Genomic DNA, 55505 nt, shown 5'->3' on the forward strand with positions numbered 1-55505 from the left:
CGTTGCGGATCCGTCCGTTCCGACGACGATCGGCCGCATTTCGTCCATGGTGTCCTCCCTTGTCTACGCCACTCCCCCGACGGCGCGCTCCCGCAACGTACGGCGCTGCTGCTCGAGAGCGACCAACTCGCCGAACATCCGGTTGTAGTCACTCACCTCGTCGACCGGGTTCGTGCGCTGCAACCTCGACTTGAGCTCGGCGATGCGACGGAGCGTCGTGAGCTCCTGCACCCGGGCGACGAGGGCCGACATGAGGGGTTCGGTGACGTCGCCGTTCGTGCGCAACGGCTGCGTCGCCAGTGCCGCGAGCACCGACCGCGTCGCGTCGTCGGACGCCGCGTCGCGCAGTTCGGGCACCCAAGCGGCATCGGACGCCGCCGACGGTGGGTGCTTCTCGATCAAGGTCCACACGGCCGCAGCCGTGGGATGGGCGAAGTCGTCCGCGTCGATCCCGTCGAGCCGGCCCGCGGCGACCTGCGGGTACTGCACGATCGCCTGCAGCAGTTCGCGCTCGTCGGCGAACCGCTCCTCGCCGAGCGACGGAGCATCGGGCGCCGGCGGTCGTACGTCGGCCTGCTCGCGTTGCTGCCGATCGCCACTGCCGCGTTGACCTGCGCGGCGGATCTGCGCACGTACGTCATCGACGTCGACCCCGATCGTCGAGGCGATCTCGCGCGCGAACGCGTCGACCTTCGAACGGTCGCGGATCGCCGAGACGAGTCGGGCAGCCTCCGCCGTCGCGTCGACCCGCTGGTCGGCGCGGTCGAGGTCGTACTTGCGGGCGACGTTGGCGAGTACGAAGCGGTACAACGGCACCCGCTTGGCGATCAGCTCTCGTACGGCGGCGTCACCCTGCTGCAGCCTGAGATCGCACGGGTCGAGACCCTCGCTCTCGACCGCGACGTAGGTCTGGGCAACGAACTGCTGGTCGCCCTCGAAGGCGCGCATCGCGGCGTTCTGGCCGGCTTCGTCGCCGTCGAAGGTGAAGATGACCTCGCCACGGAACTCATCGTGATCGAGCATGAGCCGGCGCAGAATGCGCGCGTGGTCGGGGCCGAACGCCGTGCCACAGGTTGCAATCGCGGTCGTCACACCGGCCTGATGGCAGGCCATCACATCGGTGTATCCCTCAACGACGACGGCTTGCGATGCCTTCGAGATCGGCCGTCGGGCGAGGTCGACGCCGTACAGGACCTGGCTCTTCTTGTAGATCGGTGTCTCGGGTGTGTTGAGGTACTTCGCCTCGATCCGGTCGTCGTCGAACAACCGTCGCGCACCGAACCCGACGACATCTCCGGCGACATCGCGGATCGGCCAGATCAGCCGGCCGCGGAACCGGTCGTACGCTCCGCGCGACCCGGATGCGACGAGTCCGGACTTGAGCAGCTCGTCGTCGGAGAACCCGGCCGCGCGCAGGTGGGCGAGCAGCGCCTCTCCGCCGCGCGGGGCGAACCCGACGCCGAAGGTCTCGGCAGCCTCGCGGTCGAACCCGCGGTCGGTCAGGAACTGTCGGCCCGTACGCGCGTCGCTGGCCGAGGTGAGCTGCTCGACGTAGTACGCGGCGGCGCGACGGTTTGCCTCGACCAACCTCGCGCGCTGGTTCGGGTCGCGACGCGGCCCGCCCCCGCCGTCGACGTACCGCAGCTGGACGCCGACGCGACCCGCGAGCCGCTCGACCGCCTCGGTGAAGGTGATGCCTTCGACCTCCTGCAGGAATGTGAACGCATCACCCCCGGCACCGCAGCCGAAGCAGTAGTACATGCCCCGCGAGGGCGTTACGTTGAACGACGGCGACTTCTCGTCGTGGAAAGGACAGAGGCCCTTGCGGCTCCCGCCGCCGGCGTTGCGCAGCGTGACGTGCTGCTCGATCACCTCGTCGATGCGCACGCGCTCGCGTACGAGTGCGATGTCTTCGTCACGAATCCGGCCGGCCACAATCGGAGTGTAGTGCGCCCGATGAGGCGCGGCGTCTCCGCTTCCGTACCGTACGACTACTCGCCTGCCCGACTCGGCTTCGCTGTCGGCTTTCCGGCTTCTGCGGTGCGACTACCCGCTTGCCCGACTCCGCTCGCTGTCGGCGTTGCCGCTTCTAACCGCACGACTACCCGCTTGCCCGATTTCGGCCCGCTGTCGGCTTTCCCGCTACTCGGGCTAGGCAAAAGACGCGGCGACGCGGGAGCCGCAGCTACGATTTCGGGTTCCTTGCCGGCTAACCCGCTCTGGTCGGCTGTTGCGGGGTCGGTGGGTGGTGGTTCACCAAGTAAACATGGTGAAGTACCGCTTTGCATGGCAGGGACATCGTGCAAAGTGACACGTTGCCGTGCCCGTCGGTACGCCAGCGACTACCGGTACGGATGTGACCCCGAAAACCGAACATTAGCCCGCTCCAATATTGAAGTGGCACGTACGCCGCCAAGCAACCCGAGCCGAAGAGCCGCCTCCGCGCGTCGCCGCGTCCTTTGCCTAGCCCAAGTAGCAGCGAGAGCCGACAACGAACGCCGAGCCGGGCAGGCGGGTAGTCACACGGACCATCCCCGCTGGGATGCGCTCAGAGCAGTCGCCGCGCCCAGTCGCGAGCGGAGTCGTCGGTGAGCGAGGCGACCTGGTCGACCACGACCCGCAGGCGCGCGGAGTCGTCTGCCGCGAGCTCGAAGTCGGCCGCGAACGACGCCTCCAGCACGTCGGCGCCGCGTGCTCGGCCGACGTCGACGAGGCCGTGGATCAACGCTCGTTGATCACGCAGCTGGGTGATCCGGTCATCTGCTCGCATCACGAAGTGCGCCACGATCGCCTTCAGGACGGCGATCTCGGCGCGCGTCGGCGCGGGCACGACGAGGTCGGCCGCGTAGCGGCTCAGACCGTGGTTGCCGTACGCCTCACGCGTCGCGGCACGCGCCGACAGCGCGAACCTCCCGATCAGCGCACTCGTCAGGCTCTTCAGCGCCGCGAGGTCGCCTCGCAAGCCGGCGTACGGCGCGGTCGGCCATTCGTCCATCCCGCGCAGCCGGTCGAGCGCGGCATCAAGCTCGTCGGCGGTCGCGTCGCGTACGTACCAGTCGCGCGCCGTCTCCCACACACCATTGCGGTCGTCGTCGATCTGGTCGAGGCGCATGCGGCCGCCGACCACGGCATCCTCGAGGTCGTGTACGCAGTACGCGATGTCATCGGACAGATCCATCACCTGCGCCTCGATGCAACGCGCCCGACCTTCGGCACTCTTACGTGCCCAGCGGAACGCGTCCAGGTCGTCCTCGTACGCCCCGAACTTGCGGATGAGCTTCGGTGAACCGTCGGCGTGCGACCCCGCTGGTGTCGGCGCATCCGAGCGCAGCCACGGGTACTTCACGCAGGCATCCATTGACGCGCGGGTGAGGTTGAGCCCGACGCTGGACCCGTCGGATGCGAACGTCTTCGGCTCGAGCCGCGCAATGATCCGCAGCGTCTGAGCATTGCCTTCGAACCCGCCGCACTCCGCCGCGGCCTGGTTGAGCGCACGCTCACCGTTGTGTCCGAACGGCGGATGCCCGAGGTCATGCGCGAGCGCCGCCGTCTCGACAAGATCCGGGTCGCAGCCGAGCGCCTTGCCGATCTCACGCGCGATCTGCGCGACCTCCAGCGAATGCGTGAGCCGGTTGCGGACGAAGTCGTTCGTCGCCGGACCGACGACCTGGGTCTTCGACGCGAGCCGACGAAGCGCGGCAGAATGCAGCACCCGCGCCCGGTCGCGCTCGAAAGGCGTGCGGTCCGGTCGCTTCGACGGCTCGGGTACGCGGCGCTCGCGCGCCTCGTCGCCGTACATGGGCTCATTCATCGAATGCAGAGTATCCGCACAGCGATCTGTTGGAGGCTCCGCTCACTCCCCGATCCCGGACACGTGCTCGCCGGGACGGCTTGACCTTAAGTCAACATGAGGTTTGAGACTTGGTGCCGATCGTGAGGAGACGCGATGGATCATTCGGGTTCGGCAGGGACGACACGGCCTCTTTCCGTGTCGCAGTGCACGGTGTGCGGAGTCGAGTACGACGCGAAGGCTCTTCCGGAGGTGTGCCCCATCTGCGCAGACGAGCGGCAGTATCTGGCCGACGATCGGCGACAGCGCTGGGTCGATCCCGCGGAGTACGGCGGGATCGACGTGTTTCCCAGCGAGCCCGGGCTGTGGTCGATCGCCGTCGACGGCGGTCCCGGAATCGGCCAGCAGGCCAAGGTCATCGTGACCGAGGCAGGCAACGTGATGGTCGAAGCGCCCGCGTCAATCACCGACGAGGCGGTCGAGGCCGTGCGCGCACTCGGCCCGCTTCGGGCAATCATCGCGTCGCACCCGCACATGTACGGACTCCAGTCGCAGTGGTCCCGCGCGCTCGACGACGCCAGGGTCTACATCTCGTCCCTCGACCGGGAGTGGCTCGGTCTCACGCCATCGTCGGTTGTCATCTGGGAGAAGGAAGTCGAGCTCGTCCCGGGCGTCGTCGCCTCGCAACCGGGCGGGCACTTCCCCGGCAGCGCGGTGGTGCACTGGTCGGGGGAAGACGGCGCAGGGGTGCTGCACACCGGCGACACGGTGGCCGTCAACCCCGATGGCGAATCGCTGGCGTTCATGCGGTCCTATCCGAACCGGATCCCGCTCTCCCCAACGGTCGTCCTTCGCATCGCCGACCACATCGAGCGCTACGACTTCGACCGTATCTACGGCAACTTCGGTCGATCGATCACCCGCGATGCGAAAGCCCGAGTACGAAGGTCCGCACACCGGCACGCAGCCTGGGCGCGCGGGGACCACGACCATCTGACCGGCCCGGGCTGACTCACACTTGCATCCTCTCAAACACATGCCAGGGCCAGGATGTCCTGGGATAGCGCGGGCCTGGTTGCGATCGCCCAACTGCAGGAGGCTTTCCGAGGATGACCCGCAAAACGAAGGAAGAGACGCATGAAATCCATGGCCACGGTGGACGGAGTCGACATCCCCTACGAGCAGACCGGCCACGGTCCCGGGCTGGTGCTGGTCCACGGCACCGGACCGGGGGCAGACATCGCGTTCGGACACTTGCTCGGTGATCTGCAGAAGTCCTTCACCGTGGTGATGCCGGAACTATCCGGCACGCCAGCCGTGGACGACGGCGACGCCGAGCTCACGGTCGAGCTGCTGGCCGCGCAGGTCCTTGGGGTCGCCGATGCCAGCGGATTGTCGGACTTCGTCGTCCTCGGATTCTCCCTGGGCGGCCCCGTCGCCGTCACCATCGCGGCCACAGCGCCGGACCGGGTGAACGGCCTGGTCGTGGCGGCCAGCTGGGCCAACACAGCAGACGACCCCTACCTGTCCCTGCTCTACGACGTGTGGCTGCGGACGGCCTCCGATGCCGATGCCTTCGGCAGGTTCTCCACCCTCACCGGGTTCAGTCCGGCACACCTGGCCAGAATGCCCCATGCCGATGTCGAGGCTCTGGTGCCGAACCTGACCCCGACCTCCGCGCTTATGCGGCAGATCCGGCTGGGTTCACGCATCGACGTCACCGGGTACGCGCAGCGGGTCAGCGTCCCGACGCTACTGATCGCCGGCCGCCATGACGCGACCATCCCTGCGCACGCCGTCGCAGCACTCGCCCGGCTGATCCCCGACAGCCGCACGTCGACGCTGGACAGCGGGCACGTGATGACGTTCGAGAGGCCGGACGAGTTCACCGAGCTCGTCTCCGACTTCGCCCTCGCGCTCCCCGGCCGGCCGTGACGGCCTGATCGCTCCCGCCGATCATCGCGCTGGCGCACGCACTGGGTCACGTCGGCCTACGCTGTCGCCTACGGCGGGTTCCTGCTGCTCGGCGGTCGGCGCGGCAGTGGTGCTGCTCAGCGGTGCTGCGGGTCGCTCCGGACGTAGGCTTGTCCAATGACCGTCAAAGGCCCGAGCCGTGTCCAACAGCTCGGTGAGTTCCTCCGCGCTCGGCGCGAGGCACTGCCCGCGCCGGCGCGCAGCCGCGCCAGGACTCCGGGCCTGCGGCGGGAAGATGTCGCGGCCCTGGGGGCCATTTCGGTGGACTACTACACGCGGCTGGAGCAAGGCCGGGCAGCATCGATGCCCTCCCCCGCCGTCACCGACGCCTTGGCCGATGCACTCGAACTTACCGCTGCGGGGCGGGCGCACTTGCACAGGCTGACCGGGCGCGCTGCGCCTGAAGCCACCCAAGCGGACTCGCCCGTGCCCGGGCTGGTCTTCCTGATGGACAACCTCGGCGACGTCCCCGCCCAGGTAGTCAACGACCTCGGCGACGTACTCGCCCAGAACTCCGCCGCAGATCGCCTGTTCCCCTGGATCGTCGCAGAAGGGCTGGGCCGCGCCAACGTCTACGAGCGCTGGTTCTGCCACGAGCCAGTCCGCGCCGCCTTCCCCGCCGACCAGCGCGATGCGTACTCCGCAGCGCAGGCAGGCGAACTGCGCGCGGCGGCCACTCGCCGCGACCTCGCCGGAGACCCACGCGGCCGGCAATTCGTGAGCGCTCTGATGGAACGCAGCGGCGAGTTTCAGCGCGCCTGGGACGCCCAGCACGTCTACGACGGGCGCGACAAGCAGATCTGGACAGCCAGCAACGGCGGTTCAGCATTGCATGCCCACGTCACCGTCGACGACCACACCAATCAGCGCCTCATCGCCTTCGAGTACTCCGTCGCCAGCGACATCTAGGCGTTGCCGCTGCCTACCCCGCCAAAGAAGCTTCCGCCGCTGACGAATCCCTACCAGCGTGCGCGTCGCGGCCGCGGCTGGCACCGGGGGCAGGTGTACGACGAACGGTTCATGAACGCGTCACGCCGGATCGGCGTACCGCAACGACGGCAAGGCTCGTCATCGCGACCGTAGACGTTCAGCGAGCGCTCGAAGTAGCCGCTCTCGCCGTTGACGTTGACATACAAGGCATCGAACGACGTGCCGCCCGCCGCAAGCGCTTCGTTCATGACTGCGCGCACCGCGTCGAGTACGCGCGCGATCTCGGTACGGCGGAGGGTCTCCGTCGGTCGGGCGTAATGCAGCCGGGCGCGCCACAGCGCCTCGTCGGCGTAGATGTTGCCAATGCCCGAAACGAGCGACTGATCCAGGAGCGCACGCTTGAGCCCCGTGTGTTTACTCCGCAACCGCTCGGTGAACTCCGCGTCGTCGAACTGCGGATCGAGCGGGTCACGCGCGATGTGCGCGATCTCGGCGGGGAGCACGGCGCCCTCCTCGCTGAGGGACAGCCCACCGAACATCCGCTGGTCGACGTAGCGCACGTCGTACGGCGCATCGAGCTCCAAGACGACCCGCAAGTGCTTCTCCGGTGACTCCGATGAATCACGTACGAGCACCTGGCCGCTCATGCCGAGATGGACGAGCACGGCGTCGCCGTCGTCGAGCGGCAGCCAGAGGTATTTGCCGCGACGGCGGGCGGCGGTGAAAGAGCGCCCGACGAGGCGGTCCGCGAAGTCTCGCGGCCCGGCGATGTGTCGGCGCACCGGCCGCGGATGCAGGACGCTCACCCGCTTGATGCTGTGGCCGACCGCATATCGTTCGAGGCCGGCGCGTACGACCTCGACCTCGGGAAGCTCAGGCATTGGCGCCCGGCTCAGCGACCGGGAGCTGCTCCTTGATCGTGCGCCACGCGGTCTCGGCGACCTGCTGCTCGGCCTCCTTCTTCGAACGCCCGACGCCCTCACCGAAGACCTCGGCGCCGACGCGTACCTTCGCCGTGAACGTCTTGGCGTGGTCGGGCCCGCTCTCGGAGATGAGGTACTCCGGAACGCCGAGATTGTTGTCGGCCGCGATCTCCTGCAGGCTCGTCTTCCAGTCGAGGCCGGCGCCGAGGTTCGCGGCGACGTCGAGCAGCGGGTCGAACAACCGATGCACGACCTCAGCCGCCCGGTCGAATCCGAACTGCAGGTAGATCGCGCCGAGCAGCGCCTCGACAGTGTCGGACAGGATGGACGCCTTCTCGCGCCCGCCCGTAGTCTCCTCGCCGCGGCCGAGCCGGATGTACGCGCCGATGCCGACCGTGCGAGCGACGTCGGCGAGCGCGCGTGCGTTGACGACCGCCGCGCGAAGCTTCGCGAGCCGCCCCTCCGACAGGTCGGGGTGCGCGTTGTAGAGGGTGTCGGTGATGATCACGCCGAGCACGGAGTCTCCGAGGAACTCCAACCGCTCGTTGTTGGGCACTCCGCCGTGTTCGTACGCGTACGAACGGTGCGTGAGCGCATGCGACAGCCGCTCGGGCTCGAGCGAGGGCACGCCGAGTGCTTCGGCGAGCTCGCGAGTGTCCTCCAGATGGCCCGGTGCGACGTCGCCTGCGGTCACGATGACTCCTTCTCCTCCGGTGTGTCCCCCTGAGTGGACGCGGAGTCATCCCCGACGTCGAGATCGCGCAGCGCCGCCCATCGGGGGTCGAGCGCCGCTTCGTGACTGTGGCTCGGATCGTCGGCCAGGCGGAACCCGCACACCGGGCACAGCCCCTGACAGTCAGGGGTGCACAGGGGGTTCTGCGGCAGCGACAACACGATGGCATCGCGGACGGCGGGCTCGAGGTCGAGCAGCTCGCCCTCCATCCGGCTGGTCTCCTCGTCCTCGTCGGGATCGGCGTCGTCGTAGAGGTAGAGCTCTTGGATGTCGGCGGTGAACGAGTCGGTCAGCGCCGTCAGACAGCGCACGCATTCACCGACCAGGTCGACGCTCGCCGTGCCGGTGACGAGTACGCCCTCCATGACCGATTCGAGCCGCAGCGTGAGCGCGATCGGGTCGCCCTCGGGCACGCGCAGCATGTCGACGCCGAGATCTGCGGGTGCGGGTGCGTCGAGCACGACCTCGCGCTCGGCTCCGGGCCGGCGGCCGAGTTCATGGGTGTCGAGCACCAGCGGTGCTCGCGAGTCGAGGGTCGCCAAATCTCACTTCCGAGTTAGGGGTCCGTGGTCCGGACCGGTTCTGGGCACCGTCCAGGTTACCGATCGGGGCCGACAGCGTGCACGGTCAGGCGCTCGAAAGCCGCGTTCTGAGGGCACCGAGTACCTGTGGAGGTACGAGAGCCGAGACGTCTCCGCCATGGCGCGCAACCTCCTTCACCAGGCTCGACGCCAGGAACGAATAGTCAGGACTCGTCGGTACGAAGACCGTATCGACCTCGGCCAGGCTGCCGTTCATCTGCGCCATCTGCAGCTCGTAGTCGAAGTCCGTGACCGCGCGAAGACCCTTGACGATCGCGTGTATGTCGTTGTCGGTGCAATAGCCGACCAGCAGCCCCGTGAACGAGTCGACGCGTACGTTGGGGTAGTCCGCGACGACCGACTCGAGCAGCTCGATCCGCTCCGCGACGTCGAACAGTCCACGTTTGCTCTCGTTGGCGCCGACCAGCACGACGACCTCGTCGAACAGCTTCGCGGCCCTCGAGATGATGTCCAGGTGTCCGTTCGTCACCGGGTCGAACGATCCCGGGCACACCGCCTTGCGCATTCTCGACCTTCCTGCTCGACGTCAGGCACGGTGACCGTACCAAAGCACGGTGGATCCGTACTTCTTCGAACGAGTCGCCTCGACGTGGTCGGGCCACTGCGGCTCGTTCGAACGTCGGCCACGCTCGACCACCACGATCGCGTCCTCGGCGAGGACTCCCCGGCTCTCGAGCGCGCCCAACAGCGTGCCGAGCGATTCGTCGGCGTAGTCGTACGGCGGGTCGAGGAGCACAGCGTGGTACGCGGCGCTCAGCCGCTCGACGGCCGTCGAAGCCGATGCCGCGACGACCTCTGCGGCAGCCCCGAGACCCAAGCTCTCGGCGTTGCGGGAGATGAGCGCCGCTGCCTTTCGGTCGGCCTCGACGAAGGTAGCGTGGACGGCTCCGCGCGACAGGGCCTCGAGGCCGTTCGCGCCAGAGCCCGCGAACAGGTCGAGGAACCGTACGTCGTCCCAGCCGCCGAGCTGGGATTCGAGCGAGGAGAACAACGCCTCACGTACGCGGTCGGTCGTCGGGCGGGTTGCGTCGCCGGGCGGTGTGGCGATGCGGCGACCACCCGCGGTACCCGCGATGATGCGCGTCACGAGCGCTCCAGATAGTCGGCCTGGTCGGTGCGTTCGAGGTCGAGCACGGCGTCGAGCAGCGCCGGCTGCCCGTCGAGCTCGGGGTCGGTCTCGATGGTCTGCCAGGAGTCGGCCCGGGCCTGCTCGATGACGTCTTCGTCGCGTACGACCGATAGGAAATGGAACGCCGACCGCCCACCGGACTGTCGGAACCCCAGCACGTCGCCCTCGCGCCGCAGCTCGACGTCGAGGCGAGCCAGCTGGAACCCGTCGGTGGTCGCCGCGACCGCCTCGAGGCGCTCTCGGGACGGGCCGTCGGGTTCGGTGGCGGTGACGAGGAGACACAGGCCGGGCGCGTCGCCGCGACCGACTCGGCCGCGCAGCTGGTGCAGTTGGGAGACGCCGAAGCGGTCGGCGTCCATCACGACCATCACCGACGCGTTGGGTACGTCGACCCCGACCTCGATCACGGTCGTCGACACGACGACGTCGAGCTCGCCGTCGGCGAACCGACGCATCGTGGCGTCCTTCTCGTCTGCGTGCATCCGGCCGTGCAGCACGGCGATGCGCAGACCGGACAGCGGGCCGTCGGACAGCTGCTCGTACAGCGCGAGTACGGAGATCGGCGTCGGGCGGTCTTCGGCCTCGTCGTCCTCGAGGTCTGGCGAATCGGCCGGCTCTTCGGAGGCGGGCCCGTCGTTGTCACCGATGCGCGAGCACACGACGTACGCCTGCCGGCCGCGCTCGACCTCCTCTCGTACGCGCTGCCACGCGCGTACGAGCCAGTCGGGTTTGTCTCGAACCGAGACGACGTTCGTCTGGATCGGCTGTCGCCCGGCGGGAAGCTCGCGCAGCGTGGACGTCTCGAGGTCACCGAAGCTCGTCATGGCCACCGTGCGAGGTATCGGCGTCGCCGTCATCACGAGTACGTGCGGCTTCGCGGCGGCCTTCTCCGCGAGTGCGGCGCGTTGTTCGACACCGAATCGGTGCTGCTCGTCGATCACGACCAGCCCGAGGTCGGCGAACTGGACGGGGTCTTCGAGAAGTGCGTGCGTACCGATGACGATGCCGGCTTCACCGGACGCCGCGTCGAGGAGCGACTCCTTACGTGCCTTCGCCCCCATCGAACCCGTGAGCAACCGCACCCGGGTGGCTCCGGGCTCGCCGCCGAGCATGCCGCCCGCCGCGAGTGAACCGAGCATGCCGGTGATCGAGCGCTGATGCTGCTGCGCGAGCACCTCGGTCGGCGCGAGCAGAACAGCCTGGCCGCCGGAGTCGACAACCTGCAGCATCGCGAGCAGTGCGACGATCGTCTTGCCGGACCCGACTTCGCCCTGTAACAGGCGCTGCATCGGAACCGTGCCCGCGAGCTCGTCGCTCAACTGGGCGACGACCTCACGCTGGCCGTCGGTGAGCTCGAACGGCAACCGCTCCTCGAAACGCGTACGCAACCCGTCGGCGGTGACCGGCCGCGAGACGGCGGACTCGTGTGCGGTCGCGTACCTGCGGCGAGCCAGGACCGTCTGGGTGACGAAGGCTTCTTCGTACTGCAGCCGGCGCTGCGCCTGTTTGAGCTGAGACCGGTCTTCGGGGCGGTGTACGCCCTCGAGCGCTTCCTTGGCGCCCACGAAACCATGGCGCTCGCGGACGTCGGCGGGCAGCACATCGGGAAGGTCGCCGACCTGGTCGAGCACGATCTCGACCGACTTCGCGATCTGCCACGAAGCGAGTTTGGTGGCGGCCGGGTAGATCGGAATCACCGACCGGGTGAGGCGGGATCCCTCCTGGTCGCCGCCGAGGATCTCGAACTCCGGATGGGTCAGCTGCAGGTTGCCGCGATAGGAGTCGACCTTGCCCGCGAAGAGTCCCTGAACGCCCTCGTGCACGGTCTTGGTCAGCCAGCGCTGGTTGAAGAAGGTCAGCAGCAGACGTCCGGTGCCGTCGGTGATGACCACCTCGGTGCGCATGCCGCGGCGGTTCTTGAACCGGTAGTCCTTCGCACTGAGGACCCGGGCGATGACCGTGACGTGCTCACCCTCACGCAGTGCCGACAGATCCGTGAGCGAGCCGCGGTCGAGGTAGCGGCGCGGGTAGTGGTGGAGCAGGTCGCCGACGGTCTCCAGCTCGAGCTTCTTCTTCAGCGGGTTGGCCGTACGCGCGCCGAGCTCGCGCTCGAGGCTGGTCGCCAGGTCGATGCTCACGTACGCGTCACTCCACTGCCAACAGCATCGGGTAGCGGCTCTGACCGCCTTCGTACACGACTGTGTCGACGTCGGGGCGTACGCCGTGCAACCGCTCACGCAGCGCGTCGACGAGACCGTCGTGGCAATCCTCGCCACACACCACCGTGATCATCTCCGTGCTGCCCGTCCAGAGGCGGTCGATGACGTCGTACGCGACACTGACCAGATCGTCTCCGACCATCGCGAACTCACCCTCGATGACGCCGAGCACGTCACCCGGCTCACAAGGCCCGGCCATCGTCATACCGTGCTCTCGCGCCACTGTTACGGCGCCGTGGTGGGTGTGCCCGGCGGCCGTCGTCATCGCCACGACGTCGTCGTCGAAGCCGCGGCCGGGCTCGTGCACCGCCAGCGCCGAGAGACCTTGCACCTGGGTATGAGTCGGAATCACTGCCACCCGCAGCCCTGCCGCCCGGGCCTGGATCGCGGCCGCCTCGCAGACCGGCACGTACGGACCGTGGTTGGGCAGCACGATCACCTCGGCGGCGTCGCTCGCGGTCATCTCGCGGAGCACGTCGGCCGCCACGAGCCGCTGCCCGAGGCTGAACTCGAGTACGTGGCCGCCCGCCTCCGCGCACAAGGCTGCAAGGCCGGGTCCGGCCGCCGCGAACACGACCGCCCGACCGGAGGTCGATCGGCCGTCGTGCGTACGACCTGCCGCCGCGTCGGCGAAATGGGTGACCTCGATCCGGTGCGGTCTACCTGCGGCGATACCGGCTTCGACCGCGGCACCGACATCGTCGACGTGCACATGGACGTTCCACAGCCCGTCACCGCCGACGACGACCAGCGAGTCGCCCAACGGCGCAAGGGCATCCCGCAGGTCGGGTATAGCGGTATCGGGTGCGTCGAGGAGGTACATCACCTCATAGCTGGGGCCATCGGGGTCGCCCGGGGCGTCGAGCGAGGGAGTGGGGATCTCCCGATCGCCGAGCGCGCCAGCCGGCGGGGCGTGCCAACGGCCGGTGAACACCTTCTCGGTCGCGTCGAGGACCACCACCAACGCTCGCCCGCCGGCGTCGACGACGCCTGCGTCGCGAAGTCGGTCGAGTTGCTCGGGGGTGTGCGTCAGCGCCTCTCGGGCAGCGCCCGAGGCCGCCGTCAGCACCTCGACGAGAGTGGCACCCGCAGCTGCACGTGCGCTGGCGGCCGTGGCGGCGGAGCGCGCCACCGTCAGCATCGTGCCTTCGACGGGCGTACCGACCGCGTCGTACGCCGCGCGGCTGGCATGCTCGAGTGCCGCCGCGAGTCCCCCGGGGTCGATCGTCTCGGTCAGATCGCGTGCGACCGCGCGTACGAACTGCGCCATGATCACGCCCGAGTTGCCCCGGGCGCCGAGCAGTGCGCCGTCGACGAACGCCGCCATCATGGGCGCCAGCTCATGCTCCTTGCCGGCCGCAGACGCAGCGGCCTCGAAGGTGAGATAGACGTTGGTGCCGGTGTCGCTGTCGGGCACGGGGAACACGTTCAGTGCATCGATCTCGGCCCGCGCCGCACCCAATGCGTCGACGCACGCACGCGCCCAGCGTGCAAATCCGTCGGGAGTGAGCGTCACGGCCATGAGCATGAAGACTAGTCACCGCAACCGACCGGATGCCGATTGGCGTGCCGAGTGGTGGATCGGATATCCTGTTCCGGTTGCTCGCATGATCCCGCGACGGGATCGGCCGACTCGGCCGCTTCGAGCGACATCCGAACGAGTCTTTTCGATCAACTGGGAGTGTGTGCGGTGGCTGCGGTCTGCGACATCTGTGCCAAGGGACCTGGCTTCGGCAACAACGTGTCCCACTCGCATCGGCGTACGCGCCGTCGGTTCAACCCGAACATCCAGCGGGTGCGGGCAACCGTCAACGGCACGCCGAAGCGCCTCAACGTGTGTACCTCCTGCCTGAAGGCCGGCAAGGTCACCCGCTGAGCTGAACATCCACGACGGCCCCGCCACCGGCGGGGCCGTTCGTATGCCCGCTCGCGGCGTGAAATACCACGGGCCCACAGCAAACCCCGCCACTCACCAGCAAACTTGCTACGTAGCGGCGCGGAATACCACGGGCCCATAGCAAACCCCGCCACTCACCAGCAAACTTGCTACGTAGCGGCGTGAATTACCACGGGCCCGTGGTAATTCACGGGGCAACGTCGGCCCAGGCGCGAGTCGGCGGACTATCTGAAGTGCTCGTGGCCGGCGGCGTCCTCGTACTCCTCGCCGTCGACGGTGACACCGGTGCCTTCGCGTACCTCACCGATACGGGTCCAGCCATCCGGCAGCGGTGTGCCCTCCGGGAACGTCGCCGCCAGCGGGTGGTCGTCGCCGCCGGTGAGCATGAACGACCTCGGATCGACCCCGATCGCAGCTCCCACCGACACGAGCGGTTCGGTGACCTCGAACGCCCCCGACTCGACGTCGATCGCGACGCCGCTGCTGTCGGCGATGTGACCGAGGTCGGCGAGCAGTCCGTCGCTGACGTCGATCATGCTCGTCGCGCCGGCATCGGCCGCCTGCGGCCCCGCGTCGTACGGGGGCTCCGGCCGCCGATGCGCCTCGACCACGATCCGCGGTGACCGGAACCCTCGCCCCAACACGGCGAGTCCGGCGGCGGCCCAGCCGATACGCCCACGTAGTCCGACGACCTCACCGGGCTGCGCACCGCTGCGGCGTACGACCCGCTCACCCGCGCGCCCGATGACCGTGATGCACACCATCACTTCGTCGGCAGCGGTGACGTCGCCGCCGACGATATGCGCGCCGACGAGCGCGGCTTCATCCGCGATGCCCTGCGACAGGTCGACCGCCCAGGAGGATTCGAGATCTCCGGGAGCGGCGAAGCCGATCGTCAGGGCCGTCGCGACTCCGCCCATCGCGGCGATGTCGGCGAGGTTGGCCGCAGCGGCACGTCGTCCGACGTCGTACGCGCTGGACCAGTCGAAGCGGAAGTGCCGGCCAGAGACCATCGTGTCGGTCGAGATCAGAATCGACCCGCCCGGTGTGGCGACCTGGGCCGCGTCGTCGCCCGGACCGATCAGCACCTGCGGCGCGTCCGAGCGTCCGGCGGTCACCGCGTCGATCAAGCCGAACTCGCCGAGATCCGAGATGGTCGTTGCCGCTCCCGATGCAGAACTCATGCGAGTATCTTGTCCCACCATCCGGGCACCTGTCCGGTAGGGTGACGGGGCCAGTCGACGAGCGGAGGATTTCCCATGGTGGTGCAGGCGTACATCCTGATCCAGACCGAGGTCGGTCGCGCGGCGGATGTCGCGGCGGCCATCGCCGGAGTCAAGGGCGTCACCTTGGCCGAAGACGTCACCGGCCCCTACGACGTGATCGTGCGCGCCGAGGCGACCAACGTCGATGAGCTCGGCGCCCTCGTCGTCGAGAACGTCCAGAACGTCGACGGCATCACCCGTACGCTCACCTGCCCGGTCGTCCACATCTGACCACCGGGCGCGGCGGCACGCTCAGCGCAGACCCGTGTCGCGGGCCGATGCGAGCGCGATCAGCCGCTCGACGAGTGCCGGGTAGTCGATGCCCGACGCCGCCCACAGCTGCGGGAACATCGACGTCGGCGTGAAGCCCGGCATCGTGTTCAGCTCGTTGATGACGACCCGGTCGTCGGGGAGTACGAAGAAGTCGACCCGGCTCAGCCCTTCGCATCCGAGCGACTCGAACGCGCGTACGGCGTAGGAGCGGATTCGGTCGGCGACGGCGTCGGGGATGTCAGCGGGAATGTTCAATGTGGTCGACCCGTCGAGGTACTTCGCGTCGAAGTCGTAGAAGTCGTGACCTTCACCCGACGCGACGACCAACTCTCCGGCAACGCTCGCATGCGCCCGCCCGGTCAGGTCTTCCAGTACGCCGCATTCGACCTCGCGCGCACCTTGTGCGGCGGCCTCGACGATCACCTTCGGATCGTGCTCTTGCGCCAGTGCGACCGCGTCGCCGAGCGCATCGGGTGTGCGTACGAGTGACCCGCCGAAGCTCGAGCCTGCCCGTGCCGGTTTGACGAACACCGGATAGTGCAGCGACGCCACCGACTCGCGCACGGCGTCGGGGTCGTCCTTCCACTCCCGTGGACGGATCACGACGTACGGGAGCTGTGGCAGCCCCTCGGCGGCGAACACGAGCTTCATGTACTGCTTGTCCATACCAACGGCGCTCGCGAGCACTCCCGGGCCGACGTAGCGGGTGCCGGCCATCTCCAGCAGACCCTGAAGGGTGCCGTCTTCGCCCCATGGCCCGTGCAGGAGCGGGAACACCACGTCGACCGCGCCGAACGTCGACGGGGCCGACGCAGACTCGCGTACGACGACCTCGTTGCGCCGCGGGTCGTTGCTGATCGCGATGTCCGGACCGTCCTCGGTGAGCTCAGGGAGCCCGCCGGCCTCCAGTACCTGCGGCTCACCGGGCTGCAAAACCCAGCGGCCCTCCCTCGTGATGCCGATCGGCACGACCTCGTACCGATCTGTGTCGATGGCGCGCATCACCTCCCGCGCGGTCAGGCAGGAGACGCCGTGCTCGCTCGACTTGCCGCCGAAGACGACGGCGATACGGGGGCGGTGGGTGGATTCGCTACTCATCCCGCACGAGACTACCCGCCCGCGGCGGCCGCGGGCCGCGCGACACAATGTGGCCATGGATGACCCGTTCTCGCCCGAAACCGTCGCCGTCACCGCGGGCCGCCCGGCCCGGGAGATCGACAACCCGCTCAACACCGCGATCACCCCGGCGAGCACGTACGTCGCCGGTGGCGACCGTGAGTACGGGCGATATGCCAACCCGACGTGGGAGGCCTTCGAGGAGGTGCTCGGGCGGTTGGAGGGCGGTCGCGCGCTCACCTTCGCCAGCGGGCTCGCAGCGGTGAGCGCGATCGTCGACCTGATCACCCCGGGCGAGAAGGTCGTGGTGCCACGCCACGCCTACCTCGGGGTGCTGACCATCCTGAGCGAACGCGAGCAACGCGGCCTGCTCAACGTCGTACGAGTCGACGTCGAGGACACCGCACAGGTGGTTGCCGCCTGCGACGACGCGGCGATCGTGTGGCTCGAGTCGCCGACGAACCCGATGCTCGAGGTCGCCGACATCGAGGCCATCGCGGCGGCGGCCCACGAGGCGGGCGCCAGAGTCGTCGTCGACAACACCTTCGCCACTCCCCTGGTGCAGCGTCCGCTCGACCTCGGCGCCGACATCGTCGTGCACTCGGCGACCAAGTACCTCGCCGGTCACAGCGACGCCGTGATCGGCGCGGTCGTCACCCGCGACGACGAGGTGCACAAGGCCATCGACGAACGGAGGGGCACGCTCGGGTCGACGCCCGGAGTACTCGAGTCCTGGCTGGCCGCCCGCGGCGTACGTACGCTCCATCTGCGCCTCGAGCGCGCCCAGTCGAACGCCGCCGAACTCGCCCGACGACTCGACGCGCACGATGCGATCGAACGCGTACGCTACCCGGGCTTCGGCTCGATGATCGCGATCGAGGTACGCGGTGGCGCACCCACTGCGGAACTCCTGACGCGGTCGGGACTCCTGTGGGTGAACGCCACCAGCCTCGGCGGCGTCGAGTCGACCTGGGAACGCCGGCGCCGATGGTCATCGGAGTCCGACACCGTTCCCGAGAACCTGATCCGGATGTCGGTCGGCATCGAGGACGTCGACGACCTATGGCGAGATCTGGAGACCGCCCTGGATGGGCTGCCCGACTGAGGCTGGTGCCGTACGCCCGCCCACACCGATGCACGTTGATGCTCAGGTCCGGCGATCACCCGCGGCATTGCTCCCCGCTTGCGCCACGCGGCTCAAGAACGCGTCTATCGTCTCGAGCTGTTCGGCGGTGAAGTCGGCGCACAGCGCGTCGACCGAGTCGTTCATCCCTCGATAACCAGCGTAGAGCTCCGGGAGTCGATCCGGCAGCGCGCGTACGACGACGGTCCGACGGTCGGCGGCATCGGGATCACGGGACCGCTCAATCCAGCCGCTCTTCTGGAGTCGGTCGAGGATCCCCGTCAGGGTCGCCGGGTGCAGCCCGGACAACCGGCCTACCGCACTCGGCGTCATCGGCCCACGGCGGGAGATGATATCGAGGCACTCCAGGTCGATGGACTTCAGCCCGACGCCGCTACCCACCCGCAGATCGAGCATGGTCAGCTCGTTGTTCAGCGCGCGTAGCGAGTCCTTCACCCGCTGCTGCAGCCGACGTCGGTTGGCATCTCCCGAACTTCGTCCTGATGTCATATGTTACGGTTTTCATACGTTATTGGTTTCACACTAAATGGTATCAGTTCCCGGGCGTCCGGGACGGAGAGGAAGACAGATGACGATCGTTGTGACGGGGGCGACCGGCAACGTCGGCCGATTGCTGGTCAGGCAGCTGATCGCGGGAGGCCATCGGGTGCGTGCCGTGACCCGGAGCCGCCTCGGTGCGTCGGCGCTACCCGACCAGGCCGAGATTCACCTCGGTGACCCGAGTAACCCGGACATCATCGGCGAGGCCATCGACGGGGCGGCTGCGATCTTCGTGAATCCACGCGCGGTCGGAATGGGAGCCGACCGACTGCTTGCCATGGCCGCAGAACGAGGGGTCGGCCGCGCGGTCGTGCTCTCCGCGACCAATGTGGACGACAATCCGGCACAGCAACCGTCCCGACTCAACGGCGACCGCAACGCGGAGGTCGAGAGAGCCGTCGTCGACTCGGGGATGGAGTGGGTCGCTCTGCGACCGACGTGGTTCCCGACCAACGCCATCGGCATGTACGCCCCCCAGATTCGCTCGGGCGACGTCGTACGAGGTGCGTACGCGGACTTCGCCGAGTCGCCTATCGACCTCGCCGATCTCGCGGAGGTCGCCACGCTCGCGCTCACGCACAGCGACCTGGTCGGCCGGAAGGTAGCGCTGACGGGGCCCGAGTCACTGAATCAGAGAGAGCTCGTCGACCGGCTGGGACAGGCGCTCGGGCGGCCGCTGACCTTCGAGGAGGTGCCGCCGGAGATCGCCCGTCAAGGGATGCTCGCCGCCGGCCTGAACGAGGACTTCGTCGACGCCTACTTCGCCCGCATGCGGCGAGGCATCGGTGTGCCGGCAGCAGTCGGCCCGGAGCTCGAACGACTCCTCGGGCGGCGGCCGGCCACGTTCGCCGAGTGGGCCGTACGCCATACTCACGCCTTCGACACGGCGGCGTGATGTCCGGCGTTGATGCCCCAATCCGAGTTGGCTGATGCGAACGTGCGAGCCGTACCACCACCCCCCTGCCGCGGTGGTACGGCTCGCACCCGATCGACGTCGGCTATGCCGAGTGCGCCTGACCGGGCTGGTAATCGCCGGCGGGCTGCTTGTTGATGACGTTGAAACGGTTGAAGCTGTTGATGATCGAGATCTGCGCGAGCAGAGCACCGACCTCTTCCTCGTCGAAGTTCGCAACGACGTCCGCCCACGCATCGTCGGTAACGCCTCCGGCGCCGTCGGCAATGCGCGTACCCTGCTCGGTCAGCTCGAGGGCGGCGCGCTCCGCCGGGGTGAACACCGTTGCCTCCCGCCAGGTCGCAACCAGGTTGATCCGTGCGGCGGTCTCACCGGCATGCGCTAGGTCCTTTGCATGCATGTCGGTGCAATAGCCACAGCCGTTGATCTGGCTGGCCCGAAGGTTGACGAGCTCTCGCGTCGAAGCCGGCAGTTTCGAGTTGATGACCGCCTGCCCGGCGGCGCCGATGTGCTTGAACACCTTCATGGCCGTCTCGTTCTGGAATGGGTTGATACGCGGTTCCATTACTTCTCCTTTTTTGTGATTGCCAGTTGCGCGGGAGATGCGCAACCGTCTGATCGGGTCGGGCCTGAGCCGCGTCTACGACTCACCCGAGCCGAGCTGCTTCAGCAGGGCAAGGACGTTGACGACGCCTCGCGTCTCGGCGATTCGTCCCTCGACGAATCGGAGGATGAAGATCTCGTCGTACGTGACCGACGCACCGGCCGCAGGTACGCCCATGTAGTCGTCACCGGTGTGCGTGCCGCGTACGGTCTGTCGCGAGACGACTTTGTCGTCCTTGGCGATCAGATCCTCGCTGGTGATGAGCAGGTCAGGAAATGCTCGGTGGAGCATCAGATTGACCTGCTTCACCGCCTCCGCCCCGGTCGCTTCGATCGGCAGCGGCGTGCCCATGTCGACGTCGGGTTCGAAGATCTCATCGATCGTCTCGGCGATCAGATCCTCGTCATGGGTGTTGCTCGCATCGAGCATCCGCTGGTAGATCGCGGTGTTCGCTGCTTCCTCGGGTGTTGACATCCGAGCTCCTTTCGTTGCGGCCCGCATGGGGCTCGTACCTGATCGACGAACGCGGGGCCCGTCAGGGGACCGGATGCGCGGGCTAAGAGGCAGGAACCGGGGTCGGGATCGGTGCCTCGACCCGGCGACAAATCGGTTGCGGGTAGATGCCGTTGCGGACAGGCCGATCAGAGTCGTTCTAGCCGGTTGGCAAGAAACCGGCGCTCGGGGATTGATGTCGCGAGCTCGAGTGCTTGGCGATAGGCAACGCGGGCTTCATCACCGCGCCCGAGGCGCCGCAACAGCTCTCCACGGGTCGAGTGGAAGTACAGATAGCCATCCAGACCGAGGTGGTCGACGGCACGAAGAGCCGAGAGCGGGTCACCGGCCTCGGCGATGGCCACGGCCCGATTGAGCTCCACGACCGCAGAACCGGTGAGCTCGGCGAGCCGCTCGTACAGCGTGGCGATCTGCGGCCAGTCGATTCGCTCCCGGGTCTGCAACGACGCGATCGCCGCCTGCACGACGTACGCACCGTGACCGCCCGATGCCAACGCGCGGTCGAGCATCGCCCGCCCGGCCAGGAGCTCGTCGGTGTCCCACAGCGAACGATCCTGATCCTCGAGCAGCACGAGGTCGTCGCCGGAGAATCGGGCATGTCGGCGGGCATGGTGAATCCGCATCAGGGCCAGCAAACCCTGTGCCTCCGGCTCGCCGGGCAGCAACGCGACCAGTACCTGCGCCAAGCTGATGGCTTCGGCGGCAAGGTCGACGCGGCCGCCGTAGCCCGCGTTGTAGATCAGGTAGATGACGGCGAGCACCGCATCCAGGCGATCCGGCAGCACGTGCTCTCCGGGTACAGCGAACGGGATGCCCGTGGCCTTGATCTTCGCCTTGGCCCGGCTGAGCCGCCGCTTCATCGTCTCCGGCGCAACCAGGAACGCACCGGCGATCTCAGCGGTCTCCAGTCCGCCGAGAGCCCGCAGCGTCAACGCCACCTGCCCATCCAAAGGAAGCGCGGGATGACAGCAGGTGAAGATCAGTTCGAGTCGTTCGTCTTTGATCACGGTGTCAGCTGTCCCGTCAGTCGCGGCCTCCTGCGCCGCCAACAAGTGCAGCTTGGAGGTCAGGGTGCGCTCTCGCCGGATCCGGTCGATCGCCTTGTTCCGGCCGGTTGTCACCAACCACCCACCAGGGTTCGACGGAACACCCGACCTCGGCCACTGGGCCACTGCGATCGCAAACGCTTCCTGGGCGGCCTCCTCGGCCCGGTCGAAGTCGCCCAGGTAGCCGATCAGGGAGGCGAGAACCCGGCCCCATTCGTCGCGGAAGACCTGCTCCAGCACGTTCGGCCTCAGCGCTGCGCCAAGGGCCTGACCTCGACGACACCGTGCCGTGCAGTCGGCACCCGCACGGCGAGTTCAATCGCCTCGTCGAGATTGGCGGCTTCGATCAGCGCCACGCCCCCGAGAACTTCCTTGGTGTCCGCGAACGGACCGTCTGTCATCAGCGTCCGACCGCCGCCGACCCGAACACTGGTGGCCATCTCGGGCGTCGCCAACTGCGCGGCATGGAGCAGGCGGGGGTCGTCGGCCAGTGCGGCATACTCCGCATCGGCCGTTTCTCGCTCCGCGTCCGACCACGCGTGTTCGGAGCCGGGCACTGCGTAGAACATCAACGCGTACTGCATCGCTTCCTCCATTGCTCAGAGCTCGTCGTACAAGCGACGAACGGACTGTTGGTCGTGGGACATCTACGCGATGTCGGTTTCCGGGTCGGGATCGTCAGAAGCCGATCGCCTCGCGCAGCAACAGCACCGTGCCGCGCCCGGGGAAGAACTCCGGGCTGAGTGCGTTCAGGATCAGGATCCGGTTGACGGCGCTGGGCTTCCCGAACGCGTTCATGACGCGGTCGTTCTCCAGCGGGAGACAGTGCTCCTCGATGCGACGCAGTGCCGTATCGAGGTCGGGTACGACCTTCTGGGCACCGACGACCCAGATGGCGTGGGCGGCGCCGCCGGCGTACCCGACCAGTTGGCTTCCGCTTGCCGATGCGATCACGAGACTGCCGGACTCCGTGACGGCGTGGACACTGCCGACGATGACATCCGGGCTGGCGATCATCCGCCGCATCTCGTCGCGTTGGGTGGTGCGATCCATCGTCAGCCCGCGCGGCCGGACGGCGTCGTATCGTCCGCTGCCGTTGATGTCCGCATCGATTCCCGACAGCCGGAGGGTCTCGCTCGCCCCGGTGAGTACGCTCGCGCCCTCTGGGATCAGGTCGTTGATGCGGACTCGTGCGGACGCCACGTCGTCGAGAATGTCAACCGTGAAACCATTCGCAGCGAGTGCGGCGGATGTCCGGTTGAGGCGCTCGGCCGACGCCGGGTCATCAAACGCGGGCGCGGAAGCTGTCGTTGTCATGCAGTCGTCTCCTCATGATCGGGTTCCTCTGATCGGGACGACAATGCAGCTCGACGAAATGTCAGGTTGGTGCAGACCTGACGTTCGTTGGCCCTGTCGTGTCGAATGGATAGGGCGTAGCGGCGACTGAGGAGAGGAATATCGATGGCGACCAGATCCGAGACTGAACCCGACGGATCCGATCCGCACCTGAGCGCGATCATGAGGGAACGACGTCGGCTCATCAATCTCGCGTACAGGCTTCTCGGCTCCCTGTCCGAGGCCGAGGATGCCGTCCAGGAGGCGTACGTACGGTGGTATGCCATGTCTGCGCAGGAGCAGGCGGCCATCGAGTCGCCTGGCGCCTGGCTGAGCACCGTCACCAGTCGCATCTGCCTCAACGTGCTGCGTTCAGCTCGGGCGCGGCGTGAGACCTACGTGGGCGAGTGGATCCCCGAGCCCCTACCCGACCGCACGGAGTGGGGTGCCGGACCGTCGGCCGCCACCGTCGACGGGACCGACCCCGCGGATCGGGTGACCCTCGACGAGTCGATCAGTATGGCGTTCCTCGTGGTCCTCGAGGCGATGACGCCGGCCGAAAGGGTCGCCTTCATCCTGCACGACGTGTTCCACTATCCGTTCGCCGAGGTGGCCGAGATCGTCGGCCGTACGCCCGCCGCGTGTCGCCAACTCGCCTCGTCGGCACGCCGCCGGATCAGTGCGGCGCAGTCCACAGCGGCTCCCCGGCCCGAGCAGGCCGACATCGTCCGGGCGTTCAAGCTGGCCTGGCAGGCAAAGGACATCGATGCTCTCCTCGGTCTGCTCGACCCCGAGGTCCGAGCGATCGGCGACGGCGGCGGCATCGTCAACGCGGTCCTGGATCCGGTCGAAGGACGTGAACAGGTCGCCCAGGCGTGCGTCCACGTCGCATCCCAGGGCGCCGCCCTCACGGTGCTCGAACGCACCGTGAACGGCCAGCCCGGCCTGGTCGCTCAGCGCGGCGGCGTCACGGTTGCCGTGTTGGCCTTCGACATCGTCGACGACCGGATCAAGCAACTGTGGACCGTGCTCAACCCCGAGAAGCTCCAGCAATGGATGACGGACTTCTGACTCAGGACACTAGGCCCATTCGGACTTCGTCTCGCGGGTGATCAGCGACTTCAACATCTGTTCCGGACTCAGCTCACCGCGGATCAGCGCGGCCACATGGTCGACGATCGGCATGTCGACGCCGTGTGCGGCGGCGAGCTGGGCGATCGCCTCGCACGATTTGACGCCCTCGGCGACCTGTCGGGTCGATGCGGCGACCTCGTCGACGGTCATGCCCTTACCGAGCTTCTCACCGAACGTACGGTTGCGCGACAGCGGCGAACCGCAGCTCGCCACCAGGTCACCGAGACCCGCGAGCCCCGACAGCGTCTTGGGGTCGGCGCCCATTGCGGTCGCCAATCGAGCGGTCTCGGCAAGACCGCGGGTGATCACGGTCGCCTTGGCGTTGTCGCCGAAACCGAGCCCGGTTGCCATGCCGACCGCCAGCGCGATGACGTTCTTCGTCGTCCCGCCGAGCTCACAGCCCACCACGTCGGTGTTGGTGTACGGCCGGAACGCCCGACTGTGGCAGCGGTCCTGTACGCGCGTCGCAACGTCGATGTCAGCGCAGGCGACGACGCTCGCGGCGGGTTCGCGGCGCGAGATCTCATGCGAGAGGTTGGGACCCGAGACGACTGCGATCCGGTCGTCGCCGGCGCCGGTCAGTTCCGCGATGACCTCGCTCATCCGCTTGAGGCTGCCGAGCTCGACGCCCTTCATCAGGCTGACGATCACGGCGTCGTCTGCGATGAGGTGCGCCCAGCTCTCGAGGTTCGCCCGCAGCTGCTGCGACGGCACGGCGAGCACAACGAGGTCGGCACCGTCGAGTACGACGGCAGGGTCATGGCTGGCGAGCATTCCGTCCGGTAGTTCGATGCCCGGGAGGTACTCGGTGTTCTCGCGCTTCTCGTTGATCGCGTCGCACACCTCCTGCCGGCGCCCCCAGATGTGCACATCGTTGCCGGCGTCGGACAACACCAGCGAGAACGCCGTGCCCCAGGATCCCGCCCCGAGTACGGCGACCATCGGTCGGCTCGACGCCATCACGACTCCTTCTCGTCTCGATCATCGTCGGCTTCGTCCGTGCGCTTGTGCGCGGCCGGATCGTACGGTTCGGCGGGCGGCTTCTCGCCGCGGATGTCTCCGAGGAGTCTGCTGATCTCGCGCATCAACCGGTCCGTCGCCTCTCGTACGGTCGCCGGTGTCACGGGCTGGGCACGCAGATCGTCGAGGTCGAGCGGAGCGCCCATCGTGAACGACACTGTCTTGCGTGGGATGAGATGTGGCCGCTTGGTGTACGGGTACAGCACCTCGTTCGACCCCCACTGCGCAACGGGTACGAGCGGGCAGCCGGTCTCGAGAGCGACGCGCGCGGCTCCGCTCTTGCCGCGCATCGGCCACAGGTCGGGATCGCGACTGATCGTGCCCTCGGGATAGAAGATCACGCAGCCGCCGTCTCTGACGGCGTCTTCGGACGCCGCGAACGCGTCGGCAGCGGAACGCGTGTTGCGCAGCACCGGAATCTGCCCCGACACCCGCATGATCCAGCCGAGCACGGGTACGTCGAACAGCCCTTGCTTGGCCAGAAACCTCGGCGACACGTCCATGTCGTACAGGAAATGCGACACCATCAACGGGTCGATGTGCGCTATGTGATTGATCGCGAGCACGAATCCACCGTCGGGCAGGTTCTCCTGGCCCTTCCAGCGGCGCCGCACAGCCACCATCAGAATCGGCCGGAGGATCAGACCGATGACTCGAATCGAGCGCCATCTGCGCCGTACGTCACGTGCCACCGATGCTCCTGTCGTTTCGTCCCCGTCCACGTGTTGTTAGAGCGTAGGCCATTGCCGCTGCCGTCCGAGACAGCGCCGCGAGTCACGGCCAACCATCAGTACGGCACAATCGAACGAGTGACAGCCAACTCCGATGCCGGATGGACCGTCATCATCCCGGCAAAAGCGGCCGAGCGCGCCAAGACCCGCCTCGCGCCGACGTACGAAGGTCTGCGCCCCTCGATGGCGCGCGCGTTCGCTCTCGACACCATCCGCGCAACGTGTGAGTGCGACCGGGTCAACCGGGTCGTCGTCGTGACCGATGACGAGGTGCTCGGCGATACGGTACGCGGCTGGCGCGCCGTCACGGTTGTCGCCGATCCCGGTGGTGACCTCAACGCCGCGATCCGTGCCGGCGCCGACGCTGCGCCCGCCCGCGCACGCACGGCAGTCGTGCCCGCCGATCTCCCAGCGCTCACTGCAACGATGTTGGCCAGCACCCTCGATCTCGCTGCACCACATGACCGTGCCGTCGTGGCCGACGGCGAAGGCGTCGGCACGACCTTGCTCAGCGCCCGTACGCCTGCACAGCTGAGGCCCGCGTACGGACCCGGCTCGTTCGCGGCCCATCGCGACAGTGGCGCGATCGTGATCGACATCAGAGCCGATGCAGGCATCCGCCGTGATGTCGACGTTCCCCGTCACCTCACCGAAGCGGCCATGCTCGGCGTCGGGCCATCGACCCGGCGAGTTCTCGAGCGCATCCGCAAACGCGAGGAGACCGAGCCCACAACGGACCCGGTCTCCTCGAGATGATGCTCGGCGTCAGCGCTTTCGCGCTGTCGTCTTCTTCGCGGTGCTCTTCTTGGCTGGCGCCTTCTTCGCGGCCGTCTTCTTGGCCGTGGTCTTCTTGGCTGGCGCCTTCTTCGCGGCCGTCTTCTTGGCCGTGGTCTTCTTCGCGGGCGCCTTCTTGGCGGTGCTCTTCTTCGCAGCCGTCTTCTTCGCAGGCGACGCCTTCTTGGTCGTCGTCTTCTTGGCGGTGCTCTTCTTCGCAGCCGTCTTCTTCGCAGGCGACGCCTTCTTGGTCGTCGTCTTCTTCGCGGTGCTCTTCTTCGCAGCCGTCTTCTTGGCCGTGGTCTTCTTCGCAGGCGACGCCTTCTTCGCGGTCGTCTTCTTCGCAGCCGCCTTCTTCACCGTCGGCGGCTTCGGGAGCTTCTTCGCGCCAGACACGACATCCTTCAGCTCGGCTCCGGCTCGGAACTTCGGAACCGCCGTCTTCTTGGCTCGTACTCGTTCACCGGTTGCCGGATTACGAACCATTCGAGCCGGCCGGTTGACCTTCTCGAAAGCACCGAAACCGGTGATGGCGACTTTCTCCCCCTTGCTGACCTCGCGGGCGATCGTGTCGATCACCGCGTCGAGCGCCTTGCCCGCCTGCTTCTTGTTGCCCTCGAAGTGGGCCGCGAGCGCTTCAATGAACTGACTCTTGTTCACTGTCTTCCCTTCCCGTGAACTCGGCCGAGCGCGCGCCCGACTCACAAGTGACCGTAAGCAATACACGGCGCATAGACAATCACCGTACGGCGTTTCGCCATGGTGTGTTGCGATCTGAGTTAGCGCCTCAGATCGCCGTATCGGGCGGAGAATCCATTCGGAAAGCAGAATGAAAATGCTCAGGTTACATAAATAGTTGAAACCTGAGGACCGGTCATACTCCGACTGTCGTCACAGGTTTGTACGCGGGGCGGTTCGACTCGTACGTAGCGACATCTTCTTCATGCGACAGGGTGATTGCGATGTCGTCGAGGCCCTCGAGCAGTCGCCAACGTGTGTAATCGTCGATGTCGAAGGAGTCTTCGAGCCGATCCGGACCCTCACCGACGCGGATCGTTCGCTCGATGAGGTCGACCGTTACCTCCGTGCCGGGGGCGTCCTCGAGCCGGCGCCAGATGTCTCGCACAGTCTTGTCGTCGACCTGAGCAGCGAGCAGCCCGGCCTTGCCGGAGTTGCCCCGGAAGATGTCGCCGAAGCGCGAAGCGATCACAACCCGGAAACCGTAGTTCTGCAATGCCCAGACTGCATGCTCACGAGACGATCCGGTGCCGAAGTCGGGGCCCGCGACCAGCACACTGCCGTTCGCGTACGCCGGATCGTTCAGGACGAACTCCGGATCATTGCGCCATGCGGCGAAGAGGCCGTCCTCGAAGCCCGATCGCGTTACACGCTTGAGGTAGACGGCAGGAATGATCTGGTCGGTGTCGACATTGCTCCGCCGCAGCGGTACGCCGACGCCGGAGTGGGTTTCGAACTTGTCCATTGTCACGTGCTCCTGACGTCAGCTGTTGCTGAGTTGGTCGGTACGAAGATCGGACGGCGCGGCGAGGTGACCGAGAACCGCTGTTGCGACAGCGACCTGCGGCGAAACCAAGTGCGTACGACCGCCCTTGCCTTGTCGACCCTCGAAGTTGCGGTTGGACGTCGATGCGCTGCGCTCCCCCGGGGAGAGCTGATCGGGGTTCATGCCAAGGCACATGGAGCAACCGGCACCGCGCCATTCGGCGCCGGCGTTCTTGAACACCACGTCGAGGCCTTCGTCCTCGGCCTGCAGACGTACGCGCGCCGAACCCGGCACGACCAGCAGACGGGTGTCGGGGTCTACCTGGTGACCCTCGATGATCTGCGCGGCGGTCCGAAGGTCTTCCATCCGACCGTTGGTGCAGGACCCCACGAAGACCGTGTCCACCTTGATGTCTCGAAGGGGCGTACCTGGTTCGAGCGCCATGTACTCCAGCGCGCGCTCGGTCGCGATCCGCTCGTTGGCGTCGTCGAAGTCGTCGGGCGACGGAACCGTCGAGCCGAGCGGCCTGCCCTGCCCGGGGTTCGTACCCCAGGTGACGAACGGCGTCAGGGATGACGCGTCGATGGTCACCTCGCGATCGAACTCGGCGTCGGGGTCGGTCGCGAGACCACGCCAGTACGCGACCGCGTCGTCCCACTGCTCGCCCTTCGGCGCGTGCTCACGCCCCTCGAGGTAGGCGAACGTCGTCTCGTCGGGAGCGATCATTCCGGCCTTCGCGCCCCATTCGATCGACATGTTGCAGATCGTCATCCGCGCTTCCATCGACAGCTCGCGGATCGCCTGGCCGCGGTACTCGACGATGTAGCCCTGACCGCCGCCGGTGGACTCCTGGGCGATCAGCGCGAGCACGAGGTCCTTCGCCGAGACGTCGTCCGGCAGCGACCCCTCGACGTTGACCGCCATGGTCTTCGGCCGCGCCTGCGGGAGCGTCTGCGTCGCGAGCACATGCTCGACCTCGCTCGTACCGATGCCGAACGCGAGCGCTCCGAACGCACCATGTGTCGAGGTATGGGAGTCGCCGCATACGACGGTGGTGCCCGGTTGGGTCAGCCCGAGCTGCGGTCCGACGACGTGCACGATTCCCTGGTCGACGTCGCCGAGCGGAGCCAGGCGTACGCCGAACTCCTCGCAGTTGCGCCGCAGCGTCTCGACCTGCGTACGAGAGACCGGATCGGCGATCGGCTTGTCGACATCGATCGTCGGAACGTTGTGGTCCTCGGTAGCGAGCGTGAGGTCAGTGCGGCGCACTCGTCTGCCCGCGAGCCGAAGGCCCTCGAACGCCTGCGGGCTCGTCACCTCGTGTACGAGATGCAGATCGATGAAAAGCAGGTCTGGTTCGCCGTCGGCGCTTCGGACCACGTGCTCGTCCCATACCTTCTCTGCGAGGGTTCTGCCCATCGGTTCTGCTCCTTGGAAGAGTTGTCTGACTCGCACTCGTGTCGCACTTGCATTCCAGTATGCGAGACGGCAGTATCGAGGCATGGACAACTCTAGCGGAGTCGGCGTTCTTGATAAAGCCGCACTCGTGCTTACTGCACTCGAGTCGGGACCGGCGACACTCGCGGGGCTCGTCACGAACACCGGCCTTGCCCGCCCGACGGCACACCGACTCGCGGTTGCGCTCGAGCATCACCGGTTGGTCGCTCGCGATATGCAGGGCCGTTTCATACTCGGGCCACGACTCTCCGAGCTGTCCGCAGCCGCGGGCGAAGACCGGCTCCTCGCCGCCGCGGGTCCGGTGCTCGCACGCCTGCGCGACATCACCGGCGAGTCGGCTCAGCTCTTCCGCCGCCAGGGCGACGTACGCGTGTGTGTCGCGGCCGCCGAACGCCCCACCGGCTTGCGCGACACAGTGCCGGTCGGCAGCCAGCTGACCATGACGGCCGGGTCCGCAGCGCAGATTCTCCTTGCCTGGGAGGATCCTGAGCGGATGAACCGCGGGCTGCAGAACTCCGCGTTCTCCGCCGCGGCGCTGGCCGGCGTACGCAGGCGAGGCTGGTCACAGAGCGTCGGTGAGCGTGAGGCAGGCATCGGATCGGTGTCGGCAGCGGTCAGATCGCCGTCTGGCAAGGTGATTGCTGCCGTGTCCGTATCGGGTCCGCTCGAGCGGCTTTCTCGCCAGCCCGGCCGTATTCATGCACCTGCTGTGGTCGCTGCAGCCGAGCGACTCAGCCAGTCGCTGCGTCGCACCGGAGACTGACCGCCGCCGCGCTAGCGACTCAACACCTCGTACGCTGCGGCCGCGACGGCGAGATCCTGCCACGACATTCCGGTGCCCTTGAACACGGCCGGACGGTCATTCGGTACGTGCGCGTCTCCCCGCACGAGATCGCGAAGCGTTGTCGTTGCGGCGATGTCGAGCACGCCATCCGCCGCCGCGAGTACAACATCGCCGGCCTCCCGGCGAGCTGTGTCGTGGTCCTCGACGATGACGGTGCTACGACCCATCAGTGCGGCATCGACCTCACGATGGTCGGGCGTGTGCGCACCGATCGCAAGCACGCAAGCGTTCTGGCGTACGAGCGCACCGTCGAACAGCGGCGTCGCGGCCGTGGTCGCACACGCGATGACGTCGGCCTCGCGTACGTCGTCCACCTCACCTGCGGAAGCATCGAACCCCTTGTGCCGAAGGTCGTCGGCGAGTGCGTCGGCCTTCGAACGGTCGCGTCCGACGATCCGTACGCTCCCGATGTCTCGGATCGCCCCGAGCGCCTCGACGTGACCGCCTCCCTGCGGACCGCTGCCGAACACCACAAGCCGGTCGATCCGCTCAGGTGTCAACGCTCTTGCGGCAGCCGCCGACACGGCAGGCGTACGTAGCGTGGTCAGCGCGGTGCCGTCGAGGAGCGCAACCGGCGACAGCGTCGCCTGGTCGAACAGCACGTACACCGCTTGGATGCGGGGCAGCCCTCGTGCCGGGTTGTCGGGCGCGACCGTCGCGAGTTTGACCCCCGCGTACGCCCCGCCTGAGGACGGCATCAGCAACAGCTGACCGGCAGCTGCCTCGACGAACGACCGCGCCGGGTCACTCGCTGGGTCGACGTCGCCGCGCAGCGCTTCCTCGATCGACTCGACCGCGGCAGCGTACGGAACGGCTCGGGTGATCTCGTCGGCCGAGTAGGTCGGCAGGTCGGCGAATGCTGTGCTCATCTCAGCGTGAATCCCGTCTGCAGTGGGTCGTCTGGGTCGAGTACGAATAGGTGCTCGCCCGTACGGTACGCCGAGCCGGTCACCTCGGGCACGACCGTGCCCGGCTCCGACCCCGCAGACCCTGTTGCCGTGAATCGAGAGCCGATGATCGAATCGTGCGTCAGCGTCTCGCCAGAGCCGAGCGACCCGTCGTCGACGAGCAGCGCAACGCGGGCGCCAGTGCCCGATCCGCACGGTGAGCGGTCGACCTCTCCGTCTGCGAACACGGTGACGTTGCGCTGATGCGGCCCATGCTCGGTACGACCGAGATCGTCGTACAGGATCGTGCCGTAGATGCCCGACAGGCGCGCGTCGCTGCGATGCTCTGCATACGGGGAGCCTGCGAGTAGGGCCTTCACCTCCCGACCGAACGCGATCAGGTCGGCGTACTCACCCGGGACGACCGCGAGGCCGGCGTCGCGCGCCGCGACGGATGCATAGATCGCACCGCCGAAGCTCACGTCGACGTCGATCGATCCCCTCGACGTCGCGAGCGTCACCCCGCGCGCGATCACGTAGGAGTCGACATTCCGGAAGGTCACGGAGTGGATACGACCGGCCCGACGGTGGACGGTGCCGACGACTCGACCCGACGGTACGTCGATCGTGACCTCGGTGTCGCCGTCTGGTGGAGCGTTCAACGCACCGGTCTCAACCGCCCAGGTGGCAAGGGCAATCGTCCCGTGACCGCAGGCGGTCGAGTAGCCGTCCTTATGCCAGAACACCACGCCGAGGTCGGCATCGTCGTCATCCGGATCGACCACGAAACAGCCGTACATGTCAGCGTGCCCGCGCGGCTCGTGGACGAGCAGCCTTCGTACCAGATCGGCGTCGGCGTCACCCTGCGCGTACACGCGTCGTTCGGCAACGGTCGCGCCGCTGAGCTCGGGCGCACCGTCAGTGACGATCCGGAACGGCTCACCCGCCGTGTGGTAGTCGATCGTGTGGATGCGCATGGCGCCGATCGTACGTGCCGTGCGCTCAGAACAGCGTGTCTTCTCGCCCCTGTGACTCCAGCTGCAGGAGCAGCCGCTTGTTGTCGAGACCACCGCCGTAGCCGGTGAGCGATCCGTCGGCGCCGATCACTCGGTGACACGGGACGACGATGGAGATGGGGTTTGAGCCGTTGGCCAGGCCGACCGCCCTGGATGCCGACAGCGGAAGGCCGAGCCGCGTCGCGACCTCGCCGTAGCTGGTTGTCTCGCCGTAGCGGATGTTCAGCAACTCGCCCCAGACCCGGCGTTGGAAGTCCGTGCCGGCAGGATCGAGCGGTAGGTCGAACTCGTTGCGCTCACCGGCGAAGTACGCATCGAGCTGGCGTTGCGCCTCCAGCAGGATCGGCGAGTCCGACGGCTCCTCGGGCTCGCGTACGAACATCACCTCGGTGAGGTTTCGGCCGTCGGTACGCAGGCGCAGGGGTCCGACAGGCGATGTCATCACCAGTTGCGACTCACTCATGCTCGCACCTCGCTCTCATGCCGCCACAGATGCAGAACAGCGTACGAACGCCACGGCGCCCACGTCTCGATGTGACTGTCGTCGGCACCGATCGAGGCCATCGCCTTGCGCACGACGAGGTCGCCGTCGAGGAAGACATCGGGATCGGACAGCGCCCGCATGGCAACGTATGCGGCTGTCCAGGGGCCGATGCCAGGAACGCCGAGCAGCTGGGCGCGGGTGTCCTCGCGGTCGGCGCCGGGGTCGAGTGCGACCTCGCCCGCAGCCACCGCCGTTGCGAGTCCGACGAGTGCGCGGCCACGCTGGCGCGGTACGCCGAGGTCGGACGGATCCGCCGCGGCGATCGTTTCGGCGGTCGGGAAGGCCCGTCGGAGCCCGGTGCCGACAGCGTCGTCGATCTCCGCGCCGAACCGCTCGGCCAGCTTTGCCGCCGTCGTACGCGCACCCGCCACCGAAACCTGCTGACCGAGGATCGCGCGAACGGCCACTTCGAAGCCGTCGACGTGCCCGGGCACTCTCAGACCGGGAGCCGAGGCGACAAGTGGCGCCAGTGATTCGTCGGCGCTGAGCGCATCGTCGATCGCGAGTGCGTCGGCGTCGAGATCGAGCAACTGCCTGCACCGCTGCACGGCGACCGACAGATCGCGTAGGTCGGGCATCGACGGAACCATCGTCACGCCCTCGTCGCGCACCTGCAGGCGGACAACCGAGGTGCCGTGGTGGAGACGCAGCACCCGGGCGTACGTGTCGCGGTGGACCTCCTCGACGCCCGGAACCGCACGTGCTGCAAGGAAGTCGAGCAACCTGCGCGAGTCGAACGGCTGGCGTACCGGCAGCCGCAGCGACAGCTGCCCGCCTCCGGTCGTGGGTCGCCGCTTCGAACGCAGCTGCGACGGCGACGCCGCGTACACCTGTCTGATCGTGTCGTTGAACTGGCGTACGGATGCAAACCCCGCGGCGAACGCGACGTCGGCGAACGTCATCGGAGTGGTCTCGATCAGCGTGCGTGCTGTCGTCGCGCGCTGGCTGCGAGCGAGCGCGAGCGGACCGGCGCCGAGCTCGGCGCTCAGCAGCCGGTTCAGATGCCGGGTCGAGTAGCCGAGCTTCGCGGCGAGCCCGTCGACCCCGTCGCGCTCGACGACTCCGTCGCGGATGAGGCGCATCGCGCGACCCGCAGCATCGGCGCGTACGTCCCACTCGGGTGAGCCCGGCGTCGTGTCAGGCCGGCAGCGACGGCAGGCGCGGTAACCCGCCTCATGTGCCGAGGCGGCGGTGCGGTGAAACGTCACGTTCGTCGACTTCGGCGTCACGGCGGGGCACGACGGACGGCAGTAGATCCCGGTCGTACGCACGGCCACGAAGAAGACGCCGTCGAACCGCGCATCCCTCGAGGCCGCAGCGCGATAGAGGCGCGCATGCTCGTCGGGATCGAGCTCGGCGGCGTTCATCGTCGTTGTCACGTACTCATCATGCCTCCCGCAACCGACAGATCCTCGCGGGAATCAGACATGGACGGTGGCCTCAGCGGATCGCACCCAGCTCCCGCGCACGCGCGACAGCAGCGGTACGCGATGAGACACCGAGCTTGGTGAAGATGTGTACGAGATGGCTCTTGACCGTCGCCTCGCTCAGGAACAGCGCTCGCCCGATGGCGCGGTTCGACTGCCCGTCGGCCACACCGGTGAGCACTTCGACCTCACGCGCAGTGAGCCGACTCGTGGGGTTCGCCATCTGATTCATCAGCCGAGTCGCGATCTCCGGCGCGAGCGCGCTCTTGCCGGCGGCGGCCGCGCGTACCCCGCCGACGAGGTGCTGCGGGTCGGCATCCTTGAGCAGGTAGCCGCTCGCGCCGGCCTCGACGGCCTCCAGGATGTCGGAGTCGGTGCCGTAGTTCGTCAGGATCAGCACCTGCGAACCGGCCTCGCCTCCGCGGATCAGGCGGGTCGCCTCGACACCCTGCATCCCCGGGCCGAACTGCAGATCCATCAGCACCACGTCAGGAGTCAGACGTGCAGCGGAGTCGACCGCTTCGCGTCCGGTGCTCGCCTCCCCCACGACCTCGATGTCGTCCTCGGCCTCGAACATCGCCCGCAGTCCGGTGCGTACGACCGGGTGGTCGTCGGCGATCAGCAGCCGAATCATGGCAGGCTCCCGAACGCGGCCGCGACCGCGACACCGGTCCCGTCGCGAGACTCGATCGAGAAGGAACCACCGAGCTCCTCGACCCGGGCTTGCATCCCGGCGATGCCGAACGGACGACCTCCGGCGTCATCGAGGTCACCCGGCTCGAAACCTCGTCCGTCATCGACCACATCGAGTGAGACGGCGGCGCCCATATAGGTGAGCGTGATCGCCGCACGTGCCGCGTCCGCGTGTCTGTGTACGTTCGTCAATGCCTCTTGGGCAACGCGTAGCAGTGCGGTCTCGATCGGCATCGGCAGACTGCACGGCTCGCCGTCGACGGTCACTGTGACCTGCGGTGTCGCATCCGGAGCGGCCAGCCGCTCGAGCGCCTTGGCGAGCGACTGGTCCTGCAATGCCGCCGGAGTCCGCGCCTCGATGAAGCGGCGGGTCTCGGCGAGGTTCGCCGCCGCGGTCTCGCGTGCCAGCCGAATGTGTTCCAGGGCGCCGTGGTCGGCGTCCGCGCGCTCTGCCGCGTGCAGTAGCAGCTGGATGCTCGACAGGCCCTGCGCAACCGTGTCGTGGATCTCTCGCGCGAGTCGGGAGCGTTCGGCGAGGACACCGGCCTCGTGCTCGCGGAGGGCGAGCTCATCGCGCGCTTCGACCAACTCGTCGATCAACTCCTGGCGGTGTCGGACCTCGCGCTGCAGCGTACGAAAGCCACCGACGAACGCGACCGCGACGGCCGCGCCGACGATCGGGCCGATGACGGCACCGACGTCGTAGCCGCGGTGCCATCCGTAGAGCACCACCACGACAGCCGTCGCAAGGGCGACGGCAGGAAGTGCCCAGCGCGGCGGCAGCGCGTACAGGTAGAGAAAGAACAGCGGGAACGCGAGGAACGCTGCCGTCGGACTCAGTACGAACATCGCGACCCACTCGGCGCTCAGTACGAGCAGCCCGGTTGCCACCATCCAGAGCGGAGCGTCTGGGCCGAACAGCGCGACCCCCGCCGCGTACGACATGAGGGTGACGACGGCAAGTGCGACAACGGCTCCCGCGTGATCGGCCGGGCGAACGAGCGCATCGACTCCGACGAAGACCGTGAGACCGACGAACAGTACGTGCAGAGCCGTACTCAGCGCGGCTGAGACCCGCGTCAGCGTCATCCGGTCCATGTCGGGTCGAGTCTAGTTCGCTCACGGCACTTGCCCATGGATCGAAAGTTGGAGTCTCGACCCATCGATCGACCCTCGACTCCCTCCGTTCCGACGATGGAAACCGCCCGCGCGAGCACGAGTCTGGAGATGTACCTACCGCGGATCAGAAGGTGAGAGAAGAACGGTGTTCATCGCATGGCGCGACATCCGGTTCGCCCGAGGAAGGTTCCTGCTCGTCTCCACGATCGTGGTCCTGATGACCGTGCTCGTCGGATTCATCAGCGGACTGACCCGCGGACTGGCCCAGGAGAACACCTCGGCGATCGAGGCGCTGGGCGCCGATCGGATCGTCTTCTCCGACGCCGGCGGAGACCCGTCATTCGCCGACTCGACGATCAGCGCCGCTCAAGCCGAGCACTGGGCGGGGACCCCGGGCGTGAACGCGGTCGACCCGATCGGGATCTCCACGACGCCCGCGTCGGCCGGCGACCGCCAAGAGACCATCGCGGCCTTCGGCGTCAACCCCGCGGCGTCGATGGGCGACGTACCGACAGTGCCCGACAAGGACGGCGCAATCGTCCTTTCCGAGCCGGCGGCCGATGCATTGGGGGTCGGCACCGGTGACCGGGTGACGATCGCCGGGCAGTCGTACGACGTCGCATCGGTCTCCGGAGACGCGAGGTTCTCGCACCTGCCGGTCGTGTGGATGCCGATCTCCACGTGGCGCTCCGACATCGCAACCGCTCCGACCCACGCGACCGTACTCGCCGCTTCGACGAACGGCGATGTCGGCGACGACCGGGACGGGACCGTATCGACGACCACCGAGGACTCGTTCTCCGCCATCGGATCGTACGCTGCCGAGAACGGCTCGCTCATGATGATGACGGTGATGCTCTATGCGATCTCGGCACTTGTGGTCGGCGCCTTCTTCGTCGTGTGGACGCTGCAACGTGTCGGAGACCTCGCCGTGCTCAAAGCTCTGGGCGCGACGACTGCCTCGCTCGTGCGCGGCATGCTCGGCCAGGCGCTCATAGTGGTCGCTGTCGGTGTGACCATCGGGATCGCGCTCATCGCTGCGGCGGGCACAGTCATCTCCGGGTCGGTGCCGTTCGTACTCGACGTGTCGACGACGCTCGTGCCCGGTCTGATCCTGACCGCTCTGGGTCTTGTCGGCGCGGCGGCGTCGGTGCGGGTCGTCACCTCATCCGACCCACTACACGCCCTGAACCGGGCGGCCTGACTGACAAGGAGGAGGAACCATGACGATCTCCATCGAGAACGCCACGGTCGTCTACCCCGATGGAGACGGCACTCTGACTGCGCTCGACCGGGCGAGCCTGAGCGCCGACGCAGCAACCGTCACCGCGATTACGGGCGCGAGTGGTTCGGGGAAGTCGACACTGCTCGCCGTTGCGTCAACTCTCCTGACGCCGACATCTGGCACCGTCACGATCGACGGGAGGGTCGTCACCGGGCTGAGCGCACGCGAACGCACTGCCGTACGCCGCGACTCCATCGGAATGGTCTTCCAACAGCCGAGCCTGCTGCCGTCGTTGACCGCCCTCGATCAGCTGATGGCGACCAACGAGCTCGGTGGCACCAGACGACCGCGCCGCGAGGTACGTGCCGAGGCCGCCGCTCTGCTCGACGCCGTCGGGCTTGCCGGGATGGAGCATCGGCGACCCGCCAAGCTGTCGGGCGGTCAGCGCCAGCGGGTCAACATCGCTCGGGCGCTGATGAACAACCCGTCAGTGCTCGTCGTCGACGAGCCGACCAGTGCGCTCGATCGCGAGCGTGGCATGCAGATCATCGACCTGCTCGTCGGTCTGACCCGCGAGCGCGACACCGCGACTCTGCTCGTCACCCATGACGACCGACAGCTCGGCCTCGCCGATCGAGTCGCGCGGATCGCCGACGGCGAGCTGACGATCGCCGACGAGTACCTACCCGCTCGCTGAGCGGGAGCCACCGGCTGCGCGGAGGGAGTCCCCGAGTATGTCGATTCCGGCGTGGAGCTGATCGCTCTCGACGGTCAGCGGCGGAGCCAACCGGAAGATGCCGCCCATGCCGGGGAGCTGCACGATGTTGACGTGGAGCCCTCGTTCGAGGCACTCGGCTGTCACCTCGCGGCCCAGGTCGTCCGCCGGCGTCCGGCTCGCCTTGTCCGTCACCAGCTCGATGCCCTGGAGCAGGCCGCGGCCGCGTACGTCTCCGACGACCTCGAACCGGTCGCGGAGATCGATGAGTCGCTCGGTGAGCTCCTCACCGAGCCGTCGCGCGCGATCCACCAGTCTGTCGCGTTCGACAACATCGAGAACCGCGAGGGCAACCGACGCCGCCAACGGATCGGAGACGTGGGTCGTATAGAACAGGAACCCGCGGTCGTAACACACCTGCTCGATCTCGGCCGACGTCATCACCGCCGCGACCGGGAGGCCCGCTCCGAGCGTCTTCGACAAGGTGAGCAGGTCTGGGACGACGCCGTCCCGCTCGAAGGCGTACATGTGACCGGTGCGGCCGAGCCCGGTCTGCGCCTCATCGACGATCAGCAACATGCCGCGCTCGTCGCAGTACTCGCGAAGCCGTGCCAGATAGCCGAGCGGAAGCTCGATCAGCCCGCCGGAGGAGAGGATCGGCTCGATGATGCACGCGGCAAGGCTCCCCGTCGACTGCTGGTCGACCAGGTCGAAGCCGTACGCGAGCTCGGCCTCCCAGTCGTAGTCGCCGGCCGCGGTACGAAACGGCGAGCGGTACGCATTCGGTGTCGGCAGCACGATCGTGCCCGGCATCGCCGGACCGTAGCCGCGACGACCGGCCGAGAACGTCGCGCTCGCGGCTCCCGTCGTCATGCCGTGCCAGGAGCGGTCGAACGCGACGATCTCGTGCTTGCCCGTATACAGCTTGGCCAGCTTGATCGCCGCTTCGTTCGACTCGCCGCCCGTGCTCAACAGCAGCATCCGGTCGAGCGGAGGCGGGAGCGTACCGGCCAGCCGCGCCGCCAGCTCGACGACCGGATTACTGAGCATCCCGGAGTAGAGATGGTCGAGCGTCGAGACGGCGTGCGTGACCGCCTGCACCACATCTGGATGCGAATGCCCGAGCACCGCGCTCATCTGCCCCGACGTGAAGTCGAGGATCGCGCGTCCGGTCGAGTCGTATACGTACGCGCCCTCGGCGCGCTCGATGAGTCGCGGGGTGAAAGACCCGCCGTACCTGATCAGCTGCTCGGCCCACTCCGGGTTGCTCTCGGACAACGTTCACCTCACTGCTCGACGGTCGAGCCAGCGTACGCAAAATCGCCGCGAACGAGAACGGCTCCCGGTCTGCGTCTTGCAGACCGGGAGCCGGTGAGTCTCTTGGTAGCCCCGACCGGATTCGAACCGGCGCTACCGCCTTGAGAGGGCGGCGTGCTAGGCCGCTACACAACGGGGCCAAGAGCGAGCAGAACATTACCGGACAAACCCGAAATGTCCCAAATCGCTGGGGTACTAGGACTCGAACCTAGACTAACTGGACCAGAACCAGTCGGGCTGCCAATTACCCCATACCCCATGGGATCGACTCTTGCGAGCCGAGCGATGACTTTACCGGATGGGCGATCCGGCACCAAAACCGGGCTCGGGTGCGTGGTACCTACCGCAGCACCACCCACCGCTTTGGTTCCGATGCCCTGTCGGCTTCCCCAACTTCTTCGGTGCGACTACCCGCTTGCCCGACTCCCCTCACTGTCGACTTCCCCAACTTCTTCGGTGCGACCACCCGCGTGCCCGAGTCCAGCTCGCTGTCGGCTTTCGCTTCCTACTGTGCGACTACTCGCCACTCCGGCCCTCGTCCCTGTCGGCTTCCCCTCGCCTTCTGAGTCGGTAAAGACGCGGCGACGCGGGAGACGCGGCTACGACCTGGGGTCGCTTGCCGGCTCTCCCACTTCGGTCGGCTTTTGCGGGGTCGGTGGTGGTGCTTCACCAAGTAGACATGGTGAAGCACCACTTTGCATGGCAGCTACACCGTGCAGAGTGACAGGTTGCCGTGCTCGTTGGTACGTACGTGGCCACCGTGACAGGAGTCCACTCACTGGCGTCGCGCGCGCGACGTCACTGGTGCGATTTGCCTTGGGACCAAGGCAAACGGTCACTGTCCCAGGGGACACCTCCCGTGGGCAGTGACAATCGCCCTTGGGCGGCACTCAACCTTACCCTGACTCCATGTTAAGGAGATGAGGAAGCCGCCAAGCAACCGAACCGAAATGGCTGCTCCGCGCGTCGCCGCGTCTTTTGCCCGGCCGAAGGGAGGCGTAAGCCGACAGCGCACTGTAATCGGGCAGGCGGGTGGTCGCACCGAAGAATCGGGAGAGCCGCGACTCACCCCATGGCACCCTGCCGCCGCGGATCCGAGACAACTCCGCCGGCGGGCGTGATCTCGGTGATGTCGACGTCCGTCGGGAGGTACTTCACGAGGGCGCAGTTGCGCCGCAGCAACTCCTCACCGACCCGGTTGCCCGTACGACGGTCGATGACCGACCGCCAGATCTCGTTGCGGCGGAAGTACTCATCGCCGAGCCTGAGGAACTCCTCGTTTCGGGCGAAGACGCTGTAGGAGTGTTCGGGTGAGGTCGAGGCCCGCAACTCGCCTTCAAGGTAGCGATCGCCGACGCGTACGTTCAGCGTGAACGCGATGTCGGTGTCGTTGCGGAAACACAGGTCGACGTAGTTGTAGACGATCGAGCAGCCGGTACCCCATGGCAACACGCGCTCGTTGTCGGGGAACGGGTCGAAACTGTGCTCGGAGCGCTCGGTCACGGTCATCGGCGAGTGCAGCACCATCCAGTGCACGAGGTTCGCGAGCTGGCAGATGCCGCCGCCGACGCCCGACAGCGCCTCGCCGTTCGACAACCGCATTCCGTCGACGTACCCCTTGCGGCGCGTGCAGTTGCCGACGACGCGATTGAACGAGACCGTCTCGCCCGGACGCACCAACAGTCCGTCGAGCTTGGTCGATGCGAGCTCCAGATTGCGCACCTTGCCGTGCTGCAGGTGCATCTCATCCTCGCTGAGCGTACGCCGCAGCAGGGAGTTGTGGCGTTTGATCCGTACCGGCAGGCGCTCGTCGGTGTACGCCTGCGCCCAACTCGCGTCGGAGCGAATCCATCGCCACCGTCTGCGTGCCCGGTGGACGTGCACTGCCACTGGGTAGACGGAGGGATGGCGTTCGGTGAAGCGTTGCTCGCGAGCGATCAGCCCCTGCATACGCTCCAGGTCGTCGGTGTGGTCCACGTCATTCATCACAACATAAGGGACGCACGATGCAACTAATTTGGTTGCTTCGGAATGTTGCGTGGCCCTGACGCGTTCGCCCCGGACATGAGCACTCGTATCGTGGCAACCGCCTTCGGTGGACCTGAGGTCCTGGAAACCGTCGAGTACGAGATGCCCGCACCCGGGCCCGGCGAGGTGGCACTGAAGGTGCGAGCCGCGGGAGTGAACCCGATCGACCACAAGCTGTACTCCGGGCAGTTCGGTACCGACTCCGACGATCTCCCCATGCCCCTGGGATTCGAGGTCGCCGGTGTCGTGACCGCCGTCGGCGACGGCGCATCGGGTCCACGTGGGCCGGTCTCCGTCGGTGACGAGGTCATCGCGTACGGCGTCAACGGCGGGTACGCGGACGAGCTGGTCGTGTCTGCCAACGCGGTCGTACCGAAACCCACCTCGCTCGACTGGGCGCCCGCGGCCGGGCTGATGCTGGCCGGTGTCACGGCCTTCCACGCCGTCACCGTTGTCGCGCCCGAGGACGGCGACACCGTGCTCATCCACTCCGGTGCCGGCGGAGTCGGCATCGTCGCCGTACAGCTCGCAGTCGCGCGTGGCGCACGCGTCATCGCGACCGCGAGCGCGCGCAACCACGACTTCCTGCGCGAACTCGGCGCGGAGCCGGTCGCGTACGGCGACGGGCTCGTCGAGCGCGTACGCGAACTCGCACCGAACGGCGTCGACGCGGCCATCGACCTCTACGGCGACGACTCGGCCGTCGACACCTCGCTCGCGCTGGTCTCCGACCGTACGCGGATCGTGACGGTCGCCGGATTCGAGCGCGCCCAAGCCGACGGCTTCACTGCCATCGGCAGCGGGCCCGGCGCCGATCCGGGCACCGAGCTCCGCGCCGCAGCGCGACTGGAGCTCGTCGACCTCGTCGACCGCGGCGACCTCGAGGTGGTCGTCGACAGCACGTACCCCCTACGGGAGGTCGCGGCTGCGCACACCCGCTCCATCGACGGTCACGTACGCGGCAAGATCGTGCTGGTGCCCTGAGGTCGTCTGCGTCTCAGCCGACGTACGCGAGCGCGCCCTGCAGCCTGGCAGTCGTCTTCTCCCGGCCGAGCAGCTCGAGTGACTCGAACAGTGGCGGCGAGATCCGCTTACCGGTGACGGCTACGCGAACCGGGGCGAACGCCTTGCGCGGTTTGAGCCCCATACCGTCGATCAGCGCACTGCGCAACGCACTCTCGATGGACTCGGTGGTCCATTGGTCGATCTCCGACAGCGCGGCGAGCGCCGTGCCGACGACCTCGAGACCGTCTGCGGTGAAGGCCTTCGCCGCCTCATCGGGGTCGACCGCGAACGCCTCGTCGCCGACGAACAGGAACCCGAGCATGTCGACCGCCTCTGACAGGACGGCCATCCGCTCCTGCACCAGCGGCGTCGCCGCACGCAACAGCTCCTGCTGCTCTGGCGAGAGGTCGGCGCCCACGAGCCCGGCGTCGCGCAGGTGTGGAACCAGCCGGTCGGCCAGGTCGTCGACGGCGAGCTCACGGATCTTCAGCCCGTTGATCGCTTCGCACTTCTTCAGGTCGAACTGCGCGGGGTTCGGGTTGACCCGCTCGATCTCGAACGCCTCGGCCATCTCCTGCAGGGTGAACAGCTCGCGGTCGTTGCCGATCGACCAGCCGAGCAGGGCGAGGTAGTTCAGCAGGCCCTCGGGCAGGAAACCTCGGTCGCGGTAGTTCTGCAGGCCGCCGCCCGGGTCGCGTTTGGACAGCTTGCGATTGCCCGGGCCCATGACGAACGGCAGGTGCCCGAACTGCGGTACGACGCCCCGGCTGACGCCGATGGCGATCAACGCCTCGTGCAAAGGGATCTGCCGCGGCGTCGAGCTCAGCAGGTCTTCGCCGCGCAGTACGTGGGTGATGCCCATCGTCGCGTCGTCGACGGGGTTCGTGAGCGTGTAGAGGGGCTGGCCGTTGGCACGCACGATGACGTAGTCGGAGACGTGCTCGGGCTCGAACGTCACCTCGCCGCGGACGAGATCGGTGAACGTGATCGGCGAGTCGGGCATCCGGAACCGGATGACGGGTTTGCGCCCCTCCGCCTCGTACGCGGCGCGCTGCTCGTCGCTCAGATCACGGTGCAATCCGTCGTACCCGCTCGACCGTCCCTCGGCGCGGGCGCGCTCGCGGCGCTCCTCGAGCTCCTCGGGGGTGTCGTACGCGTAGTACGCGAACCCCGCCTCGACCAGCTTGCGCGCGACATCGCCGTACAGGTCGAACCGCTCGGACTGGCGGTACGGCCCGAAACCGCCACCGACCTCGGGGCCCTCGTCCCAGTCGAGACCGAGCCAACGCAGCGAGTCGAGCAGACCTGCGTAGGAGTCTTCGCTGTCGCGTGCCGCATCGGTGTCTTCGACCCGGAACACGAAGGTGCCGCCCGTGTGACGCGCGTATGCCCAGTTGAACAGCGCGGTACGCACATTGCCGACATGCAGGTTGCCGGTCGGCGAGGGACAGAAGCGAACGCGTACGTCAGTCACGGTCGACCACCGGGTTCGTGAGCGTGCCGATGCCGTCGATCGTGATGCTGACCTCGTCGCCGACCTTCATCGGGCCGACGCCCTCGGGTGTGCCGGTGAGGAGTACGTCTCCGGGCAGCAGGGTCATGAACGACGAGACGTACGCGATGAGGTCGGGCACCTTGAAGATCATGTCGGACGTACGGCCGTCCTGGCGTACGTCGTCGCCGAGCGTCGTCTGGATCGCGATGTCATCGATCTCGAGGTTCGTCTCGATCCAAGGGCCGAGCGGACAGAAGGAGTCGAAGCCCTTGGCCCGTGCCCACTGGTTGTCGGAGCGCTGCAGGTCGCGTGCGGTCACGTCGTTGGCCACCGTGTAGCCGTACACGACCTTCTCGGCCGCGTCGGCCGGGACATCGCGGCAGATCCGCCCGATCACGACGGCGAGCTCGCCCTCGAAATGGACCTCCGAGGTCTGGCTCGGGTAGAGGATCGGATCACCCGGGCCGACGACGCTGGTGTTGGGCTTGAGGAACACCAGCGGCTCCTCCGGCAGCTCGTGGTCGAGCTCTGCCGCGTGCGCCGCGTAGTTGCGCCCGATGCCGATCACCTTGCTGCGCGGCAGCACCGGCGCGAGCAGGCGTACCTCCTCGAGCGGGATCTTCTCGCCCGTCAGGTTGATTCCGGCGTACAGCGGATCTCCGGAGACGACGGCAACGGCCGGTGTGCCGTCGTCGTCTCCGATCAGGCCGAAACGTGGGTCCTCGTCGGTGGTGAATCTGGCAATTCGCACGTGGCGAGACTACCCGCGGCGCCGCATTGTCGGGACGCGGGTGCGTACGCCGGCTCAACGACGAGAACGGCGAGCGCGGTACGCCGCCACGTGCTGACGGTTGCCGCAGTTGCCGGTGTCGCAGTAGCGCTTGGAGCGGTTGCGCGAGAGGTCGACGAACACGTCGTCGCAGTCGGGCGCGGAGCAGCGTTGTAGCCGGTCGAGGTCGTCGGCGCGGATCAGGTCGACGAACGCCATCGCACATTCCGCGGCGATCCGGTCGGCGAGCGGCGCATCGGGTTCGGAGAGGTGAAGATGCCAGTCCCACGAGCCGTGGCGGGCAAGGAACGGCCGGGCGCCCGAGTCGGCGAGCACGGCATTGACCAGCTCGACCAGCGCGTCTCGGCTGCTCGCGTCCCACCATGCGCGAAGGCGCTCGCGTACGTCGCGTACGGCGCGGACCTCGTCGTCGTCGCCGTCGATCCGGCCGGTGTACGGATGTTCGACGAGGAAGGCGTCGAGACCGGCCCGGTCGCCGAGGCGGTCACCGTCGGCCTGCACGGTGTTCACGAGCGCCGCGGCGGTGATCAGCCCAGCACTCGTGTCATGCGCAAATTGCATCTTGACTCCTGACAGGTCGGCGACATACCGTCATTGGTGACAGTCTAGTTTGCTCATGACAGGGGGGCCGAGATGCGCACCTCGGCGCCGCGCGGCGAAATCGGCCTCGCCCTCGCGCTCACCTCGGGCGCGACCTTCGGCCTGTCGGGCTCGTTCGGCGACGCGCTGCTGGACACCGGTTGGTCGCCGCTTGGCGTCGTACTCGCTCGGATCACCGGCGCGGCCTTGCTGCTCATGGGTCCGCTTCTCGTCGTGGTCGGGCGCGGTTGGCGTCCGCAGCGCGGCAACGTACGGGCAACGGCTGTGTACGGCGTCGTCGCGGTGGCCGGAACGCAACTGTGCTTCTTCAACGCCGTGCAGTACCTCGACGTCGGAGTCGCACTGCTGCTCGAGTTCCTCGCGCCGGTTCTGCTGCTGGGTTGGACCTGGTGGCGTACGGGCAAGCCTCCCGCTGCCCTGACCGCGGTCGGCGCCGCCGTGGCGGTCGGCGGCCTGCTGCTCGTACTCGACATCGCCGGCGACGCCTCCATGCACCCCGCCGGTATCGCCTGGGGCCTCGGCGCCGCAGTGTGCGTATGCGTCTACTTCCAGGCCTCGACCAGCACGGACAGCCCGCCCCCGCTGGTGCTGACCACGGCGGGCATGGTCGTCGGCGCCGCCGGACTCGCCATTGTCGGAGCACTCGGAGTACTGCCGATGACGTTCTCGACGGCCGACGCCGAACTCGCCGGGCAGCCACTGCCGTGGTGGGCGATCGTGGCGCTGATCGCGGGCATCTCGACGGCAGCCGCGTACGTCACCGGGATCATGGCGATCGCCCGACTCGGCTCACGCATCGCCTCGTCCGTCGGTTTGAGCGAAGTGCTGTTCGCCGTGCTCGGGGCGTGGTGGCTGGTAGCCCAGACCCCCACCCTGCAGCAACTCGCCGGCGGCATCCTCGTCGTATCCGGCATCGCGATCATCAGGCACGCCGAGCGCGTACCGATCGACAACTCCCCCGACCGCCGGATGCCCGCCGAGCAGGCAGGCTGACCGCTACCGATACGGGTCGGTGATCTCGCGCAGCATCGTCAGCCCCTCCCGGAGCTGCCGCATGCGCCGCGGTCCGAGGTGACGCTCCCACTCGCGTTCGATCCCGTCGACGATGTCGTTCGCAACGGGTACGAGGGCCTCGCCGCGCGCCGAGAGGCACACCAGGCGAGCCCGCGCGTCAGTCGGATCCCGCCTGCGTTCCACGTACCCCTTCCGTTCCAGCTGGTCGACGAGGAACCCGGCAGTCTGCTTGGTGATGTCGGCCTGCTCCGCGAGGTCGGTCAACCGCGTGCCGTTGGGTCCGATCCGCTCGACCACCCGCGCCTGCGCGGCCGAGATGTCACCCGCACCCGCGCTCGCCAGGCCGGCTAACACTCGCTTGCTGGTCGCTCGATACGGCAGATACATCAGTAGCGCGAGGCTCAGCTCACCGTCGCCATTATCGGAGTTCTCGCCCATTTAATCAGTCTATCGGACTATATTGGTCAGATACTCTGATGATTGCAGGTGGTCGACATGGACGTCGACGACGTATGGAAGGCGACCGACCGCGAACGTGCCGCCCTCGCAGATCTGCTCGACGAACTCTCACCGGCCGAGTGGGAGCATCCGTCGTTGTGTGCCGGTTGGCGCGTACGCGACGTGGCCGCACACCTGTCGCTGGCGCAGGCCGGTCGCCTCGAGGCACTGGTCATGCTCGCGCGGGCGCGGTTCGGCTTCAACCGGATGATCAAGGACTCCGCAATACGACGCGCAGAGGCTCCGTACGCCGAGTTCGCGCCGGCGATCCGGGCGATGGTCGGGTCCCGGAAGACGGCACCCGGCATCTCCGATGTCGAGCCGCTGACCGACGTACTCGTACACACCCAGGACATCGTCATCCCGCTCGGGCGGACGCACGCCATGCCGCTCGACGCCGCTGCCCGTGCGGCTACCCGGGTCTGGTCGATGGGATTTCCGTTCCGTGCACGCAAGAGGTTCGACGGCGTGCGCCTGGTCGCAACCGATACCGACTGGGAGGCCGGATCGGGTGCCGAAGTGCGCGGCCGGATCGCCGCGATCCTGCTCGCCCTCACCGGCAGGCGCGCCGGAGCCGACCGGTTGACGCCCGCCGGCGATCAAGCCAGACCGTAGCGCCGGCTGCGCTTTGCGTACTCCTCGATCGCCGCCCACAGGCTCCGGCGATCGACGTCGGGCCACGTCACGTCGCTGAACACCAGTTCCGCGTACGCCGACTGCCACAACAGGAAGTTGCTCGTACGCTGCTCGCCGGACGTACGCCAGAACAGGTCGACGTCGGGCATATCCGGCTCGTCGAGGTAGCGGGCGAGCGTACGCTCGTTGACCCGCTCCGGGTTGACCCGACCAGCCGCCGCATCACGTGCGAGTGCGGCGGCGGCGTCGGCGAGCTCTGCGCGACCGCCGTAGTTGACGCACATCGTGAGCGTGAGCACGTCGTTGTTGCGGGTGAGGTCCTCGGCCACCTCGAGCTCACGGATGACGCTGCGCCACAGCCGCGGGCGACGCCCGGCCCACCGCACGCGTACGCCGAGCTCGTTCATCTCGTCGCGGCGGCGCCGGATCACGTCACGATTGAACCCCATCAGGAAACGCACCTCATCGGGCGAGCGCTTCCAGTTCTCGGTCGAGAACGCGTACGCGGAGACGTGCGTGACGCCGATCTCGATCGCGCCCTCGACTACGTCGAACAAGGCCGCCTCGCCGCGCTCGTGGCCGGCCGTGCGTGGCAGCCCGCGCTTCTTCGCCCAGCGGCCGTTGCCGTCCATCACGATCGCGACGTGCTTCGGGACCAGATCGGAGGGAACCGCCGGAGGTCGAGCGCCGGACGGATGAACGGACGGTCGGCTCGGTCGGTCGGCTCGGCGGGGCATGCGCAGAACCTACCGATCGACGTGTGCCAGCGAGCGCAGGGCTCGTTCGAGATGCCAGGCAAGGTACGCGGCGACAAGTCCGCTCGCCTCGCGTCTGGTACGCGCGTCGGCGGCCTCCGCCGTCGGCCAGTCGCCACTCAACAAGGCAGCCAGCAGCTCAACGGTCGCGGCGGACGGGTTGGCCGATCCGGGCAGCCGGCAGTCGGTGCACAAGATGCCGCCGGCCGACGAGTTGAAGCTGCGATGCGGGCCGGGGTCGCCGCAGTGCGCACAGGTGTCGAAGCTCGGTGCGTACCCGGCGACGGCCAGCGAACGCAGCAGGAACGAGTCGAGGATCAGCGCCGGATCGTGCTCTCCACCCGACAGGGAGCGCAGCGCGGCGACCAGTAGGAGGTACTGCTGCACCGCGGGGTCGCCGTCTTCACCGACGAGCCGCTCCGCGGTCTCGAGCATCGCGGTGCCGGCGGTGTACGCCGCGTAGTCGGCCCCGAGACCCGAAGCGAACGGCGACAACGTCTCGACCTGGGTGATCACATCGAGGGAGCGGCCCTCCGCGAGCATCAAGTCGACGTGCATGAACGGCTCCAGACGTGCGCCGAACCGCGAACTCGTCTTGCGTACACCCTTCGCGACGGCACGGATGCGGCCGTGCCGGCGGCTGAGCATGGTGACGATCCGGTCGGCCTCACCGAGCTTCTGCGTACGCAGCACGACAGCTTCGTCGCGATACAGGCTCACTCCCCCATTGTGGCCTACGCCGCCGACGAACCCGTATCTCAGGTGAGCGCGGCGGCGAGCGTCGCGGCCGCGATGTTCGCACCGCAGGAGACGATTGCGACGTTCCTGCCCGCGAGAGCGTCTCCAAGCTTGATCGCACCGGCGACCGCTGCCGCGGCCGCACCCTCGACGAGCTGGTGATGCTCGTCGATCACCAGCCGGAGAGCGTTGCGGATCTCGTCCTCGCTCACGAGCACCCATTCGTCGACGAGCTGCTGACACAAGGGAAACGTGATCGCATCCGGAATCACCGATCCGGCCGTGCCATCGCTCAGGGTCGGCGCGGCATCGACCGTGGTGATTCGACCGACCTCGACCGACGCCGCCATCGCCGCATCGTTGGCGGGCGAAACACCGATCACCCGTACGCCGCGGCTGCGATGCTTCAGCGCTGTAGCGACTCCGGAGATCAGACCACCGCCGCCAACGGCGACCACGACCGTGTCGGTGTCGGGATGCTGCTCGGCGATCTCGACACCGACAGTGCCCTGGCCGGAGATGACGTCGAGATCGTCGTACGGGCTCACGTACGTAAGGCCTTCCGCCTCGGCCGCTTCCAGCGCGAGCACCTCGGTCTCGCCTGCGTCGTCGCCGAGCGTGCGTACCTCGGCGCCGAGGCGGCGGATGCCGGCGACCTTCACTGGCGATGCTCCACGCGGTACGCAGACAACACCGTGGCCACCGAGCGCCGACAACGCGTTTGCCACGCCGAGCCCGTGGTTGCCCGACGACGCGGTGATGACCCCGCGAGCTCGTACATCGGCGTCGAGGGAGGTCAACTTCGCAAGCGCCCCTCGCGCCTTGAATGAACCCGTGACCTGAAGATGCTCCGACTTCAGGCGCACGTCAGCACTCAGGCGCTCACCGAGAGCGGGAAAGGCCTCGAGCGGCGTACGACGTACGTGCGGCGAGATCCGAGCATGGGCAGAGTCGATACGCGTAGCGAGATCGTCCGGCGCGGTCATACGTCGACCCGTACCGACATGGCGATCTCGACCTCATCGCCTTCGGCGATGCCGCGCGGTTTGCGCACGGCATCCTTCAACGGCAGCAGGTAGCCGCCGTCCTTGGGAAACAACGAGGTCCCGAAATCGACGTCGCCGATCCTAACCGAGACGGGGATCACCCCCCAGCCATAACTCGCAACGGTGGCGAGCTCGCGTACGTCTTCGCACTCGTCTGCGGGCAGCGGTACGAAGTAGTACGGCGCGGGGCCACGCCACTCGATCACCCGTCCGCTGAAGCTCAGATCCACGTGTGTGCACTCGATTCGATGTCGATCATGCCTACGAGACTAAAGCAGGGTCGGGCAGTCGACGGCGAATGCGGGCGCGAAACGTGACGTTTAGACCTGACCTTCGCGGGTACCTCTCGCAATACCGAGAGACACCGGAGGTTCCCATGCGAGTCGTACTCGCCGTGCTGGCCCTATTGGCCGCCGCATTCACCGCACCCGCCGTCGCATCCCCACCTGCGCCGTCGGCCGCACCCACCGCATCGACCGTCGCCGCTGCCGACGGTTGCTACACCTGGAGCGGAGTCCTGAAGGAAGGTTCCAAGGGCGACGCCGTCAAACAACTGCAGATCCGCGTGGCCGGATACGCCGACTACGGCGAGGTTCTGGGCATCGACGGCGAGTTCGGTCCCAAGACCAAGAAGGCAGTCGCCGGATTCCAGAAGGCATACGGCCTCGAGGCCGACGGCGTTGCCGGAGAGAAGACCTTCGCCAAGATCTACGCACTGCAGGATGACGACTGCACGCCGGTGAACTTCACCTACGGCGAGCTGAACAAGTGCAACTCGAGCTGGTCGGGCGGTCCGCTGTCGGCGAGCCAGGCCAAGGCGAACGCGCTCGTGACGATGTGGAAGCTGCAGGCCCTTCGCCATGCCCTCGGCGACAAGCCGATCACGGTGTCGAGCGGATTCCGTAGCTACTCCTGCAACTCCGCGGTCGGTGGGGCGTCGAAGAGCCGCCACCTCTACGGCGATGCCGCCGACCTGACCGGCACCCATTCGTTCTGCACGCTGGCCAAGGAGGCTCGTAGCCGCGGCTTCTCGGAGATCCTCGGCCCGGGCTACCCCGGTCACAACGACCACACCCACGTCGCAGCCGACCCGAGCCCGTACTGGGACGCGCCGTCCTGCGGCATCTGATGCACTGACCGCCACACCGCGAAAAGCGGGGTTCCCGGTATCGGGAACCCCGCTTTCTCCTGTGGTCAGCAGATGCGAGCCGACTCGCTTCAGGCGGCGCGGTTCATCGCGGAGAGCACTGCGCGCAGCGATGCGCGCATGATGTTCGGGTCCATGCCGACGCCCCACACGATCTCGTCGCCGACCTCGCATTCGACGTACGCCGCCGCGCTCGCGTCACCGCCCGACGAGAGCGCGTGCTCGGAGTAGTCGAGCACGCGTACGCCGAGACCTGTGGCGCTCAGCGCATCGACGAATGCCGCGATCGGGCCGTTGCCCTCACCCTTGATCGAACGCACCTCGTCGCCCACACGGAGATCCGCAACGATCTCGTCGCGTCCGTCACCGGACTGCGATGTGGTGACGCTCCGCAGCTCGTACGGCCCTGCGTGGTCGAGGTACTCCGTCGCGAACGCACCCCACATCGCCTCCGGTGCGATCTCGCCGGCCTCGCCTTCGGTCATGCCCTGCACGACTCGGCTGAACTCGATCTGCAGGCGCCGCGGGAGGTCGAGATGATGCTCCGACTTCATGATGTACGCAACGCCGCCCTTGCCGGACTGGCTGTTGACCCGGATGACCGCCTCGTACGAACGCCCGACGTCGTGCGGGTCGATCGGCAGGTAGGGCGCCTCCCACGGAACCTCCGAGACCGGTACGCCGCGCTCGGTCGCGACGCGGTCGAGGTCTTCGAGGCCCTTCTTGATCGCATCCTGGTGCGATCCGGAGAACGCCGTGTAGACCAGGTCGCCGGCGTACGGGTGGCGCGGATGCACCGGAAGGCCGGTGCAGTACTCGACGGTGCGCCGGATCTCGTCGATGTCGGAGAAGTCGATCTGCGGGTCGATGCCCTGGCTGAACAGGTTCATGCCCAGCGTCACCAGGTCGACGTTGCCCGTACGCTCGCCGTGGCCGAACAGGCAGCCCTCCACGCGGTCGGCTCCGGCCATCATCGCCAGCTCGGTCGCGGCGACGGCCGTGCCGCGGTCGTTGTGCGGGTGCAGCGAGATCGCGACGTGCTCTCGGCGGCTGATGCTGCGACCGAACCATTCGATCTGGTCGGCGTAGGTGTTCGGCGGACCCATCTCGACCGTCGCGGGCAGGTTCAGGATGATCTCGCGGCCTTCGGCTGGCTGCCAGACGTCCATCACGGACTCGCACACCTCGACAGCGAAGTCCATCTCGGACCCGGTGAAGATCTCCGGCGAGTACTGGTAGCCGAAGTCGGTGCCGGGCAGCAGCTCATCGGCGTACTTCATCACCAGCTCGGTCCCGCGTACGGCGATGGCGCGCGTCTCGTCCTTGCCGAAGCCGAACACGACCCGGCGGAACAGCGGCGCAACCGCGTTGTAGAGGTGCACATTGGCCCGCGGTGCGCCGACCAGCGACTGCACGGTGCGCTCGATCAGGTCTTCCCGCGCCTGGGTGAGCACGGAGATCGTGACGTCGTCGGGAATCAGGTCGTCCTCGACCAGGTGGCGTACGAAGTCGAAGTCGGTCTCGCTCGCGGCCGGGAAGCCGACCTCGATCTCCTTGTAGCCCATGCGTACGAGCAGATCGAACATCCGCCGCTTACGGGCGGGTGTCATCGGGTCGATCAGGGCCTGGTTGCCGTCGCGCAGATCGGTGGACAGCCAGCGCGGGGCCTTCGTCACCGTATTGCTCGGCCAGGTGCGATCGGGAACGGTGACGGTCTGGAACTGGCGGTAACGCTCGTACGGCATACCGCTCGGTTGCTGGGGGGAGATGCTCATCTCGGGTGGATCCTCATCCTGTCGTCGTGGGGCCGGCGGTACGACGAACTCCGCGACGAGGGGTCCGACCTGGTTCAGACCTCGTCGCGGCAGCGAAGGAGGAGGCTCGCGAAACGCATCGCTGCGATAGTAGCAGGATGCGTTTCGCGAGGCACCAGTGCTCGTGCTCTAGGCGATGGCTCGCTTCGGGCTGGGGCCGTACTTGTTGTCACCGTGGCTGTCCAGGACGAAGAAGACGAGCAGCACGATCCAGCCGATGAACGGGATGAGTCCGATCAGGTACCACCAGCCGACCCGGCTGGTGTCGTGCAGGCGACGAATCGCAACGGCCAGACCCGGCAGGAACAGCGCCAGCGTAGCGATCACCTGGAACAGACCGCTGCTGCTGGCTCCGTCTCCGAAGTCGGTCCCGAGAGCTGCGTCCAGGATCGCGGCGACGAGCGACACGAGGAAGGAGAACAGCGCGAACCACCAGAACTCGCTACGGCGCGCCCGCCCGGAGAACACCACATACTTCGACAGCACCGTGCGTACTGCTTCAGGGAATCCCATTTGCCCACCATTTCTGTTCGATTATGTGCACACAACGTAGTCGATCCAGAGCCGCTCATGGTGGAGATTCGCCTGCGGCGCTCGGGGTACGGTGATTCGTCATGACCCGGTTGCTCCTGGTACACCACTCGCCCACCCGCTCGATGGGCACACTGCTCGAATCCGTGCTCGGCGGCGCCAACGACGATGCGATCACCGGTGTCGACGTGGTCGTTCGCCCGGCGCTGGAGGCGACCGCAGACGATGTGCTCGCAGCAGACGGGTATCTGCTCGGCACAACTGCGAACTTCGGCTATATGAGCGGCGCACTGAAGCACTTCTTCGACTCGACGTTCCTGCAGATCGGCGGCGCCCTGTCCACCACCGGAGCCGCCGACGAGTCGAGCGGGCAGACCTCCGGGCGCCCGTTCGGCCTGTACGTGCACGGGCGCTACGACACCAACGGCGCCGTACGCTCGGTGCTGTCCATCACCGGCGCCCTCAACTGGCGACAGGCCGCAGCGACCCTCGAGGTGATGGGCGATGTCACCGATGAGCATCGCGCCGCCGCGTACGAGCTCGGCGGAACCCTCGCCGCACTCCTGATGCCCTGACGGGTTGAGCGTGGCCCAACGGTCGCGACCTTTTACCATTGCAGGGTGCGAACAACGGCCGTCGTACGCGCCCTCGTCCTCCTCGCGTGCACAGTTCTTCTCGTCGCCGGCTGCAACGGCGACGATGACTCACCCGACGCATCCGGCGGAAGCGACGAGCCGACGGAGTCGGAGACGACCTCCGAGCCACCACCGCCGCCTCCCGCGCCGAAGCGGGGCCGCTGCTACCGGTTGACCGCTGACGACGTCGCACAGGCGCACAGCGACGCGAAGTCGGTGCCGTGCAAGCGGCCGCACACCACACAGACGTTCTCCGTCGGACCGCTCCCGAAGAAGCTGGTGCGCGGCGGCTCGGTTGAGAGCAACGCAATCGCGAGTCTCGTCGACAAGCGATGCTCAGACCGGTTCGTCGACCACGTCGGAGGTGACGGTCAGACCCGCACCTTGGCCCGGGTGCGTCCGGTGTGGTTTGTGCCGACCGAGGAAGAGATCGCGCGTGGGGCCGAGTGGTTCCGCTGCGACGTCGTCGCCGACGGGTCCGGCGACGAACCCGCGAGGCTCCCCGCGGTGACAAAGGGACTCCTCGACCCCGACGACGCCCTCGACGACTGGGGTACGTGTGACAAAGCCGGCGACTCGCTGAACCCCGAATCCGAGTGGCGGCTGTGCTCCGAACCCCACAACTGGCAGGCGATCAGCACACTGACGGTCGGCGACGGCGATGATGGCTGGCCGGGCCGCGACGAGCTGGTGGCTCGCGGTGACGAGTGCGAGTCGACCGTTCGCGACTACCTCGACGACTCGACCGGCGCGCTGTCGTTCCAGTGGACGTTCCCGACGGAGTCACAGTGGCAGGCGGGCCGTCGCTACGGGCTCTGCTGGACCGAGGATGACTGATGGGCCAACCCCATCCGTACACTGTCCCGCGACAGCTTACGTCGACCGAGCGGGGGCTCCCGTGCGTACTGCCCGAACCGGCCTGATCGTCGCAGCGGCACTGCTCGCCCTTGGTGGTTGCGCATCAGCCGAGGATCTCGCCGCCAGCGGCGCATCCGACTCCACCAGCGAAGCAACAGACGAACCAACCGACGAGCCGACAGATACCGAAGAGCCGACCGACGAACCAACCGAGGAGCCGACGGCCCCGACGCCGACCGCCGGTGACTGCCGCATGATCGCCAACTCCGAACTCTCGCGCGGCGTGGTCACCTCGGCCAAGTCCGCCAAATGCGGCAAGAAGCACAACGCTCAGACGTTCTACGTCACGAACGCCAAGGGCGCGACGAAGCAGGCGCTCACCAAGGGCGACCTCACGAAGGTCTACAAGCAGACCGAGTCGACCTGCGACAAGCAACTCCAGTCGTGGACAGGTGGCAACGCCGCGCGGCTGGCACGCACCGGCTACCAGACTATCGTCGGCGCACCGACGGCCGAAGACGTCGTCGCAGGAGCGTCCTGGGTGCGCTGCGACGTGATCCT

Annotated in this window: 59 protein-coding genes, 2 tRNA genes and 2 pseudogenes (2 of these 63 cut by a window edge); 19 read left to right on the plus strand and 44 right to left on the minus strand. The window is 67.5% G+C overall.

Going from position 1 to position 55505, the window contains the following annotated elements; translation table 11 throughout:
* The 3 genes from MU582_14330 to MU582_14340 all read right to left on the minus strand — a co-directional run.
* On the minus strand, positions 1–48 hold the 5' end (the start) of the coding sequence (locus tag MU582_14330; protein UPK73607.1) for a universal stress protein. 846 nt of this gene lie to the left of the window's left edge; the window shows 48 of its 894 coding nt (coding positions 1–48); it begins with the start codon at positions 46–48; its stop codon lies off the left edge, out of view.
* 15 nt (positions 49–63) lie between these two features.
* On the minus strand, positions 64–1935 hold the full coding sequence (gene dnaG, locus MU582_14335; GenBank protein UPK73608.1) for a DNA primase: 1872 nt from the start codon (positions 1933–1935) through the stop codon (positions 64–66).
* A 613-nt stretch (positions 1936–2548) separates the two neighbouring features.
* Complete coding sequence (locus MU582_14340; GenBank protein ID UPK73609.1) at positions 2549–3811, minus strand: deoxyguanosinetriphosphate triphosphohydrolase; 1263 nt, start codon at positions 3809–3811, stop codon at positions 2549–2551.
* Between the two features lie 177 nt (positions 3812–3988).
* Here MU582_14340 and MU582_14345 point away from each other — a divergent pair, with 177 nt between their 5' ends.
* The 3 genes from MU582_14345 (at position 3989) to MU582_14355 (ending at position 6673) form a co-directional block, all read left to right on the plus strand.
* Entirely contained in the window at positions 3989–4801 is an 813-nt protein-coding gene (locus MU582_14345) for an MBL fold metallo-hydrolase (protein ID UPK73610.1), read from the plus strand.
* Positions 4802–4927: 126 nt separating this feature from the next.
* Positions 4928–5725, plus strand: coding sequence for an alpha/beta hydrolase (locus MU582_14350; GenBank protein UPK73611.1), 798 nt, complete (start codon positions 4928–4930; stop codon positions 5723–5725).
* A gap of 156 nt (positions 5726–5881) precedes the next feature.
* A complete protein-coding gene (locus MU582_14355; protein UPK73612.1) occupies positions 5882–6673 on the plus strand; it encodes a helix-turn-helix transcriptional regulator in 792 nt (263 codons plus the stop codon).
* 50 nt (positions 6674–6723) lie between these two features.
* On the opposite strand, the gene mutM is transcribed toward MU582_14355, so the two are convergent.
* The 7 genes from mutM to MU582_14390 all read right to left on the minus strand — a co-directional run bounded on the left by mutM (position 6724) and on the right by MU582_14390 (position 13822).
* Positions 6724–7575, minus strand: coding sequence for a bifunctional DNA-formamidopyrimidine glycosylase/DNA-(apurinic or apyrimidinic site) lyase (gene mutM / locus MU582_14360; GenBank protein ID UPK73613.1), 852 nt, complete (start codon positions 7573–7575; stop codon positions 6724–6726).
* A complete protein-coding gene (gene rnc, locus MU582_14365) occupies positions 7568–8311 on the minus strand; it encodes a ribonuclease III (GenBank protein UPK73614.1) in 744 nt (247 codons plus the stop codon). The genes mutM and rnc overlap by 8 nt, the downstream gene beginning before the upstream one ends.
* Positions 8308–8892, minus strand: coding sequence for a DUF177 domain-containing protein (locus MU582_14370; GenBank protein ID UPK73615.1), 585 nt, complete (start codon positions 8890–8892; stop codon positions 8308–8310). Before MU582_14370 ends, rnc begins: the two co-directional genes overlap by 4 nt.
* 85 nt (positions 8893–8977) lie before the next feature.
* A complete protein-coding gene (coaD, locus tag MU582_14375) occupies positions 8978–9457 on the minus strand; it encodes a pantetheine-phosphate adenylyltransferase (protein ID UPK73616.1) in 480 nt (159 codons plus the stop codon).
* A gap of 21 nt (positions 9458–9478) precedes the next feature.
* Positions 9479–10039, minus strand: a complete 561-nt coding sequence (rsmD, locus tag MU582_14380) for a 16S rRNA (guanine(966)-N(2))-methyltransferase RsmD (GenBank protein UPK73617.1) — start codon at positions 10037–10039, stop codon at positions 9479–9481.
* The gene (gene recG / locus MU582_14385; GenBank protein UPK73618.1) at positions 10036–12219 is read right to left on the minus strand and encodes an ATP-dependent DNA helicase RecG; all 2184 of its coding nucleotides are present in this window, start codon (positions 12217–12219) and stop codon (positions 10036–10038) included. Before recG ends, rsmD begins: the two co-directional genes overlap by 4 nt.
* Positions 12220–12226: 7 nt before the next feature.
* Positions 12227–13822, minus strand: a complete 1596-nt coding sequence (locus tag MU582_14390; GenBank protein ID UPK73619.1) for a DAK2 domain-containing protein — start codon at positions 13820–13822, stop codon at positions 12227–12229.
* Positions 13823–13990: 168 nt separating this feature from the next.
* Here MU582_14390 and rpmB point away from each other — a divergent pair, with 168 nt between their 5' ends.
* The gene (rpmB, locus tag MU582_14395) at positions 13991–14176 is read left to right on the plus strand and encodes a 50S ribosomal protein L28 (protein ID UPK73620.1); all 186 of its coding nucleotides are present in this window, start codon (positions 13991–13993) and stop codon (positions 14174–14176) included.
* Between the two features lie 245 nt (positions 14177–14421).
* Here the strand turns inward: rpmB and MU582_14400 are convergent, their stop codons facing one another.
* Positions 14422–15381: a thiamine-phosphate kinase gene (locus MU582_14400; protein ID UPK73621.1), complete on the minus strand. Its 960-nt coding sequence runs from the start codon at positions 15379–15381 to the stop codon at positions 14422–14424.
* 75 nt (positions 15382–15456) lie between these two features.
* On the opposite strand from MU582_14400, the gene MU582_14405 reads away from it, so the two are divergent.
* Complete coding sequence (locus tag MU582_14405; protein ID UPK73622.1) at positions 15457–15693, plus strand: Lrp/AsnC ligand binding domain-containing protein; 237 nt, start codon at positions 15457–15459, stop codon at positions 15691–15693.
* A 21-nt stretch (positions 15694–15714) separates the two neighbouring features.
* On the opposite strand, the gene MU582_14410 is transcribed toward MU582_14405, so the two are convergent.
* Complete coding sequence (locus MU582_14410; protein UPK73623.1) at positions 15715–16833, minus strand: D-alanine--D-alanine ligase; 1119 nt, start codon at positions 16831–16833, stop codon at positions 15715–15717.
* A 55-nt stretch (positions 16834–16888) separates the two neighbouring features.
* On the opposite strand from MU582_14410, the gene MU582_14415 reads away from it, so the two are divergent.
* The gene (locus tag MU582_14415; GenBank protein UPK73624.1) at positions 16889–17956 is read left to right on the plus strand and encodes an aminotransferase class I/II-fold pyridoxal phosphate-dependent enzyme; all 1068 of its coding nucleotides are present in this window, start codon (positions 16889–16891) and stop codon (positions 17954–17956) included.
* A 42-nt stretch (positions 17957–17998) separates the two neighbouring features.
* On the opposite strand, the gene MU582_14420 is transcribed toward MU582_14415, so the two are convergent.
* A complete protein-coding gene (locus MU582_14420) occupies positions 17999–18484 on the minus strand; it encodes a MarR family transcriptional regulator (GenBank protein UPK73625.1) in 486 nt (161 codons plus the stop codon).
* Between the two features lie 79 nt (positions 18485–18563).
* Here MU582_14420 and MU582_14425 point away from each other — a divergent pair, with 79 nt between their 5' ends.
* Positions 18564–19430, plus strand: a complete 867-nt coding sequence (locus MU582_14425) for an NAD(P)H-binding protein (GenBank protein ID UPK73626.1) — start codon at positions 18564–18566, stop codon at positions 19428–19430.
* A 103-nt stretch (positions 19431–19533) separates the two neighbouring features.
* On the opposite strand, the gene MU582_14430 is transcribed toward MU582_14425, so the two are convergent.
* From MU582_14430 to MU582_14450, 5 genes are all read right to left on the minus strand, one after another.
* Entirely contained in the window at positions 19534–20013 is a 480-nt protein-coding gene (locus MU582_14430; protein UPK73627.1) for a carboxymuconolactone decarboxylase family protein, read from the minus strand.
* A 75-nt stretch (positions 20014–20088) separates the two neighbouring features.
* A complete protein-coding gene (locus MU582_14435) occupies positions 20089–20526 on the minus strand; it encodes an ester cyclase (GenBank protein ID UPK73628.1) in 438 nt (145 codons plus the stop codon).
* Positions 20527–20693: 167 nt separating this feature from the next.
* Positions 20694–21851: a sigma-70 family RNA polymerase sigma factor gene (locus MU582_14440; GenBank protein ID UPK73629.1), complete on the minus strand. Its 1158-nt coding sequence runs from the start codon at positions 21849–21851 to the stop codon at positions 20694–20696.
* An 8-nt stretch (positions 21852–21859) separates the two neighbouring features.
* Complete coding sequence (locus MU582_14445) at positions 21860–22195, minus strand: YciI family protein (GenBank protein UPK73630.1); 336 nt, start codon at positions 22193–22195, stop codon at positions 21860–21862.
* 94 nt (positions 22196–22289) lie between these two features.
* A complete protein-coding gene (locus MU582_14450; GenBank protein UPK73631.1) occupies positions 22290–22928 on the minus strand; it encodes a lactate utilization protein in 639 nt (212 codons plus the stop codon).
* 144 nt (positions 22929–23072) lie between these two features.
* On the opposite strand from MU582_14450, the gene sigJ reads away from it, so the two are divergent.
* Positions 23073–24017 carry an RNA polymerase sigma factor SigJ gene (gene sigJ, locus MU582_14455; GenBank protein UPK73632.1) on the plus strand — a complete coding sequence of 315 codons (945 nt, stop codon included), beginning with the start codon at positions 23073–23075 and terminating at the stop codon, positions 24015–24017.
* Positions 24018–24026: 9 nt separating this feature from the next.
* On the opposite strand, the gene MU582_14460 is transcribed toward sigJ, so the two are convergent.
* Together MU582_14460 and MU582_14465 are read right to left on the minus strand one after the other, a co-directional pair.
* On the minus strand, positions 24027–25040 hold the full coding sequence (locus tag MU582_14460; protein ID UPK73633.1) for an NAD(P)-dependent glycerol-3-phosphate dehydrogenase: 1014 nt from the start codon (positions 25038–25040) through the stop codon (positions 24027–24029).
* A complete protein-coding gene (locus tag MU582_14465) occupies positions 25040–25792 on the minus strand; it encodes a 1-acyl-sn-glycerol-3-phosphate acyltransferase (GenBank protein UPK73634.1) in 753 nt (250 codons plus the stop codon). The genes MU582_14460 and MU582_14465 overlap by 1 nt, the downstream gene beginning before the upstream one ends.
* Before the next feature lie 117 nt (positions 25793–25909).
* On the opposite strand from MU582_14465, the gene cofC reads away from it, so the two are divergent.
* On the plus strand, positions 25910–26587 hold the full coding sequence (cofC, locus tag MU582_14470; GenBank protein UPK73635.1) for a 2-phospho-L-lactate guanylyltransferase: 678 nt from the start codon (positions 25910–25912) through the stop codon (positions 26585–26587).
* Between the two features lie 9 nt (positions 26588–26596).
* Here the strand turns inward: cofC and MU582_14475 are convergent, their stop codons facing one another.
* The 3 genes from MU582_14475 to leuC all read right to left on the minus strand — a co-directional run bounded on the left by MU582_14475 (position 26597) and on the right by leuC (position 29528).
* Positions 26597–27265, minus strand: a complete 669-nt coding sequence (locus MU582_14475; GenBank protein UPK73636.1) for an HU family DNA-binding protein — start codon at positions 27263–27265, stop codon at positions 26597–26599.
* Between the two features lie 214 nt (positions 27266–27479).
* Entirely contained in the window at positions 27480–28088 is a 609-nt protein-coding gene (leuD, locus tag MU582_14480) for a 3-isopropylmalate dehydratase small subunit (protein ID UPK73637.1), read from the minus strand.
* A gap of 18 nt (positions 28089–28106) precedes the next feature.
* Entirely contained in the window at positions 28107–29528 is a 1422-nt protein-coding gene (leuC, locus tag MU582_14485; protein UPK73638.1) for a 3-isopropylmalate dehydratase large subunit, read from the minus strand.
* Between the two features lie 82 nt (positions 29529–29610).
* On the opposite strand from leuC, the gene MU582_14490 reads away from it, so the two are divergent.
* Positions 29611–30330, plus strand: a complete 720-nt coding sequence (locus tag MU582_14490) for an IclR family transcriptional regulator (GenBank protein UPK73639.1) — start codon at positions 29611–29613, stop codon at positions 30328–30330.
* Between the two features lie 11 nt (positions 30331–30341).
* Here the strand turns inward: MU582_14490 and MU582_14495 are convergent, their stop codons facing one another.
* The 7 genes and pseudogenes from MU582_14495 to MU582_14525 form a co-directional block, all read right to left on the minus strand.
* Entirely contained in the window at positions 30342–31280 is a 939-nt protein-coding gene (locus tag MU582_14495; GenBank protein UPK73640.1) for an ornithine cyclodeaminase family protein, read from the minus strand.
* Complete coding sequence (locus MU582_14500) at positions 31277–32275, minus strand: proline racemase family protein (GenBank protein ID UPK73641.1); 999 nt, start codon at positions 32273–32275, stop codon at positions 31277–31279. Before MU582_14500 ends, MU582_14495 begins: the two co-directional genes overlap by 4 nt.
* Positions 32276–32300: 25 nt before the next feature.
* Positions 32301–32636 (minus strand): annotated as a pseudogene (locus MU582_14505) (methylated-DNA--[protein]-cysteine S-methyltransferase).
* Positions 32637–32642: 6 nt separating this feature from the next.
* A pseudogene (locus MU582_14510) lies at positions 32643–32696 on the minus strand (hypothetical protein).
* Between the two features lie 77 nt (positions 32697–32773).
* Complete coding sequence (locus MU582_14515) at positions 32774–34237, minus strand: helix-turn-helix domain-containing protein (GenBank protein UPK73642.1); 1464 nt, start codon at positions 34235–34237, stop codon at positions 32774–32776.
* Positions 34238–34298: 61 nt separating this feature from the next.
* A complete protein-coding gene (locus MU582_14520) occupies positions 34299–34919 on the minus strand; it encodes a response regulator transcription factor (GenBank protein UPK73643.1) in 621 nt (206 codons plus the stop codon).
* The gene (locus MU582_14525; GenBank protein UPK73644.1) at positions 34916–36076 is read right to left on the minus strand and encodes a sensor histidine kinase; all 1161 of its coding nucleotides are present in this window, start codon (positions 36074–36076) and stop codon (positions 34916–34918) included. The genes MU582_14520 and MU582_14525 overlap by 4 nt, the downstream gene beginning before the upstream one ends.
* Positions 36077–36242: 166 nt before the next feature.
* Between MU582_14525 and MU582_14530 the strand changes: the two genes are divergently transcribed.
* On the plus strand, positions 36243–37301 hold the full coding sequence (locus MU582_14530) for an ABC transporter permease (protein UPK73645.1): 1059 nt from the start codon (positions 36243–36245) through the stop codon (positions 37299–37301).
* 19 nt (positions 37302–37320) lie between these two features.
* Positions 37321–38019 carry an ABC transporter ATP-binding protein gene (locus MU582_14535; protein ID UPK73646.1) on the plus strand — a complete coding sequence of 233 codons (699 nt, stop codon included), beginning with the start codon at positions 37321–37323 and terminating at the stop codon, positions 38017–38019.
* On the opposite strand, the gene MU582_14540 is transcribed toward MU582_14535, so the two are convergent.
* From MU582_14540 to MU582_14555, 4 genes are all read right to left on the minus strand, one after another.
* Positions 38005–39315 carry an aspartate aminotransferase family protein gene (locus MU582_14540; GenBank protein ID UPK73647.1) on the minus strand — a complete coding sequence of 437 codons (1311 nt, stop codon included), beginning with the start codon at positions 39313–39315 and terminating at the stop codon, positions 38005–38007. The genes MU582_14535 and MU582_14540 overlap by 15 nt on opposite strands.
* A 103-nt stretch (positions 39316–39418) precedes the next feature.
* Positions 39419–39494: transfer RNA gene (locus tag MU582_14545), tRNA-Glu, on the minus strand.
* Positions 39495–39541: 47 nt separating this feature from the next.
* Positions 39542–39613 (minus strand) — tRNA-Gln (locus MU582_14550).
* A gap of 806 nt (positions 39614–40419) precedes the next feature.
* Positions 40420–41340, minus strand: coding sequence for a VanW family protein (locus MU582_14555; protein ID UPK73648.1), 921 nt, complete (start codon positions 41338–41340; stop codon positions 40420–40422).
* A gap of 78 nt (positions 41341–41418) precedes the next feature.
* On the opposite strand from MU582_14555, the gene MU582_14560 reads away from it, so the two are divergent.
* Positions 41419–42366: an NADP-dependent oxidoreductase gene (locus MU582_14560; GenBank protein ID UPK73649.1), complete on the plus strand. Its 948-nt coding sequence runs from the start codon at positions 41419–41421 to the stop codon at positions 42364–42366.
* 13 nt (positions 42367–42379) lie between these two features.
* On the opposite strand, the gene gltX is transcribed toward MU582_14560, so the two are convergent.
* From gltX to MU582_14575, 3 genes are read right to left on the minus strand one after another with little or no spacing between them, the layout of a single operon-like run.
* Entirely contained in the window at positions 42380–43861 is a 1482-nt protein-coding gene (gene gltX, locus MU582_14565) for a glutamate--tRNA ligase (GenBank protein UPK73650.1), read from the minus strand.
* Positions 43854–44633, minus strand: a complete 780-nt coding sequence (locus tag MU582_14570) for a fumarylacetoacetate hydrolase family protein (protein UPK73651.1) — start codon at positions 44631–44633, stop codon at positions 43854–43856. The genes gltX and MU582_14570 overlap by 8 nt, the downstream gene beginning before the upstream one ends.
* A gap of 54 nt (positions 44634–44687) precedes the next feature.
* On the minus strand, positions 44688–45233 hold the full coding sequence (locus MU582_14575; GenBank protein ID UPK73652.1) for a CGNR zinc finger domain-containing protein: 546 nt from the start codon (positions 45231–45233) through the stop codon (positions 44688–44690).
* Positions 45234–45305: 72 nt separating this feature from the next.
* On the opposite strand from MU582_14575, the gene MU582_14580 reads away from it, so the two are divergent.
* Positions 45306–46265: a DMT family transporter gene (locus MU582_14580; protein UPK73653.1), complete on the plus strand. Its 960-nt coding sequence runs from the start codon at positions 45306–45308 to the stop codon at positions 46263–46265.
* Positions 46266–46268: 3 nt separating this feature from the next.
* On the opposite strand, the gene MU582_14585 is transcribed toward MU582_14580, so the two are convergent.
* A complete protein-coding gene (locus tag MU582_14585) occupies positions 46269–46724 on the minus strand; it encodes a MarR family transcriptional regulator (GenBank protein UPK73654.1) in 456 nt (151 codons plus the stop codon).
* A gap of 57 nt (positions 46725–46781) precedes the next feature.
* Between MU582_14585 and MU582_14590 the strand changes: the two genes are divergently transcribed.
* Positions 46782–47399 (plus strand): maleylpyruvate isomerase family mycothiol-dependent enzyme, encoded by a 618-nt coding sequence (locus MU582_14590; protein ID UPK73655.1) that lies wholly within the window; start codon positions 46782–46784, stop codon positions 47397–47399.
* On the opposite strand, the gene MU582_14595 is transcribed toward MU582_14590, so the two are convergent.
* The 4 genes from MU582_14595 to MU582_14610 are packed head-to-tail and all read right to left on the minus strand — an operon-like array spanning position 47384 to position 50189.
* A complete protein-coding gene (locus MU582_14595; protein ID UPK73656.1) occupies positions 47384–48157 on the minus strand; it encodes an isoprenyl transferase in 774 nt (257 codons plus the stop codon). The two genes, MU582_14590 and MU582_14595, sit on opposite strands and share 16 nt — an antisense overlap.
* 9 nt (positions 48158–48166) lie before the next feature.
* Positions 48167–48895: a DNA repair protein RecO gene (gene recO / locus MU582_14600; GenBank protein ID UPK73657.1), complete on the minus strand. Its 729-nt coding sequence runs from the start codon at positions 48893–48895 to the stop codon at positions 48167–48169.
* Positions 48896–48933: 38 nt separating this feature from the next.
* Positions 48934–49899 (minus strand): threonine/serine dehydratase, encoded by a 966-nt coding sequence (locus MU582_14605; protein UPK73658.1) that lies wholly within the window; start codon positions 49897–49899, stop codon positions 48934–48936.
* Positions 49896–50189, minus strand: a complete 294-nt coding sequence (locus MU582_14610; GenBank protein UPK73659.1) for a DUF1905 domain-containing protein — start codon at positions 50187–50189, stop codon at positions 49896–49898. The genes MU582_14605 and MU582_14610 overlap by 4 nt, the downstream gene beginning before the upstream one ends.
* 146 nt (positions 50190–50335) lie before the next feature.
* Here MU582_14610 and MU582_14615 point away from each other — a divergent pair, with 146 nt between their 5' ends.
* A complete protein-coding gene (locus MU582_14615; GenBank protein ID UPK73660.1) occupies positions 50336–51088 on the plus strand; it encodes a D-Ala-D-Ala carboxypeptidase family metallohydrolase in 753 nt (250 codons plus the stop codon).
* Positions 51089–51177: 89 nt separating this feature from the next.
* Here MU582_14615 and leuA read toward each other — a convergent pair whose 3' ends face one another.
* Together leuA and MU582_14625 are read right to left on the minus strand one after the other, a co-directional pair.
* Complete coding sequence (leuA, locus tag MU582_14620) at positions 51178–52881, minus strand: 2-isopropylmalate synthase (protein ID UPK73661.1); 1704 nt, start codon at positions 52879–52881, stop codon at positions 51178–51180.
* A gap of 168 nt (positions 52882–53049) precedes the next feature.
* Entirely contained in the window at positions 53050–53433 is a 384-nt protein-coding gene (locus tag MU582_14625) for a DUF805 domain-containing protein (GenBank protein ID UPK73662.1), read from the minus strand.
* A 101-nt stretch (positions 53434–53534) separates the two neighbouring features.
* Here MU582_14625 and MU582_14630 point away from each other — a divergent pair, with 101 nt between their 5' ends.
* From MU582_14630 to MU582_14640, 3 genes are all read left to right on the plus strand, one after another.
* Complete coding sequence (locus MU582_14630) at positions 53535–54026, plus strand: flavodoxin family protein (GenBank protein UPK73663.1); 492 nt, start codon at positions 53535–53537, stop codon at positions 54024–54026.
* A gap of 45 nt (positions 54027–54071) precedes the next feature.
* Positions 54072–54923 (plus strand): septum formation family protein, encoded by an 852-nt coding sequence (locus MU582_14635; protein ID UPK73664.1) that lies wholly within the window; start codon positions 54072–54074, stop codon positions 54921–54923.
* Between the two features lie 61 nt (positions 54924–54984).
* A protein-coding gene (locus MU582_14640; GenBank protein ID UPK73665.1) for a septum formation family protein crosses the window boundary here: on the plus strand, positions 54985–55505 show its 5' portion. 355 nt of this gene lie beyond the right edge of the window; the window shows 521 of its 876 coding nt (coding positions 1–521); its start codon is at positions 54985–54987; its stop codon lies off the right edge, out of view.

The organism is Nocardioidaceae bacterium SCSIO 66511 (assembly GCA_023100825.1).
Lineage (GTDB): Bacteria > Actinomycetota > Actinomycetes > Propionibacteriales > Nocardioidaceae > Solicola.

What these genes read in the sequence shown, in the direction of transcription:
- MU582_14340 (UPK73609.1), bottom strand. Translation starts at nt 3,811, where the DNA reads ATGAATGAGCCCATGTACGGCGACGAGGCGCGCGAGCGCCGCGTACCC.
- MU582_14350 (UPK73611.1), top strand. Translation starts at nt 4,928, where the DNA reads ATGAAATCCATGGCCACGGTGGACGGAGTCGACATCCCCTACGAGCAG.
- MU582_14355 (UPK73612.1), top strand. Translation starts at nt 5,882, where the DNA reads ATGACCGTCAAAGGCCCGAGCCGTGTCCAACAGCTCGGTGAGTTCCTC.
- mutM (UPK73613.1), bottom strand. Translation starts at nt 7,575, where the DNA reads ATGCCTGAGCTTCCCGAGGTCGAGGTCGTACGCGCCGGCCTCGAACGA.
- coaD (UPK73616.1), bottom strand. Translation starts at nt 9,457, where the DNA reads ATGCGCAAGGCGGTGTGCCCGGGATCGTTCGACCCGGTGACGAACGGA.
- MU582_14390 (UPK73619.1), bottom strand. Translation starts at nt 13,822, where the DNA reads ATGGCCGTGACGCTCACTCCCGACGGATTTGCACGCTGGGCGCGTGCG.
- MU582_14400 (UPK73621.1), bottom strand. Translation starts at nt 15,381, where the DNA reads ATGAGTTCTGCATCGGGAGCGGCAACGACCATCTCGGATCTCGGCGAG.
- MU582_14405 (UPK73622.1), top strand. Translation starts at nt 15,457, where the DNA reads ATGGTGGTGCAGGCGTACATCCTGATCCAGACCGAGGTCGGTCGCGCG.
- MU582_14410 (UPK73623.1), bottom strand. Translation starts at nt 16,833, where the DNA reads ATGAGTAGCGAATCCACCCACCGCCCCCGTATCGCCGTCGTCTTCGGC.
- MU582_14415 (UPK73624.1), top strand. Translation starts at nt 16,889, where the DNA reads ATGGATGACCCGTTCTCGCCCGAAACCGTCGCCGTCACCGCGGGCCGC.
- MU582_14420 (UPK73625.1), bottom strand. Translation starts at nt 18,484, where the DNA reads ATGACATCAGGACGAAGTTCGGGAGATGCCAACCGACGTCGGCTGCAG.
- MU582_14425 (UPK73626.1), top strand. Translation starts at nt 18,564, where the DNA reads ATGACGATCGTTGTGACGGGGGCGACCGGCAACGTCGGCCGATTGCTG.
- MU582_14430 (UPK73627.1), bottom strand. Translation starts at nt 20,013, where the DNA reads ATGGAACCGCGTATCAACCCATTCCAGAACGAGACGGCCATGAAGGTG.
- MU582_14435 (UPK73628.1), bottom strand. Translation starts at nt 20,526, where the DNA reads ATGTCAACACCCGAGGAAGCAGCGAACACCGCGATCTACCAGCGGATG.
- MU582_14445 (UPK73630.1), bottom strand. Translation starts at nt 22,195, where the DNA reads ATGCAGTACGCGTTGATGTTCTACGCAGTGCCCGGCTCCGAACACGCG.
- MU582_14450 (UPK73631.1), bottom strand. Translation starts at nt 22,928, where the DNA reads ATGACAACGACAGCTTCCGCGCCCGCGTTTGATGACCCGGCGTCGGCC.
- sigJ (UPK73632.1), top strand. Translation starts at nt 23,073, where the DNA reads ATGGCGACCAGATCCGAGACTGAACCCGACGGATCCGATCCGCACCTG.
- MU582_14460 (UPK73633.1), bottom strand. Translation starts at nt 25,040, where the DNA reads ATGGCGTCGAGCCGACCGATGGTCGCCGTACTCGGGGCGGGATCCTGG.
- leuD (UPK73637.1), bottom strand. Translation starts at nt 28,088, where the DNA reads ATGGACAAGTTCGAAACCCACTCCGGCGTCGGCGTACCGCTGCGGCGG.
- leuC (UPK73638.1), bottom strand. Translation starts at nt 29,528, where the DNA reads ATGGGCAGAACCCTCGCAGAGAAGGTATGGGACGAGCACGTGGTCCGA.
- MU582_14490 (UPK73639.1), top strand. Translation starts at nt 29,611, where the DNA reads ATGGACAACTCTAGCGGAGTCGGCGTTCTTGATAAAGCCGCACTCGTG.
- MU582_14495 (UPK73640.1), bottom strand. Translation starts at nt 31,280, where the DNA reads ATGAGCACAGCATTCGCCGACCTGCCGACCTACTCGGCCGACGAGATC.
- MU582_14500 (UPK73641.1), bottom strand. Translation starts at nt 32,275, where the DNA reads ATGCGCATCCACACGATCGACTACCACACGGCGGGTGAGCCGTTCCGG.
- MU582_14520 (UPK73643.1), bottom strand. Translation starts at nt 34,919, where the DNA reads ATGATTCGGCTGCTGATCGCCGACGACCACCCGGTCGTACGCACCGGA.
- MU582_14525 (UPK73644.1), bottom strand. Translation starts at nt 36,076, where the DNA reads ATGGACCGGATGACGCTGACGCGGGTCTCAGCCGCGCTGAGTACGGCT.
- MU582_14535 (UPK73646.1), top strand. Translation starts at nt 37,321, where the DNA reads ATGACGATCTCCATCGAGAACGCCACGGTCGTCTACCCCGATGGAGAC.
- MU582_14555 (UPK73648.1), bottom strand. Translation starts at nt 41,340, where the DNA reads ATGAATGACGTGGACCACACCGACGACCTGGAGCGTATGCAGGGGCTG.
- MU582_14560 (UPK73649.1), top strand. Translation starts at nt 41,419, where the DNA reads ATGAGCACTCGTATCGTGGCAACCGCCTTCGGTGGACCTGAGGTCCTG.
- MU582_14575 (UPK73652.1), bottom strand. Translation starts at nt 45,233, where the DNA reads ATGCAATTTGCGCATGACACGAGTGCTGGGCTGATCACCGCCGCGGCG.
- MU582_14580 (UPK73653.1), top strand. Translation starts at nt 45,306, where the DNA reads ATGCGCACCTCGGCGCCGCGCGGCGAAATCGGCCTCGCCCTCGCGCTC.
- MU582_14585 (UPK73654.1), bottom strand. Translation starts at nt 46,724, where the DNA reads ATGGGCGAGAACTCCGATAATGGCGACGGTGAGCTGAGCCTCGCGCTA.
- MU582_14590 (UPK73655.1), top strand. Translation starts at nt 46,782, where the DNA reads ATGGACGTCGACGACGTATGGAAGGCGACCGACCGCGAACGTGCCGCC.
- MU582_14595 (UPK73656.1), bottom strand. Translation starts at nt 48,157, where the DNA reads ATGCCCCGCCGAGCCGACCGACCGAGCCGACCGTCCGTTCATCCGTCC.
- MU582_14605 (UPK73658.1), bottom strand. Translation starts at nt 49,899, where the DNA reads ATGACCGCGCCGGACGATCTCGCTACGCGTATCGACTCTGCCCATGCT.
- MU582_14615 (UPK73660.1), top strand. Translation starts at nt 50,336, where the DNA reads ATGCGAGTCGTACTCGCCGTGCTGGCCCTATTGGCCGCCGCATTCACC.
- leuA (UPK73661.1), bottom strand. Translation starts at nt 52,881, where the DNA reads ATGAGCATCTCCCCCCAGCAACCGAGCGGTATGCCGTACGAGCGTTAC.
- MU582_14625 (UPK73662.1), bottom strand. Translation starts at nt 53,433, where the DNA reads ATGGGATTCCCTGAAGCAGTACGCACGGTGCTGTCGAAGTATGTGGTG.
- MU582_14630 (UPK73663.1), top strand. Translation starts at nt 53,535, where the DNA reads ATGACCCGGTTGCTCCTGGTACACCACTCGCCCACCCGCTCGATGGGC.